Annotated in this window: 52 protein-coding genes, 1 other RNA gene and 1 riboswitch (2 of these 54 cut by a window edge); of the genes, 24 read left to right on the forward strand and 29 right to left on the reverse strand. The window is 59.0% G+C overall.

Going from position 1 to position 57,501, the window contains the following annotated elements; all coding sequences use genetic code 11:
• From rnpB to FHT84_RS05930, 5 genes are all read right to left on the reverse strand, one after another.
• An RNA gene (gene rnpB / locus FHT84_RS05910) (RNase P RNA component class A) lies at positions 1-141 on the reverse strand; it reaches 258 nt to the left of the window's first position.
• A 67-nt stretch (positions 142-208) separates the two neighbouring features.
• The gene (locus FHT84_RS05915) at positions 209-1,402 is read right to left on the reverse strand and encodes an FAD-dependent oxidoreductase (protein ID WP_113249387.1); all 1,194 of its coding nucleotides are present in this window, start codon (positions 1,400-1,402) and stop codon (positions 209-211) included.
• Positions 1,403-1,484: 82 nt separating this feature from the next.
• On the reverse strand, positions 1,485-2,042 hold the full coding sequence (locus FHT84_RS05920; protein ID WP_113249388.1) for a transglycosylase SLT domain-containing protein: 558 nt from the start codon (positions 2,040-2,042) through the stop codon (positions 1,485-1,487).
• Positions 2,043-2,307: 265 nt separating this feature from the next.
• Positions 2,308-3,069: an N-acetylmuramoyl-L-alanine amidase gene (locus FHT84_RS05925; RefSeq protein WP_113249389.1), complete on the reverse strand. Its 762-nt coding sequence runs from the start codon at positions 3,067-3,069 to the stop codon at positions 2,308-2,310.
• Positions 3,066-3,776, reverse strand: a complete 711-nt coding sequence (locus FHT84_RS05930; protein ID WP_112342561.1) for a DnaJ family molecular chaperone — start codon at positions 3,774-3,776, stop codon at positions 3,066-3,068. Before FHT84_RS05930 ends, FHT84_RS05925 begins: the two co-directional genes overlap by 4 nt.
• A gap of 273 nt (positions 3,777-4,049) precedes the next feature.
• Here FHT84_RS05930 and FHT84_RS05935 point away from each other — a divergent pair, with 273 nt between their 5' ends.
• The 3 genes from FHT84_RS05935 (at position 4,050) to FHT84_RS05945 (ending at position 7,335) form a co-directional block, all read left to right on the forward strand.
• Complete coding sequence (locus FHT84_RS05935) at positions 4,050-5,261, forward strand: pyrophosphate--fructose-6-phosphate 1-phosphotransferase (RefSeq protein WP_113249390.1); 1,212 nt, start codon at positions 4,050-4,052, stop codon at positions 5,259-5,261.
• A 141-nt stretch (positions 5,262-5,402) separates the two neighbouring features.
• On the forward strand, positions 5,403-6,038 hold the full coding sequence (locus FHT84_RS05940; RefSeq protein ID WP_112342563.1) for a LysE family translocator: 636 nt from the start codon (positions 5,403-5,405) through the stop codon (positions 6,036-6,038).
• 133 nt (positions 6,039-6,171) lie between these two features.
• Positions 6,172-7,335, forward strand: a complete 1,164-nt coding sequence (locus tag FHT84_RS05945) for a lytic transglycosylase domain-containing protein (protein WP_113249391.1) — start codon at positions 6,172-6,174, stop codon at positions 7,333-7,335.
• Positions 7,336-7,461: 126 nt separating this feature from the next.
• Here the strand turns inward: FHT84_RS05945 and FHT84_RS05950 are convergent, their stop codons facing one another.
• Positions 7,462-8,850, reverse strand: a complete 1,389-nt coding sequence (locus tag FHT84_RS05950) for a serine hydrolase (protein WP_113249392.1) — start codon at positions 8,848-8,850, stop codon at positions 7,462-7,464.
• A 191-nt stretch (positions 8,851-9,041) separates the two neighbouring features.
• Between FHT84_RS05950 and FHT84_RS05955 the strand changes: the two genes are divergently transcribed.
• From FHT84_RS05955 to FHT84_RS05975, 5 genes are all read left to right on the forward strand, one after another.
• Complete coding sequence (locus tag FHT84_RS05955) at positions 9,042-10,289, forward strand: DUF3419 family protein (protein WP_112342566.1); 1,248 nt, start codon at positions 9,042-9,044, stop codon at positions 10,287-10,289.
• A 50-nt stretch (positions 10,290-10,339) separates the two neighbouring features.
• The gene (locus FHT84_RS05960; RefSeq protein ID WP_169645098.1) at positions 10,340-10,960 is read left to right on the forward strand and encodes a class I SAM-dependent methyltransferase; all 621 of its coding nucleotides are present in this window, start codon (positions 10,340-10,342) and stop codon (positions 10,958-10,960) included.
• A 213-nt stretch (positions 10,961-11,173) separates the two neighbouring features.
• Positions 11,174-11,965, forward strand: a complete 792-nt coding sequence (locus FHT84_RS05965) for a GH25 family lysozyme (RefSeq protein WP_112342568.1) — start codon at positions 11,174-11,176, stop codon at positions 11,963-11,965.
• Between the two features lie 80 nt (positions 11,966-12,045).
• Complete coding sequence (locus FHT84_RS05970) at positions 12,046-13,290, forward strand: lytic murein transglycosylase (RefSeq protein ID WP_145644385.1); 1,245 nt, start codon at positions 12,046-12,048, stop codon at positions 13,288-13,290.
• A gap of 160 nt (positions 13,291-13,450) precedes the next feature.
• Positions 13,451-14,377 (forward strand): DMT family transporter, encoded by a 927-nt coding sequence (locus tag FHT84_RS05975; RefSeq protein ID WP_113249395.1) that lies wholly within the window; start codon positions 13,451-13,453, stop codon positions 14,375-14,377.
• Between the two features lie 409 nt (positions 14,378-14,786).
• Here FHT84_RS05975 and metF read toward each other — a convergent pair whose 3' ends face one another.
• The 4 genes from metF to FHT84_RS05995 all read right to left on the reverse strand — a co-directional run bounded on the left by metF (position 14,787) and on the right by FHT84_RS05995 (position 19,443).
• Positions 14,787-15,689, reverse strand: coding sequence for a methylenetetrahydrofolate reductase [NAD(P)H] (gene metF / locus FHT84_RS05980; protein WP_113249396.1), 903 nt, complete (start codon positions 15,687-15,689; stop codon positions 14,787-14,789).
• A 1-nt stretch (position 15,690) separates the two neighbouring features.
• Positions 15,691-16,716 carry a metalloregulator ArsR/SmtB family transcription factor gene (locus FHT84_RS05985; protein ID WP_112342572.1) on the reverse strand — a complete coding sequence of 342 codons (1,026 nt, stop codon included), beginning with the start codon at positions 16,714-16,716 and terminating at the stop codon, positions 15,691-15,693.
• A 205-nt stretch (positions 16,717-16,921) separates the two neighbouring features.
• Positions 16,922-18,571 (reverse strand): energy-dependent translational throttle protein EttA, encoded by a 1,650-nt coding sequence (ettA, locus tag FHT84_RS05990; protein WP_112342573.1) that lies wholly within the window; start codon positions 18,569-18,571, stop codon positions 16,922-16,924.
• A gap of 125 nt (positions 18,572-18,696) precedes the next feature.
• Complete coding sequence (locus tag FHT84_RS05995) at positions 18,697-19,443, reverse strand: ribonuclease (RefSeq protein ID WP_113249397.1); 747 nt, start codon at positions 19,441-19,443, stop codon at positions 18,697-18,699.
• A gap of 166 nt (positions 19,444-19,609) precedes the next feature.
• Here FHT84_RS05995 and FHT84_RS06000 point away from each other — a divergent pair, with 166 nt between their 5' ends.
• From FHT84_RS06000 to FHT84_RS06015, 4 genes are read left to right on the forward strand one after another with little or no spacing between them, the layout of a single operon-like run.
• Positions 19,610-20,542 carry an alpha/beta hydrolase gene (locus tag FHT84_RS06000; RefSeq protein WP_113249398.1) on the forward strand — a complete coding sequence of 311 codons (933 nt, stop codon included), beginning with the start codon at positions 19,610-19,612 and terminating at the stop codon, positions 20,540-20,542.
• Positions 20,543-20,561: 19 nt separating this feature from the next.
• Complete coding sequence (locus tag FHT84_RS06005) at positions 20,562-21,521, forward strand: DMT family transporter (RefSeq protein ID WP_113249399.1); 960 nt, start codon at positions 20,562-20,564, stop codon at positions 21,519-21,521.
• Between the two features lie 14 nt (positions 21,522-21,535).
• Positions 21,536-22,738: a CaiB/BaiF CoA-transferase family protein gene (locus FHT84_RS06010; protein ID WP_113249400.1), complete on the forward strand. Its 1,203-nt coding sequence runs from the start codon at positions 21,536-21,538 to the stop codon at positions 22,736-22,738.
• Positions 22,735-24,393, forward strand: a complete 1,659-nt coding sequence (locus FHT84_RS06015) for a thiamine pyrophosphate-binding protein (RefSeq protein WP_113249401.1) — start codon at positions 22,735-22,737, stop codon at positions 24,391-24,393. The genes FHT84_RS06010 and FHT84_RS06015 overlap by 4 nt, the downstream gene beginning before the upstream one ends.
• 41 nt (positions 24,394-24,434) lie before the next feature.
• Here FHT84_RS06015 and FHT84_RS06020 read toward each other — a convergent pair whose 3' ends face one another.
• The 3 genes from FHT84_RS06020 to FHT84_RS06030 all read right to left on the reverse strand — a co-directional run bounded on the left by FHT84_RS06020 (position 24,435) and on the right by FHT84_RS06030 (position 26,115).
• Positions 24,435-24,776, reverse strand: a complete 342-nt coding sequence (locus FHT84_RS06020) for a RidA family protein (RefSeq protein ID WP_015340385.1) — start codon at positions 24,774-24,776, stop codon at positions 24,435-24,437.
• A gap of 88 nt (positions 24,777-24,864) precedes the next feature.
• The gene (locus FHT84_RS06025) at positions 24,865-25,203 is read right to left on the reverse strand and encodes a TIGR01244 family sulfur transferase (RefSeq protein WP_113249402.1); all 339 of its coding nucleotides are present in this window, start codon (positions 25,201-25,203) and stop codon (positions 24,865-24,867) included.
• 72 nt (positions 25,204-25,275) lie between these two features.
• Positions 25,276-26,115: a DUF4432 family protein gene (locus FHT84_RS06030; protein ID WP_112342579.1), complete on the reverse strand. Its 840-nt coding sequence runs from the start codon at positions 26,113-26,115 to the stop codon at positions 25,276-25,278.
• 216 nt (positions 26,116-26,331) lie between these two features.
• Here FHT84_RS06030 and FHT84_RS06035 point away from each other — a divergent pair, with 216 nt between their 5' ends.
• Complete coding sequence (locus tag FHT84_RS06035) at positions 26,332-27,786, forward strand: L,D-transpeptidase (RefSeq protein WP_113249403.1); 1,455 nt, start codon at positions 26,332-26,334, stop codon at positions 27,784-27,786.
• 115 nt (positions 27,787-27,901) lie between these two features.
• On the opposite strand, the gene FHT84_RS06040 is transcribed toward FHT84_RS06035, so the two are convergent.
• The 5 genes from FHT84_RS06040 to FHT84_RS06060 form a co-directional block, all read right to left on the reverse strand.
• The gene (locus tag FHT84_RS06040) at positions 27,902-29,050 is read right to left on the reverse strand and encodes an iron-containing alcohol dehydrogenase (RefSeq protein ID WP_113249404.1); all 1,149 of its coding nucleotides are present in this window, start codon (positions 29,048-29,050) and stop codon (positions 27,902-27,904) included.
• On the reverse strand, positions 29,047-30,432 hold the full coding sequence (locus FHT84_RS06045; RefSeq protein ID WP_183761321.1) for an aldehyde dehydrogenase family protein: 1,386 nt from the start codon (positions 30,430-30,432) through the stop codon (positions 29,047-29,049). The genes FHT84_RS06040 and FHT84_RS06045 overlap by 4 nt, the downstream gene beginning before the upstream one ends.
• Positions 30,433-30,555: 123 nt before the next feature.
• Positions 30,556-31,923, reverse strand: coding sequence for a glutamine synthetase family protein (locus FHT84_RS06050; RefSeq protein ID WP_113249439.1), 1,368 nt, complete (start codon positions 31,921-31,923; stop codon positions 30,556-30,558).
• 148 nt (positions 31,924-32,071) lie between these two features.
• Positions 32,072-33,643 (reverse strand): amino acid permease, encoded by a 1,572-nt coding sequence (locus FHT84_RS06055; RefSeq protein WP_113249406.1) that lies wholly within the window; start codon positions 33,641-33,643, stop codon positions 32,072-32,074.
• A gap of 119 nt (positions 33,644-33,762) precedes the next feature.
• Positions 33,763-34,536, reverse strand: a complete 774-nt coding sequence (locus FHT84_RS06060; protein ID WP_113249407.1) for an N-formylglutamate amidohydrolase — start codon at positions 34,534-34,536, stop codon at positions 33,763-33,765.
• A 180-nt stretch (positions 34,537-34,716) separates the two neighbouring features.
• On the opposite strand from FHT84_RS06060, the gene FHT84_RS06065 reads away from it, so the two are divergent.
• From FHT84_RS06065 to FHT84_RS06095, 7 genes are all read left to right on the forward strand, one after another.
• Positions 34,717-35,589, forward strand: coding sequence for a MurR/RpiR family transcriptional regulator (locus tag FHT84_RS06065; RefSeq protein ID WP_112342586.1), 873 nt, complete (start codon positions 34,717-34,719; stop codon positions 35,587-35,589).
• Positions 35,590-35,778: 189 nt separating this feature from the next.
• Positions 35,779-36,882, forward strand: coding sequence for an ABC transporter substrate-binding protein (locus FHT84_RS06070; RefSeq protein ID WP_112342587.1), 1,104 nt, complete (start codon positions 35,779-35,781; stop codon positions 36,880-36,882).
• A 72-nt stretch (positions 36,883-36,954) separates the two neighbouring features.
• Positions 36,955-37,848: an ABC transporter permease subunit gene (locus FHT84_RS06075; RefSeq protein WP_113249408.1), complete on the forward strand. Its 894-nt coding sequence runs from the start codon at positions 36,955-36,957 to the stop codon at positions 37,846-37,848.
• On the forward strand, positions 37,845-38,633 hold the full coding sequence (locus FHT84_RS06080) for an ABC transporter permease (protein WP_113249409.1): 789 nt from the start codon (positions 37,845-37,847) through the stop codon (positions 38,631-38,633). Before FHT84_RS06075 ends, FHT84_RS06080 begins: the two co-directional genes overlap by 4 nt.
• Before the next feature lie 11 nt (positions 38,634-38,644).
• Positions 38,645-39,706, forward strand: coding sequence for an ABC transporter ATP-binding protein (locus tag FHT84_RS06085; RefSeq protein WP_112342590.1), 1,062 nt, complete (start codon positions 38,645-38,647; stop codon positions 39,704-39,706).
• Between the two features lie 105 nt (positions 39,707-39,811).
• A riboswitch (FMN riboswitch) is annotated at positions 39,812-39,958 on the forward strand.
• An 89-nt stretch (positions 39,959-40,047) separates the two neighbouring features.
• Entirely contained in the window at positions 40,048-40,524 is a 477-nt protein-coding gene (locus tag FHT84_RS06090) for a 6,7-dimethyl-8-ribityllumazine synthase (protein ID WP_092711425.1), read from the forward strand.
• A gap of 60 nt (positions 40,525-40,584) precedes the next feature.
• Entirely contained in the window at positions 40,585-40,935 is a 351-nt protein-coding gene (locus FHT84_RS06095) for a VOC family protein (RefSeq protein ID WP_113249410.1), read from the forward strand.
• A 53-nt stretch (positions 40,936-40,988) separates the two neighbouring features.
• Here the strand turns inward: FHT84_RS06095 and phnF are convergent, their stop codons facing one another.
• From phnF to FHT84_RS06115, 4 genes are all read right to left on the reverse strand, one after another.
• Complete coding sequence (phnF, locus tag FHT84_RS06100; RefSeq protein ID WP_113249411.1) at positions 40,989-41,717, reverse strand: phosphonate metabolism transcriptional regulator PhnF; 729 nt, start codon at positions 41,715-41,717, stop codon at positions 40,989-40,991.
• 1 nt (position 41,718) lies between these two features.
• A complete protein-coding gene (locus FHT84_RS06105; RefSeq protein WP_113249412.1) occupies positions 41,719-42,405 on the reverse strand; it encodes a methyltransferase domain-containing protein in 687 nt (228 codons plus the stop codon).
• A 118-nt stretch (positions 42,406-42,523) separates the two neighbouring features.
• Positions 42,524-42,919, reverse strand: a complete 396-nt coding sequence (locus tag FHT84_RS06110; RefSeq protein ID WP_113249413.1) for a VOC family protein — start codon at positions 42,917-42,919, stop codon at positions 42,524-42,526.
• Between the two features lie 98 nt (positions 42,920-43,017).
• Positions 43,018-43,443: a tautomerase family protein gene (locus FHT84_RS06115; RefSeq protein WP_113249414.1), complete on the reverse strand. Its 426-nt coding sequence runs from the start codon at positions 43,441-43,443 to the stop codon at positions 43,018-43,020.
• Between the two features lie 120 nt (positions 43,444-43,563).
• Between FHT84_RS06115 and FHT84_RS06120 the strand changes: the two genes are divergently transcribed.
• A complete protein-coding gene (locus FHT84_RS06120; RefSeq protein ID WP_113249415.1) occupies positions 43,564-44,169 on the forward strand; it encodes a TetR/AcrR family transcriptional regulator in 606 nt (201 codons plus the stop codon).
• A 69-nt stretch (positions 44,170-44,238) separates the two neighbouring features.
• On the opposite strand, the gene FHT84_RS06125 is transcribed toward FHT84_RS06120, so the two are convergent.
• The 5 genes from FHT84_RS06125 to FHT84_RS06145 all read right to left on the reverse strand — a co-directional run bounded on the left by FHT84_RS06125 (position 44,239) and on the right by FHT84_RS06145 (position 49,582).
• The gene (locus tag FHT84_RS06125) at positions 44,239-45,243 is read right to left on the reverse strand and encodes an ABC transporter ATP-binding protein (RefSeq protein ID WP_113249416.1); all 1,005 of its coding nucleotides are present in this window, start codon (positions 45,241-45,243) and stop codon (positions 44,239-44,241) included.
• 12 nt (positions 45,244-45,255) lie between these two features.
• Positions 45,256-46,320, reverse strand: a complete 1,065-nt coding sequence (locus FHT84_RS06130) for a Gfo/Idh/MocA family oxidoreductase (protein ID WP_113249417.1) — start codon at positions 46,318-46,320, stop codon at positions 45,256-45,258.
• Entirely contained in the window at positions 46,317-47,156 is an 840-nt protein-coding gene (locus tag FHT84_RS06135; RefSeq protein WP_112342599.1) for a carbohydrate ABC transporter permease, read from the reverse strand. The genes FHT84_RS06130 and FHT84_RS06135 overlap by 4 nt, the downstream gene beginning before the upstream one ends.
• 12 nt (positions 47,157-47,168) lie before the next feature.
• A complete protein-coding gene (locus FHT84_RS06140) occupies positions 47,169-48,122 on the reverse strand; it encodes a sugar ABC transporter permease (RefSeq protein ID WP_112342600.1) in 954 nt (317 codons plus the stop codon).
• 200 nt (positions 48,123-48,322) lie between these two features.
• Positions 48,323-49,582, reverse strand: a complete 1,260-nt coding sequence (locus FHT84_RS06145; protein ID WP_112342601.1) for an ABC transporter substrate-binding protein — start codon at positions 49,580-49,582, stop codon at positions 48,323-48,325.
• Between the two features lie 540 nt (positions 49,583-50,122).
• Between FHT84_RS06145 and FHT84_RS06150 the strand changes: the two genes are divergently transcribed.
• The gene (locus FHT84_RS06150; RefSeq protein WP_113249418.1) at positions 50,123-51,007 is read left to right on the forward strand and encodes a BadF/BadG/BcrA/BcrD ATPase family protein; all 885 of its coding nucleotides are present in this window, start codon (positions 50,123-50,125) and stop codon (positions 51,005-51,007) included.
• Positions 51,004-51,768 carry a GntR family transcriptional regulator gene (locus FHT84_RS06155; RefSeq protein WP_112342603.1) on the forward strand — a complete coding sequence of 255 codons (765 nt, stop codon included), beginning with the start codon at positions 51,004-51,006 and terminating at the stop codon, positions 51,766-51,768. The genes FHT84_RS06150 and FHT84_RS06155 overlap by 4 nt, the downstream gene beginning before the upstream one ends.
• A 129-nt stretch (positions 51,769-51,897) precedes the next feature.
• On the opposite strand, the gene metH is transcribed toward FHT84_RS06155, so the two are convergent.
• Positions 51,898-55,674 carry a methionine synthase gene (gene metH / locus FHT84_RS06160; protein ID WP_113249419.1) on the reverse strand — a complete coding sequence of 1,259 codons (3,777 nt, stop codon included), beginning with the start codon at positions 55,672-55,674 and terminating at the stop codon, positions 51,898-51,900.
• Positions 55,675-55,951: 277 nt separating this feature from the next.
• Here metH and FHT84_RS06165 point away from each other — a divergent pair, with 277 nt between their 5' ends.
• Entirely contained in the window at positions 55,952-57,208 is a 1,257-nt protein-coding gene (locus FHT84_RS06165) for an AGE family epimerase/isomerase (RefSeq protein WP_113249420.1), read from the forward strand.
• Positions 57,209-57,253: 45 nt separating this feature from the next.
• Here the strand turns inward: FHT84_RS06165 and FHT84_RS06170 are convergent, their stop codons facing one another.
• Positions 57,254-57,501: the 3' portion of a heme-degrading domain-containing protein gene (locus FHT84_RS06170; RefSeq protein ID WP_112342606.1), read on the reverse strand. The gene runs 241 nt beyond the window's last position; 248 of the gene's 489 nt are visible here — the last part of the coding sequence; its start codon lies beyond the right edge, outside the window; the stop codon is at positions 57,254-57,256.

Here is a 57,501-nt window from a genome sequence, read left to right on the forward strand (position 1 = left end):
CCGGGCGGTTTGCTTTCTGTGGCACTTTCCCTGAGGTTGCCCCCGCCGGACGTTATCCGGCACCGTGTTTCCGTGGAGCCCGGACTTTCCTCACCCCATCGCCTTTCAGCATTGATGAAGCGCGGCTGCCCGGCCAACTGGCACTGGCTCATTAACCGAGACCGACCGCAATTGCCATCGAAATATGCGGCCTCGTGGGCGCTGGATGTCAATTGCGGAAATGCGCTGAGAAATCCGTGCCGTAGCCTTCGTCCTTGATTCGGCCTGCGAGCAGCAGTTCCGCCCCCAGCCTACCAATTTCGTCGGAACTCTTTGCAGCCATGCCACATCCGCCAGTCAGAATCGCAACACGCGGCGAAGAGGTATAACCGATCATGGGATAGCTCGTTGGCGAATAGGAGACGGCACAGGAATTGGTGAAGGCCGGTGGCCGCCTCACGCCGGGAACGAGCCCATGGAATATCCGCACCAGATGCTCGCGTGCCTTATCGCGGCCGGCTGTACGGAACCAGGCACGCAATTCCGCCTCGGTCTCGAATTGAAGATCATCGGGATCGCCGCCGATCTTGATGTAATATTTGCCGTCCGGATAGCGGATCGGCGGCAGCATATAGATGCTCTCCACATCATCAGCTGCCTTCGATATCAGCGACGGCATGCCGGAAAAGGCTTCGGATTCCGTCTCGCTCACCTCGAAGAAAGTAACCGTGCGGCCATAAACCTTCATCTCAACGGGCCGCGGCAAGAGATTCTCCGCAATGGAGAAACCTCCGGCGGCCAGGAGGACTTTTTCCGCGCTGAAAGTCTCGCCCTCCGCTGTCGTGACGACCGCCAGACCACCCTCGTCGCGGATCGATAATGCCGTCTGCTTGATGATGCGGGCGCCGGCTTTTTCCGCCAGCAGGGACTGTGCCTTCACCAGCCGGCGCGGACTGATATGGCCTGCCCCACGCGGTTCAAAGACACCTTCGCTTCCCGATGCGAACGAGAAGAAAGGGAACTTCTTCTCGAGTTCCGCGTCGCCGAGGACTTCCGTTTGAACGCCGAGCCGCCTGGCCGCTTCTACGACATCACCGACATAAGCTATTTCACCACCCCGCTCCGGCCCTACAACAAGGCAGCCGACCGACGCATAGAACTGGATGCCGCTATCCCGTTCGATTTCCGCATAGCGGCTGATCGAACGGTTCGCCAGGCGGGCCCAATCGGCATCGGGATCGATCGTCCGGGTGATGCGGCCCTCGTCGTAATGGCTGCCGAAGACGCCCTGATGACTGGCGCGATGTTCGGGTTCATCCGGCCCGATGACGGCAATGCCGTCGGTCTGCCTGGCCAGGTGGCGGGCAGCAGCTGCCCCCATCATACCCCTGCCGACGACGATGAACCTGAAATCCGCTGCCATGCTATGATCCTCGTGAACAACAGTGGTTCGATAGCATGGAAGACGATTCCGCCCTACTCCGCAATTCCTGGCTCGGATAACGTCAGTCCAGAAGCGCCAGCACCTTGCCGCAATAACGTTTCGAGATCGGGTTCATGCGCGTGGCGCCGTGACCCGCATTGTATTTGAGGATGGTATTGCAGGTCTGACCGCCGCCGAGATCCTGCGCCATGGCCAGGTACTTCATGCCGAACTTGATGTTCGTCTCGGGATCGTAGAGCCCCTTGGTTCCTCCGGAATATCCCATCAGCCGCGCCGTTGCCGGCTTGATCTGCATCAGGCCGATCTCGCCTGCACTACCCCGGGTTTTCGGATTGAAATTGCTTTCGATCTTGATGACGGCGGTCGCCAGTTCGACTGCAACGCCGTTCTGCTTGGCATATTTGGCAATTAGGCCGGTATAACGATTTTGTCGTGCGAAGGAGGTTTCTGCATCACGCAATTCGGCGGGAACGTTTGGCATCGGAAAGCCGGTGGTGCGGCTGACGATCTTGAGTGGAAGCGTTTTCTGCCTTGCGTCACGCTGGCCCGCAAAGGCGCAATCATATCCCGCCAGCAGCACGCCCACGCATGCTGCAGCCGCAACAATCAAATTTTTCATGTAGTCTTTTGTCTCCAGGGGCGGGACCGCGGACAGCACAAGCCATCACGTCCGGCTGGAGGCAAAAAGAGCCGCCGGAATGCACAGTCCCCATTAGTCGTCTACGGCCGCGCGACACACAAACCCAGACGGCGCGACCGCCGTTCAGCGAGCGTCGTTAGACCAATGCAATGCGGAGATAATAGGGAAAAGATGTGGCGTAGCAGGGAGTTACGCATTTTCACATCAATAGCCGGCTATAAACATAGCCGGTGCCGGCAAAAGGCTACGAATAGCGAGGCAGCGCGGACAGGAGGCGATGAAGCGTATCGATCGTGGAAAAATCGGCAATGCCATCCACACGCTCCTGGCGGAAATGACGCTGAAAGGCTTCCACGTCCCCCTTCAGCTTCTCTGAGAATTCCCCTGTTATTTCAGTACTGTAGCCATAAAGTGAGAGCATGGACTGCAGCGCTTCGATCGGTTGACCGACATCGCCCTTCTGGAAGAACCTTCCGCCGGTGATCGGCGTCGGTTCCACCCAATGTCCCACCCCTGCCTTAGCCAGCTCCGCCCAAGGGAATTTCTCGCCCGGATCCACCTTTCGCACGGGTGCCACGTCGGAGTGTCCGAGCACGCGTTCCGGCGCGATTGCCCAGCGTTGGCCGCAATCGCGACACAGTTCGACGACTGCTTCGATCTGCGCGTCGGGAAAATCCGGCAGTCCGCCCGGATGGCCGGCATTCGCGATCTCGATGCCGATCGACCGCGAATTGATATCGATATCGCCATGCCAGGAGCTCTTGCCCGCATGCCAGGCGCGGCGCTCTTCCGGAACGAGCTGAACGATGCGGCCGTCCTCGAAAACGAAATAGTGGCTCGACACCTGGCTCTCCGGGCGACAGAGCCAATCGAGCGCGCCCTCGGCCGTGCCCATGCCGGTATAATGCAGAAGAATGATGTCGGGCCGCCGTCCATCCCGCCTCTCCCCATGGTTCGGCGAAGGCTGCACATGGGCGCGAGCGAAATCGGCCTTAAATGCACTCATGCGGCGCGGCGTTCTTTCTCGATCTCGGCATAAGCCGCATTCAGGGCTGCCATGCGCTCGTTGGCAATGGCATGAAACTCTTCGGGAACCCCTCGCGACACGAGGCGATCCGGATGGTTCTCATAGACGAGGCCATGGTAGCGGCGACGGATTGTCGGAAAATCGTCCTGCCGCGATACGCCGAGCACCTTATAGGGATCGCGGCCGCCAGCACTCACATGGCGGGCCATGATCTGTTCGAACCGCTGCTCGCTCATGTGGAAGATTTCGGCGACATGCTGAAGGAAGGCCATTTCCTTCTCATGGATCAAGCCGTCGGCCTTGGCGATATGGAATAGCCCGTCCAGCACGTCTTCCAGCACCGGGCAATTCTTCGTGCAGGTCTCGCAAAGCGAGGCCAGTCGCTCCGCATAGGCCTCGTAACCGGCGACGTCCTGACGCGCCAGATTATAAAGACGTGCGACATTCTTGGCCTGGTCGGGAGGAAATTCGAATATCTCGCGAAACGCATTGATTTCGTTTTCCGTCACCACGCCGTCAGCCTTCGCCATCTTGGCCGAAAGCGCGATGATGGCGACGGAAAAGGCCACTTTGCGTCGGGTTTCCGGATCGCCTTCGAACACGGTGCGAATAGCCTCGACCACCGCGGACAGGGCATTGCCGGCAGTGCTACCGATAGCATTCAGCAATTTTTCCCAAAACGACATGGTGGTTCCAACGGCCTCTAAACAGTAGAACACCTTGATCAAATTATGGTTGCCATTGCAAGCAGTCCATTCGTCGCAAGGCGGAAAACTCTTTTCACAATTTGGTAATGATTGCGGACGTCGCACCTCATCCAATTGTGCACGATCTGCCCTCCAGCGGCAAAACAAACCGCGAATTTCTTAAATTCTTTACTTTACACCCATGCCTGCCTGTCGCATCCATTCCCACCGCAACCATTGAAATGAAGCAGCTTGACTGCAAGGAGGATCTCCATGGCCAAACAGAAAGTCGCAATGCTCACCGCCGGCGGATTGGCACCCTGCCTTTCTTCCGCGGTTGGCGGGCTGATCCAGCGCTACAGCGACGTGGCACCTGATCTCGACATCATCGCCTATCGTTCCGGCTATCAGGGTGTGCTGCTCGGAGACAGCATCGAAGTGACCGCGACCATGCGCGAACAGGCCTATCTGTTGCACCGCTATGGCGGCTCGCCGATCGGCAACAGCCGCGTCAAGCTCACCAACATTGCCGATTGCGTCAAGCGCGGTCTGGTCAAGGAAGGCGAAAACCCGCTGCGCGTCGCAGCCGAGCGACTGGCTTCCGACGGCATCACCATCCTTCACACGATCGGCGGCGACGACACCAATACCACAGCGGCGGACCTTGCCGCCTATCTCGGCGCCAACGGCTATGATCTGACCGTCGTCGGCCTGCCGAAGACTGTTGATAACGATGTGGTGCCGATCCGTCAGTCTCTTGGCGCCTGGACGGCAGCCGAGGTCGGCGCGCATTTCTTCGATAACGTCAGCAACGAACAGACTGCCGCGCCGCGCACATTGGTCATTCATGAAGTGATGGGCCGCCACTGCGGCTGGCTGACGGCCGCAACGGCGCGCGCCTATATCCAGAAGAGCAGCGCCAACGAATATGTCGACGGCTTCATGATGAATGCCGAATTGAAGCGCATCGACGGCCTTTATCTGCCGGAAATGCTGTTCGACATCGAAGCGGAAGGCGAACGTCTGCGCGCCATCATGGAGAAGACCGGCCAGGTGACGCTGTTCGTATCGGAAGGCGCAGGTCTCGAAGCCATCGTCGCCGAACGCGAGGCGGCCGGAGAAACCGTCAAGCGCGATGCTTTCGGCCACGTGAAGATCGATACGATCAATGTCGGCGGCTGGTTCCAGAAGCAGTTCGCAGCGATTATCGGCGCCGAACGCTCCATGGTGCAGAAGTCGGGCTATTTCGCACGCTCCGCCCCCGCAAATGGCGAGGATCTCCGCCTGATCCAGGGCATGGTCGATCTTGCGGTGGAAAGTGCGCTCAACAAGGTATCTGGCGTCACCGGCCATGACGAAGGACAGGGCGGCAAGCTGCGTGCCATCGAATTCCCCCGCATCAAGGGCGGCAAGGCATTCGACATCACCCAGCCATGGTTCGCCGACGTGATGGACCATATCGGGCAGAAATATACACAAGCCTGATTGATCGACGATCAATCGGACTGAATTCACAATCAGGCGGCCTGATCGATGATCAAGCGGCCTGATCTGCGATCAAGCGGATTGACGGATCGCAAATCCGGTGTCTTTGCTGGCGGCGGAAGAGGAATAGAGGAGGATTCTATGTCCATCGAAACCTGGCTCGCTTTCGCCGCCGCGTCCTGCATCATGCTGGCCATCCCGGGTCCGACCATTCTCCTTGTCATATCCTATGCGCTGGGCCACGGGCGTAAGACGGCCCTGGCCACCGTGACCGGTGTCACTTTGGGCGATTTTACGGCAATGACCGCTTCCCTGGCTGGCCTCGGAGCCCTTCTCGCCACTTCGGCGGCACTGTTCACGATTCTCAAGCTGATCGGCGCCGCCTATCTCGTTTTCCTCGGAATCAAGCTGTGGAGAGCGCCGATCGTTACGGGTCCGCTGGGCGACAATGACAATCTACCCGAGGAAAAACCATTAAAAATCATGCTGCACGCATATGTTGTAACGGCACTCAACCCGAAGAGCATTGTGTTCTTCATCGCCTTCGTGCCGCAATTTCTCGACCTGTCGAAGCCATTTCTTGCGCAAACGCTTATTTTGGAGGCGACCTTCCTCACGTTGGCGGCCCTGAACTCGCTCATTTACGTGTTCGTCGCCGACATGGCGCGCGGCTTCATCCGCAAGGCAAGCGTGCAACGCGCGGTCAACAGAACGGGTGGTACCCTGTTGATTGCCGCCGGTGCCGTGACCGCCGGATACCGCCGGATGGCCGCCTGAGGCTGTGCAGGGTTGCGGGCCGATCACGGATAGGTTAATGGGGATTCATAATTTTATCGATCCTGTGACCGAATTTGGCGGTCCTGTGGCCGAATTACATCGAAATTAGGTTTGGCTTTTCGAAAGTGACAGAATGGTAGCGATCGGATTTCCCAGCCTGAAGCGCAGCGTTGCCTTTTCGGCAATGATGTACGGCGCTCTTGCCGGGTGCGCAAGCACTCAGCAGCAGACGTCTCAGGCAGAACTCCCGTCGGCACACACCAACGTGCCGCATCCGAATACGACCCTGACCGCAACCGGCGCTGCCTCGTCTACGGGCGGCCCGGCAATGGCCGCAGTAGCGCCGACATTCATCGGCCCGCGGCAGCCGCAGCAACAGGTGGCCCTGGCAAAATCCGGCCGCGTTGCCCCAGGCTCGGTCAACGCCGCCCCCGGCGCCGTGAACCAGCAGCAGATTGATGCGGCGCAAGCGCGTTTCGGTACCCCGGCGGCAAATGCGCCTAACCAGGGAACGATCGCAATTGCCGCGGCAACCGGTGCACCCGCCGCCAATACCACGACAGCCGCGGCCTATGCCGCATCCGACGTGCCGCTCGTGCCTTCCGTGGTCGCAATCCCCATGCCCAATCCGGCACGCCCCGGCGATGCCGCCCTGACGCCGGTCTCGGCCTCCGTCGCGCAAGGTGAACCGACCATTCCGATGACGTCGGATATTGCCGCCATTCAGGTTGCCGTGCCGACGCCGCGTCCGGGATCCGAAGCGCAGGCCGAAGTCGCTTTCGCGACGCCGGCACAGATCGGCCAGCCGCGCTATGTGGACAACCGCATGCATTATGACTTCAATTTCGACAGCAGCGGCCCGACCGTCGTTCCCGCAGTGGTGACGACGACGACCTCCAACTATGATTCAGATGTGCCGGCCGAGGAAAAGAGCTACGTCTCAAAGCTCATCCAGAAATATGCCAAGCTCTATGAAATCCCGGAATCGCTGATCCATCGCGTTGTTCACCGCGAGAGCCGCTATAATCCGAAGGCCTATAACCGGGCCGGATATTTCGGTCTGATGCAGATCAAGTACAATACGGCCAAGTCCATGGGTTACCAAGGCCCGGCGTCCGGCCTGCTCGATGCCGAAACCAACATCAAATACGCCGCAAAATATCTGCGCGGCGCCTGGATGACGGCAGACAGCAAGGCTGCAAACAAGGAAAGCAATGCCGTCCAGCTTTATGCACGTGGCTACTATTACGATGCCAAGCGCAAGGGCCTGACAGATGTCGCCAACGGCAATTACTGATTTCATCAAGGCATTTTGAAAGCCGGCTTGGAACGGTTCAGCGTCTCATCGAAGCGCCGAACCGTCCGATCTCTTCGTCTTTGCCCAATTCCCGGCAAAACCGCGGCCAACGCTCCTGGACCCGCCCTAGTTCGAGGCCGGCTTTATCACATCCATGATCCGTTTCAGCAGGATCTGCGGCCGGTAGTCCGCCCAGGCCGGCGTCAATCCCATCCGCACGACAACGAGATTGGCGGACGGAACGATGGCTACCGTCTGGCCGTCGTGGCCGCTCATCCAGAACGTATCTGCGGGCAGACCGTATTGCGCATTCGAGCCGCCCGGACCTGCAAGCCAGGCCTGAACCTGAGAATAGACGCCTTCCGACGCCTTTGTCGGCGTGCGCATGGCGCCGACGAAACCCTCAGGAAGCAACCGATGCCCGTTCCAGACGCCGTCCTGAAGCAGGAACTGACCGAAACGCGCCCAGTCGCGAGCATTGGCGTAAAGATAGGAACTGCCAACAAAGGTCCCGCGCTCATCGGCCTCCAAAACGGCGCTGTACATGCCGAGCGGTCCGAAAAGCGCTTCTCGCGGATAGGAGATGGCGGTACTCAGATTGGGCAACCGATTCATCCAAAGGCGCGAAAGCAGGGTTGACGTACCGCTCGAATAGCTGAAGCGCTCGCCTGGCGCTGCGACCTGACGCGCACCGGCCGCAACGCTGGTCGTATCCGGATCGAGATAGAGCATGCGTGTCACATCGGACACGCTGCCATAGGACTCGTTGAAGACAAGACCGCTTTCCATGGCAAGGAGATCGCTGAGCTTGATGTTCCTGCGCTCGTCCGCGCTCCATTGCGGCAAAAGGTTTTGATCGTCGAAAGACATACGCCCCGCCAGCATCAGGCGACCGATGATGGCGGCATTGACGGTTTTCGTCATCGACCAGCCGATGAGAGGTGTCGCCTTGCTGAAGCCGTCGCCATAGGTCTCGGCGACGATATGCCCGTCCTTGACGACCACGATCGCCCGCATGGCCGGGCCGGCGAGATCCGGATTCGTGACGATATTGGCAAGCTTCGCCCCCTGCTCGTCCTGACCGACGTTGACCACATCCCCATCCGGCCATAACGCATCACTCTTCGGAGCCTTGATCTTGTTCAGGAAGACGGCACTGCGCGCTCCCTGCAAATCGCCGTCGGGAACCGTCGTACAGCCGAGCGCACCGCGATAAAGCGCATAATTGGGCGCAAACAAACCAAGGAAACGGGCGGTCACGACACCTTCGTCGCGATCGACGGAAACGCGGATGAGTTTCAGCGCAGGATTGCCGGGGGCCTGCACGTCTTCTTCCAGCACCTTGTCCGGATCGCGTTTTGCCACGAACGTGTTCGAGCAGACCATCTTTGCGGCATAGCCATCGCCAACCTTGAGCAATTCCGGCGGATAAAGGGAAAGCCAGACGGCTCCGCCGGCGACAATGATCAGCAGCAAAACAATAAGAGCCCCGATCACTCTCGATATCAAACGCATGTCACACGCCCTCCAAAAGGTACGTGGAGACAATCAGGAAACGCAGCAATATGAAAGGCCTATGATGATTGCGGCACCTTAAATATGTGCAAGGGTGCTTTTCCGCCTGATCTGCCAACAGCCCGCGTCATCAGACTGTAGCATTGCCGGGTTACACGCCCTGAACCTCACAAATTGGTGACAAGACTCAGATGACGGAATTCGCCCCGGATGCCGGTCTCCAAAAGAACCGGAAACTCAAGGACGCTCTCCTGCAGCATAAGGCGCTGTCCAAGGCCGGCCTCTCCGAGCGCCTCTTCGGAATGCTGTTCTCGGGCCTCGTCTATCCGCAAATCTGGGAGGATCCGGATGTCGACATGGAAGCGATGGAGCTTCAGCCGCATCACCGCATCGTCACCATCGGTTCCGGCGGCTGCAACATGCTCGCCTATCTCTCGCAGAACCCTGCCTCGATCGATGTCGTTGACCTGAACCGTCATCACATCGCACTCAACAAGCTGAAGCTCGCAGCCTTCCGCTTATTACCCGGCCATGCAGACCTGGTGCGCTTCTTCGGCACCCCGGGCGTTACCGCCAACAGCCAGGCCTACGACCAGTTCATCGCATCGCGCCTCGACGCGGCGACCTCCAGCTATTGGGACGGTCGCGACCTCTATGGCCGCCGCCGGATCACAGTCTTCAATCGCAATATCTACAAGACCGGCCTTCTCGGCCGCTTCATCGGCGCGGCCCATGTGCTGGCGCGCCTGAATGGCGTTCGTCTCGACAAGATGACGCAAGCCCGCACCATGCGCGAACAGCGCCAGTTCTTCGACGAAGAAATCGCTCCGATCTTTGATAAGCGGGCCGTTCGCTGGCTGCTTGGCCGCAAAAGCTCGCTCTTCGGTCTCGGCATTCCGCCGCAGCAATATGACGAACTCGCAAGCCTTGCAGGCGACGATTCCATTTCTGCCGTGCTGAAGCACCGTCTTGAAAAGCTCGCCTGTCATTTCCCGATGCGCGACAACTATTTTGCCTGGCAGGCGTTCGCGCGTCGCTACGCCGCCCAGCATCAGGGTCCACTGCCGACCTATCTCAAGCCGGAGCACTATGCCGCAATCCGCGCCAATGCCGACCGCGTCGACGTGCATCACGCCAATTTCACCGAGCTTCTGGCCTCGAAGCCGGCCGCCTCGCGCGATCGCTATGTCCTGCTTGATGCGCAGGACTGGATGACGGACGAGCAGCTCAACAGTCTCTGGGCCGAGATTACCCGTACGGCGCGCGAAGGCGCCCGCGTCATCTTCCGCACGGCCGCCGAAAAGAGCATCATCGAGGGTCGTCTTTCTCCAGCGATCCGCGACCAATGGGTCTATTTCGAGGAGCGTTCGCAGGAGCTCAATGCACGCGATCGCTCGGCCATCTACGGCGGCTTCCACATTTATGGAAAAAAAGCGTGAGCCAGGCGGATACGGGCATAGAAACCAGCGATAACAACCATGCCAAGCTGATGGACGGCATGTACCGCTATCAGCGCCACATCTATGACCTGACCCGCAAATACTACCTGTTCGGGCGTGACCGCACGATCGAGCACCTGAATGTGCCTGCCGGCGGCTCCTTCCTAGAAGTGGGCTGCGGCACCGGCCGCAACATGTTGCTCGCCTATCGCCGCTTCCCCTCCGCTCGCTTCTATGGCCTCGACATCTCCCAGGAAATGCTGATTTCGGCGCGAAATAATTTCCGTGGTCTGCAGCAGATGCCGGATTTCCGCGTTGCCGACGCGACTGCCTTTTCGCCCGCCGATTTCGGCGTGGGCGGGTTCGACCGCGTGATGATTTCCTACGCGCTGTCGATGATCCCGGACTGGAAAAGCGCAATCGATGCTTCGCTCGATGCCGTTGCTCCGGGCGGCGAACTGCATATCGTCGATTTCGGCCAGCAGGAAGGCCTGCCGCGCTGGTTCAGGGCACTTCTGAAGGGTTGGTTGAAGAGGTTCCACGTCGATCCGCGCGCCGACCTTCTGACCGTGCTTCAAGACAAGGCCCAGGTACGCGGCATGTCCGTGAAGACCGAAAGGATCGGTCGCGGCTATGCCTGGCGCGCTGTTGCTAGCAGGCCCGGCATCTGAGCGGTGGCGGATTCCAGCGCAAAATCCGTCAAAGAATACGCCAAGCATAAGAATTTGCTTGAAGATAACGCATTTTTTACGTTGATATGGTGAATAAAGTGGCAAGACCAGCCGGCAACGGCATGGTCTGCCGCTCTTTCGGATTCTCGGGGACCATATTACGGAAGCCAAGCCTTGGGGCAGCAAGATCACTCGCGCCATAACGGGTTACGCATGCGCCGGCTTCTGGCATGTCTACTGCCGCTCGCCCTCTTCTTGAATGGCTGCACGACGGGCTATGACGCCCTTTCGACGGCTGCCCTTCCCAAGACCAGGTTCAGCGATACGAAACCGCAGGATTTCGGCCGCGACCATCCGCAGCGTCATCCCATCCACGGCATCGACGTTTCCAAATGGCAGGGCGATATCGATTGGAAGGCGGTGAAGGGGTCGGGGGTCGCCTTCGTCTTCATCAAGGCGACGGAGGGTAAGGACCGGATCGATCCGCGCTTTACGGAATATTGGCAGGAAGCCAACGCTGCCGGACTTCTGCATGCGCCCTATCATTTCTTCTATTTCTGCTCCACCGCCGACGAACAGGCCGATTGGTTCATCCGCAACGTGCCGAAGGATACAATGGCGCTTCCACCCGTCGTCGACGTTGAATGGAACCCGGGCTCCCCGACCTGCAAGACTAGGCCGGCTCCTGAAACGGTACGCAGCGAGATCAAGCGCTTTATGGATCGCCTGCAGGCCTATTACGGCAAGCGCCCGATCATCTATACATCAGTGGATTTCCATCGCGAAAATCTCGTCGGTTACTTCAAGGACTATCACTTCTGGGTCCGTTCGGTCGCCAAGCACCCGAAAGAGACCTACGCGGATCGCAGCTGGGCCTTCTGGCAATATACCTCGACAGGCGTCATACCCGGCATCAAAGGTCCGACGGATATCAATGTTTTCGGCGGCTCAGAGCAAAACTGGCAAAACTGGGTGGCGGCAGTAGAGAAGCAGGGAAATTCTTAAGACTGAGCCCATTTCACTCTTGCTTATGTCACAATCTTCTGTGAAAGCGACCCTATTCTATCACCTGGGAAGGATCGCTCATGGATCGTCACACCATTCGACGCAGCGCTCTTGCGTTGCTCTTCGCTTCAGCCATGACCGGTACGGCGATGGCTCAAAGTGCGGCTCCAGCAGCCGTGCCGCCCGCTAGCAGCGACGCCACTCCAAAAGTAGCCTGTGGTGGCGATCTCACCGCATTCCTGGCCGGGGTGAAGGCGGAGGCGATCGCTGACGGCGCGGATGCAGCCGCCGCAGACAAGACGCTCGCTGGCGCGCAGATCGACCAGAAGGTTCTCGCCATGGACCGCAGCCAGGGCGTCTTCCGCCAGACCTTCCTCGAGTTTTCCCAGCGCACCGTCAGCCAGGGCCGCCTCGACATCGGCCGCCAGAAGATGAAGCAGTATGCCGATGTCTTCGCCAAGGCCGAAAAGGACTATGGCGTTCCTCCCGGCGTCATCACCGCCTTCTGGGCCATGGAAACGGACTTCGGCGCCGTTCAGGGCAATTTCAACACACGCAACGCGCTGGTCACCCTTTCGCACGACTGCCGCCGGCCGGACTTCTTCCGTCCGCGCCTGATTGCGCTGATCGAGCTGGTGCAGCGTGGCGATGTTGATCCGGAAACGACCACGGGTGCATGGGCCGGTGAAATCGGCCAGACGCAGATGCTGCCCCCCGATATCATCGCTTATGGCACGGATGGCGATGGCGATGGCCATGTCAACCTCAAGACCAGCGCACCTGACGTCATTCTGACGACAGCACGATTCCTCCAGCATCTCGGCTTCCAGCGCGGTCAGCCCTGGCTGCAGGAAGTAACAGTCCCGGACAATCTCCCCTGGGAAAAATCCGGCATCGGCGGCACGCTGACGGCTGGCGATTGGTTCAAGCTCGGCGTCACCCCGCGCGACGGCAACACGAGCTTCGGCTCCCTTCCCGCTGCTCTCATCCTGCCGCAGGGTCGCAAAGGGCCTGCCTTCCTGACCTATCCGAACTACAATACTTATCTCGGCTGGAACCAGTCGTTCATCTACACGACCTCGGCCGCCTACTTCGCCACCCGCTTTGCCGGTGCCCCGCCCTATAGCAAAGGCACGCCTGAGGCAGGCCTGAACGATGTCGACATGAAGGCGCTTCAGACCAAGCTCGTGGCCCGCGGCTACGATGTCGGCAAGATCGACGGCATTCTCGGCTCCGGTACGCGCGTCGCCATCCAGAAGGAACAATTCCGTCTCGGCATGCCGGCGGATGGCTGGGCAACCACGGCGCTGCTCAACGCGCTTTGACCTCTTTTGCATCCCTATCGAAAAGGCGGCTCCGAGCCGCCTTTTTGCTATGCGGAATTCCGCCAGCTCCTCGAAAGCCGACTACCGCGGATTCGAGCAGAAAACGGGTGGAACCCCAGCCCTCTCCCGGGTTACATGGGCTGAAACGGGGGAGACGACAATGAGTAACGAAAACCGGATGAGCGCCTTGACCTGGGGGCTGCTGCTGTTGCTCGGGCTGATCTGGGGCGGCTCGTTTTTCTTTGCCCGTATTGCGGTCCATCATGTTCCGCCCTTTACGCTCGTTCTTCTGCGCCTGTCTCTGGCGGCGCTGGCGCTGCATCTCTACCTTGCCGGCCGCTTTGGCATCTACCAGGTATTACGGACCCAGTGGCTGCAATTCCTCCTGCTGGGGCTCATCAACAATGCCGTGCCGCATACCCTGATCTTCTTCGGTCAAACGCAGATGGGCGCCGGTCTTGCCTCCATCCTCAACGCAACCACACCAATCTGGACCGTCCTGATCGGCAACCAGCTGACCACCGACGAACGCCTCACGTCAGCGAAGCTCATCGGCTGTTTCACCGGACTGATCGGGACGGCAGTGCTGCTCGGACCAAGCGTCACCACCGGCGGCTCGGTTCCCTTCTGGGCATTGTCCCTGCCAATCCTCGCGGCGATTTCCTATGGCTTTGCCGCCATCTACGCCAAACGCTTCAAGGGCATCGCCCCACCCGTCGTTGCGGCCGGTCAATTGACCGCTTCCTCGCTGATCATGCTGCCGGTCGCCGTGACCGTTGACCAACCCTGGTCTCTTGCGGCACCGCCGGCGACGGCGATCGCGGCTATTCTAGGCTTGGCACTGCTGTCGACGGCTTTCGCCTATATTCTCTACTTTCGCATCATGGCGCTTGCCGGCGCCACGAATGCTTCACTGGTGACACTGCTGGTGCCGCCAAGCGCACTTCTGCTTGGCTTCCTGTTCCTGGATGAGCGGCTTGGCTTCGCCGAGATCGCCGGCATGGTGCTGATCGGCGCGGGTCTGCTCGTCCTCGACGGCCGGCTCTATGCATGGATGAAACACGGCACACGAACGCGCACAACATGATTGGCCGCTCCATCGAGTGGTCTTCGGTCACAGCATGTTAATACTTATTCACAACCCGTCACTTAGCAGGCGGCTGGAATTTTCATAGTAAAATCAAAATACTGTCGCGATTATCTGAATCGAAGCACCAACCTCATGCCGCGTCGCAGCATCGAATTTGCTTTCCAAACGACATATTTTCGACATAAAATTTAACGGCTGACTGAGGAGGAAGACATGGGATTGACGCGATCCATCAACGTCCTAGTGGTCGGTGCGGCCTTCGCTTTTGTCGTAACGATGCTTTTCATCTGACGGCTTTGACGAAATTCGCAGACGATCAAACTCCGAAAAGCTAACAAAACCCCTGCCTTATTAGAAAAGCGCATGCCCGGGCCGGACATGCGCTTTTTCATACCGGGCGAAATGCTCAGGCGGCGGCGCCGGCGCGCGCATCCACCTTGCGCTGAAGCCCCAGCCGCTCAAGGACGGCTGAGACGAGCGCCGAGCGGTTCATCGTGTAAAGATGAAACTCATGAATGCCGCGGCGTATGAGATCCTGGATCTGCTCGGCCGCAACATCCGCAGCAACCTTGGCGCGTTCCTCGACATTCTCATCCAAACCATCGAAACGATCGTCAAGCCAGGACGGGATACTGGCGCCGCACGCACCGGCAAAGCGCTTGAGCTGCGTGAGGTTCTGGATCGGCATGATGCCGGGCACAACGGGGATCCGGATGCCGGCCGCACGAACGCGATCATGATAGCGCTCGAATGCGTCATTATCGAAGAAGAACTGCGTCAGCGCCCGGTCGGCGCCGTTCTCGGCCTTGCGCTTCAGCATGTCGATATCTGCAGCCGTATCGCGGCTTTCTGGATGCTTTTCCGGATAGGCGGATACGGAGATATCGAAATCGCCGCGCTCCCGCAACGCGCCCACCAATTCGGCAGCATTGGCATAACCGCCCGGATGCGGCTGGTAGGCCGAGCCGACACCGCCGGGCGGATCGCCGCGCAACGCGACGAAACGGCGAACGCCGGCAGCCAGGAACTCATCGATCACCCGATGCGTATCTTCGCGTGTTGCGCCGACACAGGTGAGATGCGATGCCGTCGTGAACGGTGTTTCATGGATCATCTTGCGCACGGCGGAAAGCGTCGGCGCCTTGGTCGAGCCACCTGCCCCGTAGGTCACCGAAACGAACTCCGGCTCCCAATCGCTAAGATCTGCCACGGTGGCCCACAGCTGTTGCTCCGCTTCCTCCGACTTCGGCGGAAAGAACTCGAAGGAGATGCGGATACCGTCACTAAGACTTTCGGATCTCGAGGACATGTCAAACTCTCCCGGCAAGAATGGGGGACGACTGGTGGCCTTGGTCGGTTGCCATGAGCAGCCGCGGATCGCGCGCCAGCCAGATGCTGACTGTCAGCGCCGGGCCGCCTTCCCTCTCCGAATGGAGGTGCTGCACGCGCTCGACATCGAGCCCCGCCAGCTTCAGCCAATCCGATATTGTCTGGTCCGAGAAGCCGAGACGCAAATGCGCATGCTCGTCGCGCAGATATTCAAGCGCGTGCGGCGCAAGATCGATGATGACGAGCCGGCCGCCGGGCCGCAACATTCGCGCCGCCTCGGCAACGGCAATCTCCGGCTGATCGAGGAAATGCAGCACCTGATGGATGGTGATCAGATCGAAATCCTGCTGCTCGAGCGGCAGGTTGAAAATATCGCCATGGCGCACCGACGCAGCGGTGATGTTGGCACGATCGAGATTGGCACGGGCGACCGCGAGCATGTCACGGCTGGCATCGATGCCGACGGCGCGACGATAGTGGCCAGCCAGGAGCTGCAGCATCCGGCCCGTACCCGTCCCGAGATCGAGGAAGGAATCGATCGGCTGCGGGCCGATCAGCTCGATCAGCGCCTTGTCGACATCCTCGTCGGCGACATGCAGGCGACGCAGTTCGTCCCACTCGGCGGCATTGCGACTGAAATAGGCCTGCGCCCGTTCGGCACGGATGCGCTTGACCGAAGCAAGGCGCTCGCCGTCACGCAGAAGAACGGTGTCCTTCTCGGCGGTGTGGCGCAGAAGCGTACGCGCCAAGGTCACCGCCTTGCCCTCCTGCTTCAAGCGGAAATAAGCCCAAGCGCCTTCCTGATAGCGGTCGATCAGGCCGGCTTCGCCAAGCAGCTTCAGATGCCGCGAGATGCGGGGCTGCGACTGGCCGAGAATTTCGGTAAGATCGGTGACGGTCAGATCGCTTGCTGCGAGTAATGCCATGAGGCGTAGCCGCGTCGGTTCGCCGACCGCCTTCAGCACGTCCACAACTTCATCCAAGCCGAGCTTCACCACATCCGTCATTCGACACCCAATCAAGATATAAAGATATCTTTATGTGATTTGAATGAACTCCGCAAGCACTAATCGCCATAGAGACCGGTGGGGCGTCGGAAATCTGTTATTTTTTGTCGGCTGGGGAATGTATGCTTCCTGCACTACCGCAAAGAAAAACCCCGGCCTGTGAACTGCCGGGGTTCTCCTTCTCCATAACGGAAAGACAGCAAACTTATCGTGTCAGTCGCTTATGCGCCTGGCTGCCCGGATTGAGAGCATCGGGGCCGAGGCGGCGGACCTTGTCCTGCTCGTAATCTTCGAAATTGCCTTCGAACCATTCGACATGGCCTTCGCCCTCAAAGGCCAGGATATGCGTGGCCAGGCGGTCGAGGAACATGCGATCGTGGCTGATGATGATGGCGCAGCCCGCGAAGTTTTCGAGCGCGCTTTCCAGCGCTCCCAGCGTTTCCGTATCGAGGTCGTTGGTCGGTTCGTCGAGCAGAAGCACGTTGCCGCCGGACTTCAGCATCTTGGCCAGGTGCACGCGGTTGCGCTGACCGCCGGAGAGATTGCCGACCTTCTGCTGCTGGTCGCCGCCCTTGAAGTTAAAGGCGCCGCAATAGGCGCGCGAGTTCATATCGAACTTGCCGAGCTTGATGACTTCAGCGCCGCCGGAGATTTCCTCCCATACCGTCTTGTTACCATCAAGCGCGTCGCGGCTCTGGTCGACATAGCTGAGATGCACCGTCTCGCCGATGCGGATCGAGCCGGAATCCGGCTTTTCCTGCCCGGTGATCATCTTGAACAGGGTCGTCTTGCCGGCGCCATTCGGGCCGATGATGCCGACGATACCGCCGGGCGGCAGCTTGATCGACAGATCCTTGATCAGCGTGCGGCCTTCGAAACCCTTGGTGATACCCTCCATCTCGATCACCACCTGACCGAGACGCTCGCTGACCGGAATGATGATCTGCGCATCGCCAGGACGCTGATTTTCGGCAGCATCGACCAGCTGCTCGTAAGCGTTGATACGCGCCTTGGACTTGGCCTGACGGGCTTTGGGGCTGGAGGCGATCCATTCCTGTTCGCGGCTGATCGCCTTCTGGCGGCCAGCTTCTTCACGGGCTTCCTGTAGCATGCGCTTGGCCTTGGCCTGCAGATAGGCGGAGTAGTTGCCTTCGTAGGGAATGCCGCGGCCGCGGTCGAGTTCGAGAATCCAGCCAGTAACATTGTCGAGGAAGTAGCGGTCGTGGGTGATCATCATCACGGCACCCGGATAGTCGCGCAGGTGCTTTTCCAGCCAGGCAATGGTCTCGGCATCGAGATGGTTGGTCGGTTCGTCGAGCAGCAGCAGATCTGGCTGCGACAGAAGCAGGCGGCAAAGCGCGATACGGCGGCGCTCACCGCCGGAAAGGCTGGTGACTTCGGCATCGCGCGGCGGGCAGCGCAATGCATCCATCGCCATTTCCACCTGGCTTTCCAGATCCCAGAGGTTCTGGCTGTCGATGATATCCTGAAGCTTGGCCCCCTCTTCCGCAGTCTCGTCGGAATAGTTCATCATCAATTCGTTGTAGCGATTGAGGATTTCGGTTTTTTTGGCAACGCCTTCCATGACGTTTTCGAAAACCGTCTTGTTGGGATCGAGCTGCGGCTCCTGTGGCAGATAGCCGATGGTCGCGCCTTCGGCCAGCCAGGCTTCACCGGTATATTCCTTGTCGAGGCCAGCCATGATGCGCAGCACCGTCGACTTACCTGCGCCGTTCGGACCGAGAATACCGATTTTGGCATCGGGATAGAACGAGAGATGGATATTCTCGAGGATCTTCTTGGCGCCATAGGACTTATTCAGACCGGCCATATGATAAATGAACTGACGTGCCATAGCTTGGGTTACTCCACAGGCGGATAACATTGCGAATTGTGCCGCTATGTAGGCGAAACCCCGCCCTCGGGCAACGGCGAAACCTCGTCCGAGGGCATTATCCGCGTCAGAAAAGCCGTATTTTCTCAGAAGCCGGCTGCATCCACCACACCGCGATCGCAGCCGAAGGCGGTGCTGCCGGCGCTTTGGATCAGTTTGGCGAGCCGCGGCTCGTTGCCCTCTTGAGGTTCGATCGCATCTTCCGAGAGGCCGATGGTCAGCTCCGAAATCATCCTGACATCGCCGACACGGCGGCAACTCATCTTGATGCGCGCGTTGGCACCCTCACCGAAACTCTGGTCGAAGGCGGCCTTGATGCTTTCGGCATCGAGCTCCTTGCCGATATTCTCCGCAAACAGATCGCGCACGGACGACGCATTGAGCTCCGCGATCAGACCGGTAGCGATGGAAAAATATTTGTCGGCGCTGAGCTTCGTGCAGGTACCATGCTTGATCCATTCATGCCGCTCGAGCCCGGATTGCGTGCCCGGCATCACCTTGTCCAGCTTCGCCTTGACCTCCTGCGACAGCTCCACCGCCGGCAGATCCTTCCAGTCGCGGCCGCGATCCGCCTGCTTCAAATCCTCCGAAACATCGCAATATTCCTGCCTCATCGGCCAGAGGCCATGCAGGGAGAAATTCTTGGCGTCGTAATTGCTCGACGATTGGTTTCGGCATTCGGCCTTCTTCTGGTTCGTCGCGCAAAACGCCGGCTCCCAGCTTGCCGCCAGGATAAAACGCGTCCGTCCGCGGCTATGCTCCTGCGCCATGGCGCTGGCGGCCGTTCCGACTGAAAGAAATACAACTGCAAATACCCGAAGCAACTGCCTCATTCCCGGTCTCCAATTAGAACATTATAGGAACAAATAAGCAGTTTGATCGCGCGGGCGCAATCCTGAATCGTAGTGCTCGGAAAGATTTATTTCTGTGTGCTTCGACACCTATCCATTGCAATCCGTCGGATGATAACCTTTCGTCCCAATAGGGAGGACCGAATGCATGTTCGCGGATACGCAGCGCCTGAATAGCCCGACGGGCGCGAGGATCGCCTATCATCATGTGCCAGCGGCGGCAGAAGCACGCGGCATCCTGCTGATATCACATGGTCTTGCCGAACACTCCCGCCGCTACGAGACCTTTGCCGAGGCGATGGCCAGTCAAGGCTTCCATGTCTACGCCCACGATCATCGCGGCCACGGCGAGACCGTTGCCCATGAAGCGCCCATCGGCCGCTTCGCGCGAAGAGGTGGAGCGGAGCATGTCATCGCCGATGTGCTCGCCATGCGCGAGCTTGCCGCAGGCGTTCATCCCGGACTGCCGATCATCCTGTTCGGCCACTCCATGGGTGGATTGATCAGCCTCAACACCGTCGTCACGCATCCGGACAAGTTCGATGCCGTCGCGGTGTGGAATTCCAACTTCAATGCGGGCCTTGCGGGCCGCGCCGCCCAGCTCATTCTCAAGACGGAGCGCATGTTCAAGGGATCGGACGTTCCAAGCGGCCCCTTGCCGAAGCTGACCTTCGGCACCTGGGGCCGGTCGATCGCAAATCGCCGCACCGACTTCGACTGGCTTTCGCGCATCCCCGAGCAGGTGGACAAATACATCGCCGATCCGCTTTGCGGCTTCGATGCTTCCGTCTCGCTCTGGCTCGACATATTCGAGCTTACCTTCCGGGCACCCCAAAAGATCTATCTCGACCGGCTTCGACGCGATATGCCCATTCATCTCGTCGGCGGCGGCGAGGATCCGGCCACCGATAATGCGAAAGCGATCTCCTGGCTGGCAAGCCATTTGAAAAGCGCCGGCTTCTCTCATATTACAACAGAGATCTACCCCGACATGCGGCACGAGACGCTCAACGAAATCGGTGCCGATGAAGCCATTTCCCGCTTTGCAGATTGGTGCAAAGAGGTGGCGGCAAGCACCTGATTCTCATAGGAATTCTGCAATGAACACCTCCAGCGGCTCCTCGAGCCGATTGCTGCAATCGGAGCTGACCTTCGGCTTGGTGATGATGTTTCTCTCCGTCGTCCTCTCGCCGATCATCGACATCTTCTCCAAGCTCGCCGCATCCACGATCCCACCGGCGGAAGTCACCGCCGCCCGCTTCATCCTTCAGTCGCTCTTTGCACTGCCGATGATGGCGATGCGCGGGCAATGGGGCGCGTGGACATGGCGGCGCAGCGGCGTCCACGCCATTCGTGCCGCGGTGCTGACGCTGTCCATGGTGTCCTTCGTCACTACGCTGCAGGTGATGGAGGTGGCCGATGCCATTGCCATCTTCTTCGTCGAGCCGATGATGCTGACCATTTTGAGCAGCATCTTCCTCAAGGAAACCATCGGCTGGCGGCGCTACACCGCCTGTGCCGTCGGCTTTTTCGGCGCGATGCTGATCATCCAGCCGAGCTTTCAGGAAGTCGGCTTCATCGCTCTGCTGCCCGTCGTCACCGCGCTCTGTATCGCAGTCTATGTCATGATCACGCGTGTCGTGTCCCATAGCGAGGATGCCTGGTCGATGCAGTTCCAGACCGGCCTGTGGGGCACCGGCTTCAGCCTGGTCCTGCTTGTCATCGGCAAGGTGACGGGATCCGCAATCCTCGATCCGGTCATGCCGGATCTCGCTGCCATGCTCTACCTGCTCGGGGTCGGGGCCACCGCGGCGGCTTCCGGCATCTTGACGGTGCATGCCTATCGCGCCGTGCCGGCCTCGACGCTCGCGCCGCTGCAATATTTCGAGATCGTCTCCGCCACGATCTTCGGCTGGCTCGTCTTCGACAATTTCCCGGATGCGATCAAATGGCTCGGCATCCTCATCATCATCGGCTCGGGGCTCTACATTCTCTGGCGCGAGCGGCGCTTTGCTTCCAAGCCGGTATCCGATACATCTGAAACTGCATTCACGCCGTAAGCGAGTGGATCGACATGACAGAACACAAGACCAAGAAACCTCCGCTGTCCGGTATTCGTGTCATAGAGCTTGCCCGCGTTCTCGCCGGTCCCTGGGCCGGACAGATGCTGGCCGATCTCGGCGCCGATGTCATCAAGGTGGAAAATCCCGACGGCGGCGACGACACCCGCCAATGGGGGCCACCCTTCGTCCAGGGCAAGGACGGCGAAAATCTCTCGGCCGCCTATTACCATTCCACCAATCGTGGCAAGCGCTCGGTAATCGCCGATCTCAAGACCGAGGAAGGTCAAGAACTGGTGCGCCGCCTGGTGAAGACGGCCGATGTAGTGATCGAGAATTTCAAGCTCGGCGGCCTGGTAAAGTACGGGCTGGACTATGAAAGCCTGAAGAAGATCAATCCCCGCATCGTCTATTGCTCGATTACCGGCTTCGGCCAGGCCGGCCCTTATGCCAGTCTCGCCGGCTATGATTATATCGTTCAGGGCATGTCCGGCTTCATGTCGATCACAGGCGAACCGGACGGACAGCCGATGAAGGCCGGTGTTGCGATCGCCGACATCTTCACCGGCATCTATGCCGTTTCCGCAATCGAGGCCGCCCTGATCCATGCTCTGAAGACCGGAGCAGGACAGCTGATCGACATGGCGCTGCTCGATGTACAATCGGCCGTGCTTGCCAACCAGAACATGAACTATCTGATCTCCGGCAAACCGCCGGTGCGGCTCGGCAACGCCCATCCGAATATCTCGCCCTATGAAGTCGTGCCCACCGCCGACGGCTATCTCATCCTTGCCGTCGGCAATGATGGGCAGTTCCGGCGCCTCTGCACCATTCTCGGGGTGGAAACCAATGCCGACGACGAGCGCTATGCGACCAACAAGGCCCGCGTCGCCAACCGCAACGAGGTGCGCGCCTTCGTCTCAGCCGAGACGTTGAAGTGGAACAAGGCGGATCTGCTGAGGGCCTGCGAGACCAATGCCGTTCCGGCCGGCGCCATCAACACGATCGAGGATATGTTCGCCGATCCGCAGATTGTGGCACGCGGCCTGAGAATCGATCTCGAAGATAGTGCCGGCACCGTCATTCCGAGCGTGCGCACGCCGATCGTGCTGTCGGAAACCCCACTGACCTATACGCGACCAAGCCCGCGGCTTGGCGAACATCAGGAGGAAGTTCTGGCCGAATTGGCCGAACTGGAGGGGAAGGCGGGGACATGAAGCGAACGGGCGGGCAACTCATCGTCGAGGCTTTGAAGGCCAATGGTGTGCAGCGCATTTCCTGCGTACCGGGCGAGAGCTTTCTCGCCGTGCTCGATGCCCTGCATGACAGCGATATCAACGTGCTCGTTTGCCGCCAGGAAGGCGGGGCGGCAATGATGGCGGATGCCTGGGGTCGATTGACCGGCGAACCGGGCATCTGCATGGTCACCCGCGGCCCCGGCGCCACAAACGCCTCCGCCGGCCTTCACATAGCCCGGCAGGATTCGATCCCGATGATCCTGTTCATCGGTCAGGTCCAGCGCGATGCCCGCGAGCGCGAAGCCTTTCAGGAAGTGGAATTCCGGCGCGCCTTTACCGAATTTGCCAAATGGGTCGGCGAGATCGACGCCGCCGCCCGCATTCCGGAATTCGTCACCCGCGCCTTTGCTGTGGCAACGTCGGGTCGCCCCGGTCCCGTGGTGCTGACCCTGCCCGAAGACATGCTGCGCGATGAGGTCGAGGCGCTGCAAGCGCTGCCCTATGTCCCAGTCGCCGCTCATCCGGGCCGCGGCCAGCTTGCCGATCTCCGCCAGCGCCTTGCGGCTGCACAGCGGCCGATGGTCATCCTCGGCGGCACGCGCTGGAACGAGGGGGCGGTTGTCGGCATCCGGCAATTCGCGGAGCGTTTCAAACTGCCGGTCGGCTGCTCCTTCCGGCGGCAGATGCTGTTCGACCATCTGCATCCAAGCTACGCCGGCGATGTCGGCATCGGCATCAACCCGGCGCTGGCAAAGGAAATCAAGGAAGCGGATCTGCTGATCCTGCTCGGCGGACGTCTCTCCGAGATGCCGTCCTCCGGCTACACGCTTGTCGATATCCCCTACCCGCGCCAGCAGTTCGTCCACGTCCATCCCGATCCCTCGGAACTCGGCCGCATCTATCGCCCGGACCTGGCGATCTGTGCCAGCCCGGCGGATTTCGTTGCGGCTCTCGTGGATTTGGACCCACCGCACGAAACGCCTTGGGCAGATCGCACCGAACGCATGCACGCGGCCTATCTCAGCTGGTCGAAGACACCGGAAAAGAGCCCCGGTGCCGTGCATATGGGCCGCATCATGGATTGGATCGAAGCCAATACGGCCGACGATGCGATCTTCACCAACGGCGCCGGCAATTATGCCACCTGGCTGCACCGCTTTCACCGCTTCCGCCGTTTCAACACGCAGGCGGCGCCGACATCAGGCTCGATGGGTTACGGTCTGCCGGCGGCGGTTGCGGCGAAACAGCTCTTTCCCGAGCGCGAAGTCATCTGCTTTGCCGGTGACGGCTGTTTCATGATGCATGGGCAGGAGTTCGCGACCGCCGTTCAATATGGCCTGCCGCTGATCGCTTTGGTCATCAACAATGGTATGTACGGCACCATCCGCATGCATCAGGAACGGGAATATCCCGGCCGTGTCAGCGCCACGGCGCTCGACAATCCGGATTTTGCGGCCCTTGCCCGCGCCTATGGCGGCCACGGCGAAACGGTGAAGGCGACGGCAGAATTCGGCCCGGCATTCGAGCGGGCGCGCGCGAGCGGCAAGCCGGCCATCATCGAGATAGCGCTCGACCCGGAAGCGATCACGCCTTCCCGCACCCTGACGGAAATCGCGCAAACAAAAGGCCGATGAGCGCGAGCCCACCGGCCTAAAAAAATTACTGATGGCGCGCCTTAGAGTGCTGCCGTCACGATGAATTCGACCTTGTACTTCGGCGCGGCGAGCTTGGCTTCGCTGGTGGCACGGGCCGGCGTGTTGGCCGGATCGACCCAGGCTTCCCAGGCAGCGTTCATTTCAGCGAAGTAGGAAATGTCGGAGAGGTAGATGAGCGTCTGCAGGATCTTGGACTTGTTGCTGCCGGCCGCAGCAAGCAGGCGATCGACTTCAGCCAGCGCTGACTTGCACTGATCGGTGACGCTTTCGCCCTCGCCAACCTGACCGGCGAGATAGACAGTGTTGCCGTGGATGACAGCGCCGCTCATGCGGGCGCCAACGTCGATACGCTTGATGCTCATGGTGTTCTCCTGATGTTGTTCTTCGACAGGGTAAACAGGGCATGGCCTACGGCCTGCCCTGCGATCAAAAGGTTAGGTAAATATCCGTTCAGCCGCGGATGTGATGCGTCTTCTGATAGATCGCAGTCGAACGTGCGCCGGAGCGGCAATAGCCGAGCATCGGCCGCGCAAACTCATCGAGCGCATCGACCATGCCCTGCACGGCTTCCTCGGTAACGCCCATGGGGCCGACAGGCACCTGGGTAATCTCCAGGCCGAGTTCCTTGGCGCGGGCTTCGATGACGCCAAACGGTGTCTGATCCGGGCTCTCACCATCGGGGCGATGGCAGACGATGGATTTGAACCCCAGAGCCTTGATCTGGTCGAGATCCTCTACGGTGATCTGGCCGGACACCGAGTATTCATCGTCGATCGGGCGGATATCCATGGTTCATGTCCTCTCTAAAACCGTGGCCTTGATCTACGCCGCGATACGGCGAGCGTCAACCGCGGCGCACTCTCAAACAAAGGCAAAGTTGAGCATGAAATTCCGGGCTTCGCCGGGCTGGAGAATATTGAATTCGCCTGCCTCCTCAAGCTCCGCACGCGAGACCCACCGATGCGAAACCGGCTCGATGCCAAGCACATGCGCAGGCGCGCGCTGATTGCGCCAGACCTGCAGGAACGGCAGCGTGTCGGTACCGAAGCGCACCCTCAGCGACTTGCCGCCGATGGCCTCGATCGGGCCGAGAGTGATTTCCGCCCAATCCTCGCCCTTGTCCTCAGCCGGCACGCAGAAGATATCGCCGCCCTCCTGGCCGAAGGTCCATGGAAAACCGCCATTGTCAAGCATCTGTCCGGTGAGGCGCGTGCCGCCGTCGAACCATTTGCCGCCAATGTTCATGTGGTACATCAAAAAGACCGGCATCGCCTCTGTGCTCGTATTGACGATACGGTCTGCTAGCGAGACCTCGCCCGTGGCGCCATCGATCTGCCAAAGTCGTTCAAGCCTTGCCGTTCGCCTCTCGGCGGTGGCAACATCGATATCGGCACGGCATTCCGCATTGCCGTTCTCGAATTTGGTCCAGAGAATTTTGGCCGGATGGGACGAGAAGGAACCGTGAAGCGGATAGTGCTTGCCCTCATCCGCGCCGGACATCGGCTCGGGGTGGCGGATATGATCCGGCCCGCAAGTGAAGAGGAAGCCTTCGACCGAATGACTGATACGCGGATCGCCATCGTCGGGAACGGCGCTTCCGGGCGCAAGATTGTTGCCATCGACGATGCAGGCGCCGATATCCAGGACGGAGCCCTCATCCAGCGTCAATTTCGGCCCTTTCGCCGCAGAAAAATCCATCATCCCTCAAGTCCTCCTTGATCGGTTTCGCGCACAGGCGTTGTCCCAAGGTAACGCGCGGCTGAAATAAACGGTGATTTGGCTTACCGAATATTAACTTGAAGCCTTGATCACGGAATTTTTTATATTTTATTCAGCATGATAATCTAAATTTCCATACTGGCGTCAAAATTGCCATGTGTGTGTCAGCCGAACGACTACCCCGAGGATTCGACAGACGTGAACCGGTTTGTAAAATTGAGTTTTGCCCTGGCAATGACTGCCACTGTGTCCATGCTTGCGCTCACCGATGCGCAGGCACAATATTATCGCAGCGGAAACGGCAACACGGTTCTCGTCACTCCCGACGGCCGGATTCTCGATCAATATCCCTACGGCGGCGGATATGCCATGGCGCGCGACGGGCGCGGCCGACGGGTTCTGATCGATGCCTATGGCAATGTCGTCGCCACCGAGATGAAGGCAAGTACCTATTATCCTCGCGCACCTGCTCGCCAGACTTATAATGACGATGGGTACGACAATGGCGGCCGCTATGGCGATACCCAGCTCTCCCGCAACGGCGGCTACCAGGATTATCGCCAGTATCGCACCGACGGCTATGGCAATTACGATGGCGGCGATCAACAGGATCGCGGCGTAGTGACCGGCGGAATTCCGCGCGATGGCGATATTCAGCGTCAGCCGCTCGACGATCAGCCCCTGCCGGGCGGAAATCAGGGCCGGACGAACCCAAGCGGTAGCGATTATGCATCGATAGACCCGCAACAGGGCGCCCCGGATATCATCAATAAGCCGCCGGCCGAGCCCGTGATCACGCTCAACGGCAAGTCGAGGATGGAAATTACCGCGCTCGAGGTCTTCCTCGCGCGGCAAGGCATTTCGCCAGGCGCCATCGATGGCCGCATGGGCGCTAACGTCACCAAGGCGATCTATGCCTATCAGCAGATGACCGGCCAGACGCTCGATCCGAACAACACCGATTCGATTCTCGAGCAGCTGCGCATGTCCGGCGGGATGCCGATCGTCAACTACACGATTACGGCCGCCGACGCGGCCGGCCCTTATGTCGCGTCAATCCCTGAAGATTATGCCGCGAAATCCCAGATGCCTTCCCTTGGCTACACGTCGACGACGGAAATGCTGGCGGAGCGCTTCCATATGGATGAAGGCTACCTGAAGGCGCTCAATCCCGGTGTCGATTTCACCGTGCCGGGCAGCACCATCAAGGTCGTCAATACGGGTCCCAGCAAGACGGGAACGGTCGCCAAGATCCTGGCGGACAAAGGCCGCAAGCAGGTTTTCGCCTATGACGCCAACGGCACCTTGATCGCGGCCTATCCGGCCAGCATCGGTTCCGCCGACACGCCCTCACCGTCAGGCACGGTCACGGTCGAACGTGTCGCCTTCAATCCGGGCTATACTTACAATCCGAAGATCAACTTCCAGCAGGGCGGCAACGACAAGATCCTGAACATTCCCCCTGGTCCGAACGGCCCGGTCGGTACGGTCTGGATGGCCCTGTCGAAGCCGACCTACGGCATCCACGGCACACCGGATCCCTCGCGGATCGGCAAGTCGCAAAGCCATGGCTGCGTACGTCTTACCAATTGGGATGCGACTGAGCTCGCCAAAATGGTCAAGCCCGGCGTCGTCGTCGAATTCGTGGATTGATAGCCGGATATGCCCAAACAAAAAGCCGCCGAGTTTCCCCGGCGGCTTTTTCTTTGACTTGAAATATCGACGCACCGCTATTTTCATCCGGCGCGTCAGGTAGTTCGGCGGCGCATCAGAAGCAATCGCGGAACAACACCTTGGTGTTTTCGAGCGTCATCGGCACCGGATTGCCGCCGGCACTCGGATCTTCGATTGCCATGGCGGAGAGCTCGTCGATCCGGTCGGGCGCGATACCCATGGCAGACAGGTTTTCCGGCACGCCGAGTTCCGAGCGCAGCTGCAGCACATAATCATAGAAGCCGTCGAAACCACCCGAAATGCCGAGATAGGCTGCGGCACGCGCAATCTTGTCCTCGATGGCCTTGCGATTGAAGCGCAGAACGGCTGGCATGACAACGGCATTAGTCATGCCGTGATGGGTGTTGTAGACGGCGCCGATCGGATGCGACAGCGCGTGGATGGCGCCGAGTCCCTTCTGGAAGGCGACGGCGCCCATGGCGGCAGCACTCATCATGTTGGCGCGGGCTTCGAGATCCGTTCCCTCACGATAGGCGCGCGGCAGGAATTCCTTGACGAGACGCATGCCTTCCAGCGCGATGCCGGCCGACATCGGGTGGTAGAACGGCGAGGAATAGGCTTCCAGGCAGTGAGCGAACGCGTCCATGCCGGTGCCGGCGGTGATGATCTTCGGCATGCCGACGGTCAGCTCCGGATCGGCAATGACGACGCCCGGGAGGAACTTGGGATGGAAGATGATCTTCTTCACATGCGTTGCGGAGTTGGTGATGACGCTGGCACGGCCGACTTCCGAGCCTGTGCCGGCCGTCGTCGGCACCGCAACGATCGGCGCAATGCCTTCGACGCTGGCGCGGGTCCACCAGTCGCCGATATCTTCGAAATCCCAGACAGGACGCGTCTGGCCAACCATGAAGGCGACGCACTTGCCGAGATCGAGGCCGGAACCGCCGCCGAAGGCGACGACACCATCATGGCCGCCATCCTTGAATGCCTTCACGCCGGCTTCGAGGTTCTTCTCGTTCGGATTCGGATCGACGTCAGCGAAGATGGCGCGGCCGAGACCCGCATCTTCCAGAATATCCAATGCTGTCGCCGTGATCGCCATCGAGGCAAGTCCCCGGTCGGTGATCAGCAGCGGCTTCTTCATGCCCAGGCTCTTGCAGGCGTCCTCGAGCTCCTTGATGCGGCCGCGGCCGAGCTTGAAGGCGTTCGGATAGCTCCAATTGGCTGAGATAGTGCTCATGCTGTTACTTTCTTCAGATGATAGGATTTCGGGCGCGCCAGATTGTGGAAGCCGATGATCGACAGCGAGCCGCCACGGCCGGTTTCCTTGACGCCGGTCCAACACAGAGCCGGATCGAGATAATCGGCGCGGTTCATGAAGACAGTGCCGGTTTCGATTTCGCGGCCGATGCGCGAGGCACGCTCGACATCCTTGGTCCAGAGCGAAGCCGTCAGACCGTAGGGGCTGTCGTTCATCAGCTCCAGCGCTTCCGCATCGCTCTTCACCTTCATGATGCCGACGGCGGGACCGAAGGTTTCCTCGCGCATGAAGGCCATGGAATGATCGACGTTGACGAGGATCTGCGGCGCAAGATAGGCGCCCCCATCATCGGCCGGAAACAGCTTAGGATCGACCAGCGCCTTTGCGCCCTTGGCAACCGCATCGGCGATCTGCTCACGCACGACCTTGGCGAAGCGCTTGTTGGCCATCGGCCCGAGCGACGTCTCCGGATCAAGGGGATTGCCGAGCTTGTAGTTCGAGACCCAGGCCACCGACTTCTCGACAAAACTGTCGTAGAGCGATTCATGCACGTAGATGCGCTCGATACCACAGCAGCACTGGCCGGAATTATAGGTTGCTCCATCCATCAGCGTATCAACGGCGGCATCGAGATCGGCATCCTCCATGACATAGCCCGGATCCTTGCCGCCAAGCTCGAGGCCAAGGCTGGTGAAAGTGCCGGCAGCCGCACGCTCGATCGACCGGCCGCCTTCGACGGAGCCGGTGAAATTGACGAAGTTGAAACTGCTGGCCGCAATCAGCGCCGAGGTGGTTTCATGATCCAGGAAGACATTCTGGAAGACATCGGCGGGAACTCCGGCCTCGACGAAAGCCTGCACCAGCCGCTCGCCAACGAGCAGCGTCTGGCTTGCGTGCTTGAGAATAACAGTATTGCCGGCCATCAGCGCCGGGGCAACCGTATTGATGGCCGTCATGTAGGGATAATTCCAGGGCGCGATGACGAAGACCACGCCATGCGGTTCGCGCTCGATGCGGCGGGCGAAATTGGCACTATCCTCGACGACCAAGGGTGCCAGTGCGTCGGCCGCGATCGAGGCCACATAATTCGAGCGCTCGTTGAAGCCGCGATATTCGCCGCCGTACTTGATCGGGCGACCCATCTGCCAGGCAAGCTCCGGCACGACAACATCGGCCATCTCATTGAGCCGCGCGACACCCTTCAGCACGAGCTGGACACGATCTTCCAGCGGGCGGCGCGCCCAATCCTTCTGCGCTTTGCGGGCGCGTGCCACGACGTCCTTGGCAGCATCCAGCGACAGCGCCGGACGCTCGGCATAAACCTCTCCGTTCACGGGGGAGACGCATGTGATCATGGTCATGATCGAATTCCTGTTTTCTTCATCATCAATTGATTGCCGAATCTTCCACCGCTGGGCAAAAACATCTCGGCGCCCCGCCCGATCATAAAATGGAAATCGGGGACGGGGCAGATCGCAAAAGCCTTACGCTCTTTCGAATCCGCGCGCCACTTCCCAATCGGTGACACGACGATCGTATTCCTCCTGCTCCCATTCGGCGGCACGGGTATAGTGATCAACCACATCGTCGCCGAAGGCGGCACGCAGCATCTTCGAATTGGTGAGGGCTGTGGCGGCATCGCGTAAAGTGCGCGGTATTTCGCGGACTTCGCGCGCGCCATAAGCATCGCCGACGAAGGGTGCTTCAAGCTCGAGCTTGTTTTCGATCCCGTCGATTCCGGCGGCAATCAGGGCCGCGAAAGCCAGATAGGGATTGAGGTCCGAGCCGCCGACGCGGCACTCGATGCGGATCGACTTGGTATCTTCTCCGCAGAGGCGGTAACCGGCCGTGCGATTATCCTTGCTCCAGATGGCCTTGGTCGGCGCGAAGGTGCCGGCCATGAAGCGCTTGTAGGAATTGATATAGGGCGCCAGGAAATAGGTGATCTCGCTGGCATGCGTCAGAAGGCCGGCGACATAGTGTTTCATCATCGGCGACATGCCGTATTTGCCGCCCTCCTCGAAGAACAGCGGGGTCTTGCCGTCGGCGCTCCACAGCGATTGATGAATATGCGACGAGCTGCCGGCCGCGCTGTAGTTCCATTTCGCCAGGAAGGTAATGGCCTTGCCCTTCGACCAAGCGATTTCCTTGCAGCCGTTCTTGATAATGGCATGGCGGTCGGCCATGGTCAGCGCGTCGGCGTAGCGGACGTTGATTTCCTCCTGGCCGGCGGATGCCTCGCCCTTGGAGTTTTCGACGGGAATCTCCGCACCCTGCAATCCCTTGCGGATCGCCCGCATCACATCCTCTTCCTTCGTAGTCTGGAAGATGTGGTAATCCTCGTTGTAGCCACTGACGAGATTGAGGTTGCGATAGCCGGATTCACGGGCGCTGTCGTAGCTCTGATCGAACAGGAAGAATTCAAGCTCCGAAGCCATGTAGGCCTTCATGCCCATCGCCTCGAGGCGCTTGATCTGCTTCTTAAGGATCGCACGCGGCGAATGGGCGACTTCCTCGTGGGTATGATGGTCGAGCACGTCACAAAGGACGAGCGCCGTGCCCTCCAGCCAGGGTATGCGGCGCAACGTGGCAAGATCCGGCTTCATCGTATAGTCGCCGTAGCCCTTCTCCCAGCTCGTCGACTTGTAGCCGGAGACGGTCTCCATCTCGATATCGGTCGCCTGCAGATAATTGCAGCTATGCGTTTCCTTCCAGGCACTTTCGATGAAGAATTCCGCCTGGAAGCGTTTGCCCATCAACCGGCCCTGCATGTCGACCTGGCATGCCAGAACCGTATCGATGCGCCCTTCGGCCACATCTCGCTTGAGGTCGTCGAACGTATAGCTGCTCATGATTTGGTCCGCCTGAACAATGAATTGAAACACCGGTCTGTCGAACAATGCCGCCGCTCGGAGGATGATCCGCGCTCCGCAGCCCTGTCGCTACCGTGAAAGGGGCCGCAGGTCTGCGACCCCAGTGGTTGGAGAGATGTGCCCGCGCTCAGTTTTCGCCGACGGCGGCTTCCGCTGCCGCGATCTCGGCCTTGCGCTTGGCAATCGCATCGCCGATCGGCGGGCCTTTGAAGCGACGGCGCTCGAAGCCGAACCAGACGATGGCCGTCAGAACCAGGAAGCCGACGGTGATGATGCCGGCCCAGTCGTTCGGCGGCTGAATGCCGAGAATGAAGATGATGATCATCGCGATGATCGTCAGCACGGCAAACAGCTTGAACAGCCCTTCCCCGAGGTTCCAAGGGCCCATCTTGTCCCACTTCGCCGTACCCCATGCGAAAAGACCGAGTGTGATCGGGATCGCGAAGGAGAAGAACAGGAAGATGACGGTGCACGAGACGACGATGGTGTAAACCGGCGTATCGCCGATCGATACCAGCGACGAACCCCAGACGAAGAGGACGGAAAGGATCGAGCCGGTCCAGATCGCCGAAACCGGCGTGCGGTATCTCGGGCTGACGCGAGACAGGGCCTTGGATCCCGGCAGACCGCCGTCACGCGAGAAGGCGAAGATCATGCGCGAAACCGAGGTGACCGTCGCAAGACCACATAGCCACTGGCTGATGAAGATCAGCAGATAGAGAATGTCCTTCACAATGGGATTGACCTGTGCGTCCATTGCCCAGAAGAATACATTCCAGCCCTGCTTGGCGGCATCGTCCATATTCGGCAGCATCAGCACGAATGAGCACAGCATGATGTAGCCGAAAAGCGCCGACCAGAGAACCGAAGACACCATACCCCGCGGAACGGAATGGGCGGCTTTCACCGTTTCTTCCGAGGTATGAGCCGAGGCGTCATAACCGGTGATCGTGTAGATTGGCAGCAGAAGGCCGAGCGCGAAAACCCAGAAGGTCGAAACCTGCGGCCAGACCGGCGCGCCGGTTGCCGAACCGTCGGCAGCAATCGTCGCCAGACCGGAATAGTTGGTGAAGGTGAAAAGCCGCGCAAGATCATAGGACGGCGCCGCGATCAGGCAAACGGCCGCCAGAAGGATCGAGGTTGCGAAGATCAGATAGCCGGAAAAGTCCGTGAGCTTCGCGGTCAGACCGATACCCATATGGTTGACGAGCGCCTGCAGGCCGGTGATGACCACCAGGAACAGGATGCGCACCAACGTGGTGTCGGTCATGCCGAAATAGCCGCCGAAAGCCCCCACGAAGAAATAATAGGTACCGACATTGATGGCGCCGAGCACGGTGACGAGGCCGAGCAGGTTAAACCAGGCGGTCAACCAACCGGTGAAGCGGTTGCCGAGGATCGAACCCCAGTGATAAAGGCCGCCCGCCGTCGGATATGCCGAGCTGATCTGCGCCATCGCCACGGCAAAAACCAGCGATATGAAGCAGCCGACTGGCCAGCCGATGCCGATAGCGGCACCGCCGGCACCCGATGTCGCCTGGGCGAGCGAATTGATGCCGCCCGAAAGAATGCAAATGATCGAGAAGGACACGGCGAAATTCGAGAATGAACTCATGCGCCGTTCCAGCTCCTGGGCGTAGCCCATGGAGTGCAGGATCTGGACATCCTGCTTCTTGTCTAACTCTGAATAATCAGACATGCCATTCCCCCTAAAGCCCGGTCGTCCGCGGGATTGCGGAAAACCATATGTCACATGAGCCGCTGGCTCTTGCCATGCGGCCCGATCGCAGTTGAACTGCTCCCCGGGGTCTTTTTCTTTTATGCTTGGGCTTCCAGACTGCTCTGGATAAGCCCTGTCAGATAATCGGCCACGACCCCTTGGCCGACGTCATCTTGAATGAGGTCGTTGCGGACCTCGATCATTACATTATGCAGGCTATTGGCGATCCCATGCAGCTTCAGCGTATGGGTAACGCCGTCCTCAGGACCGTAAGGCTGGTTGCGCTCGGTCCGATAGAGCGGCGCTTCAGCCGCTGCCTCCAGCATGCGATCGGCCAGCCAACGGTCCTCGTCATGCAGAATGCCGAGCTCCACCGCCCGAGGCTTGCCATTATAGACCGGCGTGAAGCTGTGGATTGTCACGATCACGGTTTTTTGTCCGCGCGCGGCCCTTTCTTTCAACAGGGTTCTGATCCTGTCATGAAACGGTATGTAGAGGCCTTGCGTGCGCGCCTGCCTGTCTGCCTCGGCCAAATGCTGATTGCCGGGAATCGTGTAGATTTCACTCGTTTCCGGCATGGCGCCGGCACTTTCCGGCGGCCGATTGCAGTCGTAGATCAGGCGGGAGAAACGCTGAAAAACCAGCGTCGCATTCAAGCTGGCGGACATTTTTCTTGCAACCGCCAGTGCGCCCGGATCCCAGGCAATATGACTGGAAAGCGCCTCGGCGGAAAGCCCGAGATCTCCGAACTGTTCCGGCAAGGCGCGGGAAGCGTGCTCGCAGACGAGCAGAACCGCGCTACTCCCATCCGGCCTCTCGACCGCGACGCAATCGCCATCCGCCTTCGTCAGAATGCCTTGCTGCGCAAGCATCGGAGACGCCCCATTACCGATTAATGAAATCTTTATAAGAAAAGAATTCTTCAGGTTTTCGCCGCTGTCAATCGAAAACTGAAATTATTTCTTCATTTGTGACATTGACTCGAAATATGACAGCGTTGTTATATCCTTGCAGGAAAGCGGCATAAGACCGTTCCGGGGAGCAAAAATCGAGTGAACACTGCGTCGAAGACAGTTTCTGACGTGATCAACGCGCGCTTCGAGACGCTGACGCGCGCCGAAAAGCAGCTCGCCAAGAGCCTGCTCGACAACTATCCCGTTTCGGGGCTTGGCAGCATTACGACGGTTGCCGAAAATGCGCGCGTTTCGACGCCAACGGTCGCGCGCATGGTGCAGAAACTCGGCTACAAGGGCTACCCGGACTTCCAGGCCCATCTTCATCAAGAGGTGGAAGCGACCATCTCCAACCCATTGACGAAGCATGATCGCTGGGCATCGAATGCGCCGGGCACGCATATCCTCAATCGCTTTGCTGATGCCATCATGAGCAATCTTCGCCAGACGCTTTCGGATATCGATGCAGCGACATTCGACGGCGTCGCCACCCTGCTGTCCGAAAGAAAGCGTGGGCTCTATTTCGTTGGCGGGCGCATCACGGGTGCGCTTGCCGAATATTTCTTCACTCACATGCAGGTCATTCGCCCCAATACCACGCTGCTCTCCTCCAATTCCAGCACCTGGCCGCAATATGTCCTGAATATGAATCCGGGCGACTTGCTCGTGATCTTCGATATCAGGCGCTATGAGCAGGAAATGGTCAATCTGGCCGCGGCCGCCCGCCGGCGCGGCGCCGAAATCATTGTCTTCACCGACCAATGGGCAACACCTGCCGCCAAACATGCACGACACACGTTTCGCGTGCAGATCGAGGCCCCTTCCGCCTGGGATTCATCGGTCGTTACTCTCTTCATCGTTGAGGCCCTGATCGAGGCTGTTCAAAGCTCGACATGGGACGAGACGAGCGAGCGCATGAAAACGCTCGAAGGCCTTTTTGAACAAACAAAGTTGTTTCGCAAGCTGAGTTGAGAGGGAAACGAAAGCATAAAATAATATCTCGCGAAACGATGTGAAATGCAGCGACTGTCATACTTGTTGATTAGAAGCAAAAATGTCTTCGTTATTAGCAAACGCAACGCTTTGAAACCGTCACACAACCTTCATGTTACGTCATTAACAGCAACGCCAGACACTGAAAACCCAGAAGGAGGAAATGCAGTGACCTCGAAAATTCATCGTCTTCTGACCATCTCTACCGCAATGCTCGTCGCTTCGACGGCTATCGCGGCCGCGGAGCCGAGCGCCGATCTCATCGCCGCTGCCAAGAAGGAAGGCACGCTGACCACGATCGCCCTACCCCACAACTGGTGCGGTTATGGCGATCTCATTGCTGCGTTCAAGGCAAAGTACGGCATTGAAGTCAACGAACTGAATCCGGATGCCGGTTCGGGCGATGAAGTCGAAGCAATCCGCGCCAACAAGGGCAACACCGGCCCGCAGGCTCCGGACGTGATCGACGTCGGTCTCTCCTTCGGCCCGACTGCCAAGAAGGAAGGCCTGCTGCAGCCTTACAAGGTCTCCACCTGGGATTCCATTCCGGACAGCGCCAAGGATTCCGAAGGCTATTGGTACGGCGACTATTACGGCGTTCTCTCCTTTGTCACCAACAAGGACGTTGTAAAGAACCCGCCGAAAGACTGGGCCGACCTGCAGAAGTCGGAATACGCAAACACCGTTTCGCTCGCCGGCGACCCGCGCACTTCGAACCAGGCCGTCCAGGCCGTCTACGCCGCCGGCCTGGCTGCCGGTGAAAAGGATGCCACCAAGATCGGCGCTGCCGGTCTCGACTACTTCGCGAAGCTCAACAAGGCCGGCAACTTCGTTCCGGTCATCGGCAAGTCCGCTTCGCTCGCACAGGGCGCAACCCCGATCGTCATCGCATGGGACTACAATGGTCTCTCCTGGCGCGACAGCCTGAACGGCAACCCGCCGGTTGACGTCACCGTTCCGGCTTCGGGCGTGATCGCCGGCGTCTACGTCCAGGCGATCTCGGCTTTCGCTCCGCATCCGAATGCTGCCAAGCTCTGGATGGAGTTCCTCTATTCCGACGAAGGCCAGATCGGCTGGCTGAAGGGCTATTGCCACCCGATCCGCTTCAACGACCTGGCGAAGAACAAGAAGGTCCCGCAGGAACTTCTCGACAAGCTGCCGCCGGCTGCCGCTTACGAAAAGGCCGTCTTCCCGACACTCGACGAACAGGCTGCCGGCAAGACCGCCATCACCACGAAGTGGGACTCTGTCGTCGGTTCGAACGTGCAGTAATTTGATCTGACATGACCTCCCCGCTTCGGCGGGGAGGTTTTCCGTTTTTTGACGCCGCGGATTGGGCCAATCATGAGCACCGTGACAACATCAACGATGAGCACCACTCCCTTGATCAACAAACGCTTGGTCGTTGACTGGCTGGGCATCGCGCCCTTCCTGATCTTCGCGCTGCTGTTTCTGATTTTGCCGACGATCTACCTGATTGCCGGCGCGTTTCTGACGCCTGACGGCAGTCTGACACTGAAGAACATCGGTGATCTGTTCACAAAGTCCATCATGGACTCCTATTGGATCAGCATCAAAGTGTCGGTCACTTCGGCGCTCGGCGGCGCGCTGATCGGCTTTTATCTAGCTTGGGCCTTGGTCATGGGCGGGCTTCCGGCCTGGGTGCGCAATGTCTTCCTTACATTCTCCGGCGTCGCTTCCAATTTCGCCGGCGTGCCGCTGGCGTTCGCCTTCATCGCCACGATCGGCCGCCTGGGCCTTGTCACCGTGTTGATGAGAGACTGGCTTGGCTTCAATCTCTACGCCACCGGCTTCAATCTCTACAGCTTCATCGGCTTGACCGTCACCTACATGTATTTCCAGATTCCGCTGATGGTGCTGATTATTACGCCCGCACTCGATGGCATGAAGAAGGAATGGCGTGAGGCCGCGTCAATTCTCGGGGCGACAAACAGACAATATTGGCTGATGGTGGCGCTGCCCATCCTCTGGCCGAGCCTGCTCGGCACGACGCTGCTGCTGTTCGCCAATGCCTTCGGCGCCATCGCAACGGCCATTGCGCTGACGGGCAGCTCGCTCAACATCATCCCGATCCAGCTCTATGCCCAGATCCGCGGCGATGTGCTGCACAACGCCAATCTCGGCTATGCCATGGCCCTCGGCATGATCGTCATAACAGGCATTTCCAACGTCATCTACATCATCATGCGTATACGCGCGGAACGGTGGCAGAAATGAAACTGCAGAAATTCTTCGCCTGGATCGCGGTCGTCATCGGCGCCATCTATTTCATCGTTCCGCTGATCGGCACGCTGGAATTCTCGCTGCGCATGCGCCGCAATGCCTATAGTTTCGACGCCTACGCATCGGTTTTTTCCGACGCAAACTTCCTCTATGCGTTCGGCTATTCCATGCTCATGGCGCTGCTGACCATCATCGTCGGCATGCTGCTCGTCGTCCCGACTGCCTACTGGGTCCGGCTTCGCTTGCCGCAACTGCGCCCGGTCGTCGAATTCATCACGCTGATGCCGCTGGTCATTCCCGCAATCGTCATCGTTTTCGGCTATCTGCGCCTTTATAATTCGTCGTCGATCCTGCCTTTGACAGGCTTCGAGCAGACGACAAACTTCCTTCTGGTCTGCTCCTATATTGTCTTGGCGCTCCCTTATATGTATCGTTCGGTCGATACGGCGATGCGCACGATCGATGTCGGCACCCTGACGGAAGCGGCGGAAAGCCTCGGCGCGAAGTGGACGACCATCATGTTCCGCTGCATTTTTCCCAATGTCATGAGCGGCGTTCTATCCGGTGCCTTCATCACGCTGGCGATCGTGATGGGCGAATTCACGATGGCATCATTGCTCAACAGGCCGGCTTTCGGCCCTTACATGCAGCTCGTCGGAGCCAATCAGGCTTATCAGTCCTCGGCGCTCGCCATCATCGCACTTGCCGTCACCTGGCTCAGCATGGGCCTGCTGCAGCTCGTATCCCGCTTCTCAAAACTGGCTCCGGTTAAGGCGTAAGGCTTCTCACCATGGCTTTTCTCGAACTCACCCACATCAAGAAATCATTCGGCGACGTGCACGTCGTCCACGATTTCAATATGCAAATCGAGAAGGGAGAATTCATCTCCTTCCTTGGACCGTCAGGCTGCGGCAAGACGACCGTGCTGCGCATGATCGCTGGCTTCGAAACCCCGACCGCTGGCACCTTGACGATCAACGGCAAGGACCAGCGCCCGCTGAAGCCGAACCAACGCAACATCGGCATGGTCTTCCAGGCCTACGCGCTGTTCCCGAACATGACGGTGCACGACAACGTCGCCTTCGGCCTCAAGGTGGCCGGCATGTCGAAGCCTGACATCGACAAGCGCGTCAAGGAGATGCTTGCTCTCATCAAGCTCGACCATCTCGCCAGCCGCTATCCCTATCAGATGTCCGGCGGCCAGCAGCAACGCGTGGCGCTTGCTCGCGCCATCGCCGTCAAGCCTCAAGTGCTTTTGCTTGACGAGCCGCTTTCGGCGCTCGACGCCAAGATCCGCATCTCGCTGCGTGAGGAAATCCGCGCGATCCAACAGCAGCTCGGCATTACCACCGTTTTCGTGACCCACGACCAGGAAGAAGCCCTGTCGATCTCCGATCGCATCGTCGTGATGAATGCCGGTCGCGCCGACCAGATCGGCACGCCTTTCGAGATCTACAACACGCCGGCAACCCGCTTCGTCGCCTCCTTCGTCGGTACGCTGAACCTGATCGAAGGCAAGGTCGTCGATCCCGACAGCAACCGCATCATGATCGGCGATCAGGGCGTGACCCTGAAGCAGTCGGTGACGGCCTACAAGCCGGGCGATACCGTATCGCTCGCCCTGCGTCCCGAAGCCGGTTCGCTGGCCGAGTCGGCAAAGGGCGATACCGCGCTGACGGGCGAGGTTTCCTCCGCACACTTCCTGGGTTCGGTTATCCGCACCCGCATGAATGTCGCCGGTAACACGATTTCCTTCGATATGTTCAATAGTCCGGGCATGATGCCTCCGAGCGTTGGCGAGAAGGTGACGCTGCGCTTCGCCTCTTCCGATCTGCTCGTCATTCAGGATTGAGCACGCATCCGCGCTGCATGGAAACTTTGAAAAATTATTCGCAGACGCCGGGTCAAAAGCCCGGCGTTTTTCTTTGATTTTCATGAGGCAAAGCATCTATAGTCCGTGCGTTCTCAGGGCGGGGTGCAATTCCCCACCGGCGGTATGGGGAGTTTCCTCGAGCCCGCGAGCGCCTTCCGAGCTTTCGGAAGGGTCAGCAGATCCGGTGAGATGCCGGAGCCGACGGTATAGTCCGGATGGAAGAGAGCAAGCAGGATCGCACCTCCTCTGCGCGAGAGGTGCCGCGATGTTGCGTGTTCGCCCAAGGGATATTTGACAACAACCCTTGAAAGGCAAAATTCATGACCATTTCGATTTCTACCCAGCCGAGCCGCATTGCGATCATTCGGGCCCGCTGGCATGCCGATATCGTCGATCGCTCGGTCGACTCCTTCGTTGCCGAATGGCAGACGGTGGAAGGCGCATCTCCGATCGATATCTTCGACGTGCCCGGCGCGCTTGAAATTCCGCTGCACGCACAGACGCTTGCCCGCAACGGCCGTTATTCCGCGATCGTCGCCACCGCTTTCGTTGTCGACGGTGGCATCTATCGCCATGAGTTCGTCGCCAATACGGTTCTTGATGCCATGATGCGCGTCCAGCTCGACACCGGCGTGCCTATCCTCTCGGCAGTGTTGACGCCGCATCACTTCCAGGAATCGGAAGCGCATATCCAGTTCTTCAAGGAACATTTCATCATCAAGGGCCGCGAAGTGGCCAGCGCCTGCCGCCATATTCTCGCGGAACGCGCCAAGCTGCTTCCCGCGGTCACGGTCTGAGCCGGCATGGTGGAGGCGCGGTGAAGACCCGCCTCCATGTCCACAAGGGAGAAACGTCAGTTGACCGTCCTACGCATCATCCCCAACCTGCCCGCCGCCGACCCGGATACGGCACGCCTTTTCTATCATGACCTGCTCGGCCTCGACATCGTCATGGACCATGGCTGGATCCTTACGTTTGCCTCCGAAGCTGCAACGGTGCCGCAGATCAGCGTCGCCAGCGAAGGCGGCTCGGGAACGATCGTCCCCGATCTCTCGATCGAAGTCGACGATGTCGATGCGCTTTATCAGCGCGCCACCTCCATGGGCTTCGGCATATTGTATGACCTGACGGACGAGCCTTGGGGTGTCCGCCGCTTCTACGTCCGCGACCCCTTCGGCAAGGTGGTCAATATACTTTCACATCGCTAAGGCGGAAATGGCCGAGCCGCTTTGGCCCAAATGCGCTGGGCCTGCTCGAACCGTTACCGCAGATCCACGCTGAAGGTGATCCGCTCGGCTGACCACATCGACTCCGCATAGGTAATCGGCACGCCCTTCGCGTCCACGTCTAACTTCCGTGTGATAAGCAGCGGCACGGATTTCGGCTGCCGCAGGAGCCGCGCCTCTTCCGCCGTCGGCATCCGCGCCTCGATTTCCGTCGATAGCCGCTCGTAGTCGGTGACACCGTAGCTGGCGAGCGCTGCCGAGATCGTCGGGTGCTGCAACCGGGCCTTATCGAAATCGGGAAAACGTTCGGCCGGATAATAGGAATCGCCCAGTTCGACCGGAATGCCATCGGCCGTCATGATGCCGCGACGATGGATGACCGACGTATTCACCGCCAGTTTCAAATAGGCAGCGACGCGTTCTGCTGCCGGCACGATCTCATGAACGAGCAATTCTCCACCCGGCTCGAAACCTTGTTCGATCAGGTTCCTGGAAAACCGCGTTCGCTTGGACAGGGAATAATCGAGCACCCCCTTATGAACGAATGTCCCCCGCCCCTGCTCGGCGCGCACCAACCCACGCTGTTCCAGATGCCCTAGCGCCTGGCGCACGGTAAAGCGGCTGACGCCGAAACGCTGCATCAGCTCCGGCTCGGTCGGCAATTTCTCTCCAGGAGCGAAAGTCCCGGCGGCGATATCGGCCGCCAGGATCTCGCCGATCTGATGCCAGAGCGCGCTGCCGCCCTTCCGATCGATCGTCTCCATGTCAGACGCGCTTCTCGAGCCGGAATAAAAGCTTGTATTCGGCCGGATAGCTCAACGCGTCGAGAATGCTCGGATAATATTTCCGGTCTTTCGATGCATGCACGAAGCCGTCATAACCGAAACGCTTGACGGATACGTCGAAGCCAGCTGCAACGAAGGTATCGATATAGTCCTGCGGGGACCGATCCTGCATCGGCGCATTGCTGTTGTTGCCGATCAGTTCGAGCCATTTCGGCCAGAGCGGCATTTCATTGTGGCAGCCGGTCACAGCGTAGTAGATGCCGCCATTCCGCATGACCTGGAACATCTGTTCGGCATGCTGTCTCAGCTCCGGCAGCAGATAGATCACCTCATAGCTGAAAGCGATATCGAAGCTATCGACAAAGGGCGACAGGTCGGTCGTCACATGAAACTGCAGCGGCATATTGCCGACAGCGGCAACGGCCGCAGCCACCGACTCCGAAGCGATATCGATGCCGACACCGCGCCGGAACGGCCGCAAGCCATAGAGCAAACGCAGGAAGCCGCCGCGGTTGCAGCCAAAATCCAGGACGGTCTTCGAGGAGAAATCCCGCTCCGGCACGGTCTCGATGAAATGCCGCCAATAGGGACTATGGGATTCCGCCATTTTCATATCGCCCTGCGGATCCTTGTGCCAGGTGGCGTAAGTCGTTGCTGCGTTTGCCATGATGTGCTCGCTGTTGGAGTGGACTGAGCTTGAGATAGCGCAGCTTCATGACAGCCACATGAATTCGTCCGGACGACTGGAAGTATTTATTCAGCGCTTCATGCCAATCGATATCCTCCTAATGCGAGCAATCCACCATCCATTGCACGCCGAACCGATCCGTCAGCTTGCCGTAATAGCTGCCCCATGGCTGAACAGCGAGCGGTGTCGTCACGTTGCCGCCTTCAGCCAATCGGGCAAAAATCCTGTCGGTGCTGCCGCGATCATCCATGAGGAGGATATGGGCAGACCCGCGCATCGGCTCGGCGTCGTGATTGTCGGAGGCGAAGAACAGCAGGCCCAGTCCCTCGAACCTCGCATGCATCACCCTGCCCCGCATTGCATCATCAGCAAGCGGAACTCCATTCGCACCGTGCCGCACCAGCAGCGTGACTTGGCCAAGTCCGCAGGCAGAGTAGAAGGCAAGCGCTTCCTCGCAATGCGTCGTGAAAAACAGATAATTGGCGAGTTGCATGTCTTGCCTTCCTTTGGTTCAGATCAAAGACGGTTCGCGTGTCGGTCCATCATCGATGTAAAGCTGCCGTAGAAGACGGCGGTAAACATCCGGATCGCTTAGGCGACTGCAGCACCTTGAATAGCGCCGACCAGTTCCGCATTGCTATAGCTCTGCCCGGCAATGCCCCAGCCTCCCTCCGGCGCATAAACTATATTCGACCAGATGTGTTCACGCTTGATCCGCCCTTCGGCTGCTTGTTCGACGACATCGGTAGCCTTTTCGATGAAAGCGCGCTTGGCTTCAGCCGTCGCGAGAGCGATCTCGGGTAGTTTGAGCTCAATGAAGGCAGCAGGAACCGGCCTTCCTGCTGCCAGTACGCGTTCGACGGGAAGCACATTGATCGTGCCGATGACATTTGCCGTCATGAACGCATTCCCGGTCAAGCCGGCAACATCGAGGACTGCATCCGTCAATCCGGCAAAAGCTTGCGCCTGCGCCTCAGACGAAAGCAGCCCTTCGGGGACGGTGAGCGTAATGGGCATGAAACATCTCCTTGTTGGACCTGTGGCGGCAATTGATATATACCGATCACTCTTTAATGATACATATCGATCACTCTCTATGCGAGCAATAAAGAGAGATCTCTCTTAATGGAGGCCGCAATGCGCTATAGCGCCGAACATAAACAGGAAACCCGGACACGAGTCGTCACTGCTGCGGGACAGGTGTTTCGAAGGGAAGGTTACGGCGGCGCGGGCATCGATGCTCTGACCAAGGCGGCCGGCGTTACCAACGGCGCCTTCTACGGACACTTCAAGTCCAAGACCGAAGCGTTTCGCACAGCCGTCGTCGAGGGCTTGGAAGAATTGCGCCAGGGAATCCTGACGCTCAGGGAAAGCCAGCCGAAAGACTGGCTCAAGGCGCTTGCCAGCTTCTACCTCGGCTACAAGCGGACCTGCGATCTCGGTGACAGTTGCACGTTGCCAAGCCTTTCGCCCGACGTCATGCGCGCCGACGAGGAAACGCGCGACGCCTATACGGCGGAATTGAGAAAACTGATCGCGGATGTCGCCGCCGGTTTGCCGGAAAGCACGAGCTCTGCCGAATTAACGACGGAGGATCGTGCGATCCTTCTCCTCGCAACGCTCAGCGGCGGCGTCACCATTGCCCGCGCAGTCTCCGATCCCGCCCTTTCCAGCCATATTGGCCAAGTCATAGAACGGGCTGCATTGGTAATAGGCAATCCCTCAAAGCCGCACGACGGATAACCGATCGCAACATGCATGCGGCAGGAGGCAACTGAGACAAAGCTTGCCGCCTCGCCTCGGCGGGACCGTTTACGCCCGGATCGCCTTGTCATTCGCATCGAAGCGATGCATCTGGTTCGCATCCGGGGTGGCATAAACCATCTCGTCCGGCTCGTATTTGTGTTCACCGAAGAGACGCGCGGTCAGAAGACCGGTGGTCTCCGATTCGAGATAGATGATCGTGTCGGCACCGAGATGCTCGACGTGGATCACTTTGGCGGCCCATGTACCTTGATCGCGTGATAGCGTGATATGCTCCGGGCGGATGCCGACGGTCTTGGCGCCGCTTTCGCCGAGACGCTCAGCTGCGATGAAATTCATCTGCGGCGAGCCGATGAAGCCGGCCACAAAGGTATTGGCCGGGCGGTTATAGAGCTCCATCGGCGAGCCGATCTGCTCGATAGCACCGGCATTGAGCACGACGATCTTGTCGGCAAGTGTCATTGCCTCGACCTGATCGTGGGTAACGTAGATCATGGTTGCCTTCAGGCTGCGATGCAGCCGGGCAATTTCCAGACGCGTCTGGACGCGCAGCGCCGCATCGAGGTTCGACAGCGGCTCGTCAAACAGGAAGAGTTCCGGCTCGCGCACGATCGCGCGGCCGATGGCCACGCGCTGGCGCTGGCCACCGGAAAGCTCGGCCGGCCGGCGGGCGAGATAAGGCGCGAGCGACAGCATGCTGGACGCCTTCTCGACACGGCTGTCGATTTCCGCCTTCGCAGTGCCGGCCTGCTTGAGACCCAAGCCCATATTGTCCTTGACGGTCAGATGCGGATAGAGCGCATAGGACTGGAAGACCATCGAGATGCCACGCTTGGCAGGCGGCGTTACGGTCACATCCTGGCCGTTGATCAGCACGGCACCGGAGGTCACGTCTTCGAGACCTGCGATGCTGCGCAGCAGGGTCGACTTGCCGCAGCCGGAGGGACCGACGAAGATGACGAACTCACCGTCCTTTACCTCGAGGTCGATGCCCTTCAGCACGTCATGCGTACCATAGGCCTTGCGGATGGATTTCAGTTGAAGCGATCCCACAGTCTTTTGTCCTTATAGATAAACGGGCTTGCCGGTGCGTACGCTCTCATCGGCGGCGAGGCATATGCGCAGCGATTGAACGGCATCGGCCATATGGCGATTGAGGTCGAGATCCTCGCGGATGGCCTTCAGCATGAAGGCCTGCTCGAAGTCGCAAAGCTCCTGATGGCCCGGCTCGCCATCCATGTGCAGATCCTGATCCGGCCGGATGAACTGGCCGTTCGGGCCTGTGTCGGCGCTATGCAGCCGGATGACGGATGTCTTCGTATGCATGTCGATATCATCGGACTTGGCATTCTGATCCATGACGATCGAGACCGAGCCGTTCGGCGACATCACGTCCTTTACGAAGAAAGCCGTCTCCGAAATCATCGGCCCCCAGGCAGCCTCGTACCAGCCGACGGAACCGTCTTCGAAGATCACCTGCAGATGGCCGTAATTATACATGTCCGGCTTGATCTCCTGCGTCAGCCGCAGGCCCATGCCTCTTACCTCGACGGGCTTGGCATCGGTGATCTGGCACATGACGTCAACATAATGCACGCCGCAATCAACGATCGGTGAGGTCGTGCGCATCAGCGCCTTATGCGTCTCCCAGGTCGGGCCGCTCGATTGCTGATTAAGGTTCATGCGGAAGACATAGGGACCGCCGAGCTTGCGCGCTTCGGCGATCAGCCGCATCCACGAGGGATGGTGACGCAGGATATAGCCGATCGCCAGCTTCTTCCCGGCCTTCTTCGCAGCCGCAACGACGCGCTCGGCATCTTCGACTGTCGTTGCCAACGGTTTCTCGACGAAGACATGGCAGCCCGCTTCGAAGGCCATGACGGCAAAATGGGCGTGACTGTCGGAATAGGTATTGATGGAGCAAAGATCCGGCTTCAACTCCTTCAATGCCGCCTCGAAATCCGGATGGATCGTATATCCCCGCAACGCCTCGGGCAGTTCCGGCTTTGAGCGGTTGACGAGACCGACAATCTCGAAGCCGGGATTATTATGATAGGCCAGCGCATGGCTGCGACCCATATTGCCAAGGCCGGCAACGAGAACGCGGATCGGCTTTTCGGATAGGCTCACTTGACTGCTCCGGAGGTAATGCCGCGAATGAGTTGACGCGAAAAGATGACGTAGAGGATGAGGATTGGCAGGATGGCGAGCGTCAGCGCTGCCAGCACCGCATTCCAGTTGGTCACGAACTGGCCGATGAATATCTGCGATCCGAGCGTCACCGTCTTGGTCGCTTCGCTCGGCGCCAAGATCAGCGGGAACCACAGATCGTTCCAGATCGGGATCATGGTGAAGACGGCAACTGTCGCCATGGCCGGACGCACCAACGGCAGAACGAGACGGAAGAAGATCGCATATTCGCTAAGGCCATCGATACGGCCGGCATTCTTCAGGTCGTCGGAAACCGTCCGCATGAACTCGGACAAAATGAAGATCGCGAGCGGCAGACCCTGCGCCGTATAGACGAGGATGAGTGCCGTCAGCGTGTTGACGAGACCGGCGGCGACCATGCCCTGCAGGATTGCGACTGTTCCCAGCCGGATCGGGATCATGATGCCGATCGCCATATAAAGACCCATGACCGTATTGCCGCGGAAACGATATTCCGACAGCGCAAAGGCGGCCATTGCCCCAAAGAGCAATGTCAGGATGATCGAGACGATCGTCACGATGAAACTGTTCTGGAAGTAGGTGAAAAAGTCCCCCTGCTTCAGGACGGTGTCATACCCGATCATGCTGAAGGAGGACGGCGTCGGGATGCTCAAGGGGGCACGGAAGATCGACGCGCGATCCTTGAAGGAGTTGATGACGGTCAGGAACACCGGAAAGATGGCGACCAGCGTATAGGCGATAAGCGCCAGATGGACGAAGCCGGCGCGGACAAGCGAAGTGCGTGCCTTGGACATGGAGCGCGCTCCTCAGAACTGGTAGCGGCGGATGCGCCGCTGGACGATGAAAAGATAGAAGGACACACCCGCCAGGATGATGAGGAACATCACCGTCGCAATTGTCGCCCCCATCGAGCGGTCACCCAGCTGCAGCTGAAAGCCGAAGAAGACGCGGTAAAGCAGCGTGCCAAGAATATCCGTCGAGCCATCCGGCCCCGCCAAAGCGCCCTGCACGGTATAAACAAGGTCGAACGCATTGAAATTGCCGACGAAGGTCAGGATCGAGATGATGCCGATTGCCGGCAGAACCAGCGGCAGCTTGATCTTCCAGAACTGGCTCCAGCCGGTAATGCCGTCGCATTCCGCAGCTTCGATCACCTCTTCCGGAATGTTGAGCAGGGCAGCATAGATCAGCATCATCGGGATGCCGACATACTGCCAGACCGAGATCAGCGCGACAGCGATCAGTGCCGTACTTGGCTTACCGAGCCATGGAGCAAAGAATGATTTGAGCCCGATCACGCTCAGCAGTTCGGGCGCGACACCCCAAAGCGGCGAGAGGATCAGCTTCCAGATGAAGCCGACAACAACGAAGGAGAGCAGGGTCGGCAGGAAGATGGCCGTGCGGTAGAAGGCGACGAAGCGCAGCTTCGGCAGGGACAGGAGTGCAGCCAGCGCGACACCGATCGGATTCTGCACGCACATATGGATGGCGAAGAAGATCAGGTTGTTGCGCAACGCGTTCCAGAAGTCATGCGCCCAGCGTTCGTCGCCAAACAGGACCTTGAAATTGTTCAAACCGACGAAGACGGACTGATTGTCGACGACATTGTAAAGCGACAGCCGCAAGGTCTCGATCAGCGGCAGGATCATGACCGCCGTATAGACGACAAAGGCCGGGAAAAGGAAAACGAGGATGTGCCAGCGCTTGGAGCGCCTGATCGGCGTGACCTCAAGGGCATCTGATGTCGCAGCGTCGCTCATGGCTTTCTGCCTGTTTTTCTTGGCTGCTTGGTGAGGCGGCAGCTCAATGGTTCAAATCCGCCCGCTGCCCCGGCCCTGCAACCGAATGGAAACAACATCAGGCGTGTCGAATGCAAGGGCGAACGATCGCCAATCCAATTTATGTAAATAATGAAAAGGGCGAGGAGCCTGAAAGACCCCTCGCCCGTAGAACTCGGCCGTTACTTACCGGGCTTGTACCAGCTGTCGAGGCCCTTCTGGAGCTTCTTGGCAGCATCGTCCGGCGTATCCGTGCCGTTGATCACGTTTGCGGATTCAGTCCAGGTTTCATTTTCCAGATTCGGCGTACCGCGCGACAGGATCTGATAGGTCGAGCGAACGGTCGACTTGTGATTATCACGCCAGGAGACGAATTCCTGCGCAAGCGCATCGCTCATCTTTACCGGGTGCGAGTTCAGGCTGAAGAAGCCCGGCAGCGAGTTGGCATAGATGTTGGCGAACTCGTCGGAAGCGACCCAGCTCAGGAACTTCTTGGCTTCTTCCTGATGCTTGCTCTTAGCGTTCAGGCCGACGCCGATATCCGGATGATCGGAGATGTAGGCAGTGTCACCGGCCTTGGCGACCGGCGGCGGGAATGCACCCATCTTGAACTGAGCCTGGGTGTTGAAGAGAGCAATTTCCCAGGAACCAGCCGGATAGATCGCGGCCTTGCCAAGTGTGAAGAGGTTCTGGCTATCGGAATAGCTTTGTGCTTCGAAGCCGTCGCCGAGATAGGGCTTCCACTTGGCCAGCTCCTTGTAAGGGTCGACCCACGGAGCGTCCGTCAGCTTTTCCTTGCCAGCGATGAGAGCCTTGCGGCCTTCCTCACCCTTCCAGTAGTTCGGGCCGATATTCTGGTAGCCCATGGTTGCGGCTTCCCAGAGATCCTTCGTGCCCATGGCCATCGGAATGTAGGTGCCATCGGCCTTGATCTTATCGAGAGCAGCAAAAAACTCATCGCGTGTCGCCGGGACCTTCAGGCCGAGCTTGTCGAACGCATCCTTGTTGTAGATGAAGCCGTGAATAACGGACGCCATCGGCACGCAGAAGGTCGACTTGCCATCATCGGTCGACCATGCGGCCTTGGCGACAGCCGAGAAGTTTTCCAAGCCCTTCAGCTTGGTCAGATCAACAAGGTGCTTCTTGTTGAAAAGGTCGAGCGAGGCATCGAACGGACGGCAGGTGATGATGTCGCCTGCGGAGCCGGCGTCGAGCTTGGCGTTCAGCGATGCATTGTATTCGGTCGGAGCCGTCGGCGAGAAGACGATCTTGATACCCGGATTCTTCGCTTCGAAAGCCGGGATGATCTTTTCCTGCCAGATCTGCAGGTCGTCGTTACGCCAGCTTTCAACCGTCAGCGTTACATCGGCCGCATGCGCCAGACTGACCGAGGTCAGCAGACTGGATGCAAGAAGCAAGCCTTTCAGAACATTGGTTTTCATTTCCCTCTCCTGTTTTCCGCGCCATGGCAAGGCGCTGTTTTCGATCTGAAATCCGCTGGCCTGTCCGAGGAAACGGTCAGCGCTCCGCAGGGACCGCCAATATTGCCGACCCCCCATGCAAAAGGCTTCAGAGGCACTCTGCCCGATCAGCCGGATCAATTGCCGCCTGCCGCAACCTGGATGGAGGCGCTGCAAGAACCATGCGGGAATTCACGACCAATGCCGAAGCGAGATCCTCCTGATCCGAACGGTGGGACAACGACGAGATGCGCGTCTTTGACACTCACCTACCGGCTGTTGTTTTTTGCCGGCTGTATCGATGTCCATTCGTATTGTTCCCTTGTGGCGAATTAAGGCCAAAAAAATACCAATTGTCCAGCCGATTTTAACTTTCAGATATAAAAATATCGGAGAAAATAAATTTCCATATGTATTTCAAATGGATGTCAGCAAACAAAAATGAGCGCGCCGCCTATTGGTAAATGGTATTTTTTTGGTATTGTATTGAAAAGCGGGGAACATGCGGCATCCGGAGGCATGATGGGGCAGTTTGCAATTGGTATTGACGGTGGCGGAACAAGTTGCCGGGCGGCGGTCATAAACGGCACCGGGCAAGTGCTCGGCACCGGTAAGGCCGGTGCCGCCAATATCCTCTCCGACCTGGAAAACTCGTTGATCCATATCGTCGCCTCGGCAAAACAGGCGCTGATCGATGCAAAGCTGGACCCGGAACTGCTACGGAAACTACCTGCGGTCATCGGAACCGCCGGAGCCAATGTCGGAAATTATGGCAAACGGGTCGAAGGTGCCCTGCCCTTTGCAAGCACACGCGTGGTCACCGATGCGACAATTGCGCTCCAAGGTGCGCTCGGCGACGCCGACGGGATTATCGGCGCCTTCGGCACCGGCTCCGTCTACAATGCCCGCCGTGATGGCAAGAGTTGGGGCATCGGCGGCTGGGGCTTTGTCGTCGGCGATCAGGCCAGCGGCGCGCGCCTTGGCCGCGACCTGCTCGAACGAGTTCTTCTCGCGCATGATGGAGTATTGAAGGGCTCGGCGCTGACGGCTTCGATCATGGCCGAATATGGCAACGACCCGGAACGGGTCGTCGAATTTGCCCACGTATCGAAGCCCAAGGATTTCGCCCGCTACGCTCCGATCGTGTTCGAATATGTCGGCCTGGAGGATGTCGTTGCCGTCGACATCGTTAGAACGGCGGCGAGATCCATAACCGAGAGCCTTGATGCATTGCTTTGGCCGGGATGCCCTTCGATCTGCCTTCTCGGCGGCCTTGCCCAAGCCTATCGTCCCTGGCTTGATGAACGGCACAAGGCGATTCTCGCCGAACCCAAGGGAGATGTCTTGCGCGGCGCCGTGGAACTGGCAGCAAAATTGCTGCAGGGTGGAGAGGGAACCAGGGCATGACCGAGGATTTGAGCGCGATCTTCTCGCCGGAGCGCCTTTCGGGAGGCGGCACGGGTCCGCTGTATGTCAAGCTGCGGCGCACGCTTGAAGAAGCCGTGAAGATCGGAAGACTGAAACATGGCGACGCGCTTCCACCGGAACGTGATATCGCCGAATTCGCCGCGGTCAGCCGCGTCACCGTACGCAAGGCAATCGACGATCTCGTCGCCGAAGGCATCCTTGTTCGCCGCCATGGTTCCGGCACCTTCGTCGCTAAACCCGTTTCCAAGGTGGAGCAACGGCTATCCCAGTTGACGTCTTTCACGGAGGACATGGCCCGACGGGGGATGACCGCTCGTTCCGAATGGCTGCACAAGGGCGTGCATACGCCCTCCCCGGACGAAATGATGATCCTCGGCCTTGCGGCCGACACCAAGGTATCGCGGTTGAGCCGCCTGCGCATTGCCGACGATCAGCCGCTCGCGATCGAGCACGCCAGCGTCTCCGGTGAGTTCCTGCCGGATCCGTCTGTCGTGACGACATCGCTCTATGCAGAACTGGAAAAGCGGCAGGTGCGCCCGGTTCGCGCCGTTCAGCGCATATCCGCAACCAACATGAAAGAGGCCGATGCCGGGCTGCTCGGCGTCCCCGTGGGAGCCGCAGGCCTCTCGATCGAGCGTATCTCCTATCTGGGTTCCGGCCGAGCTGTGGAGTTCACGCGATCACTCTATCGCGGTGATGCCTATGATTTCGTTGCTGAGTTGACGATAGGCGCGAGCTAGCGAAAAACTGCGAGCAGAAAAACGTTTGGAATCAAAAAAACGCCGCCCCGGCTTGAGTAGCCGGGGCGGCGTTTTCATGCAGAATCAAATTCCAAGCAAAACAGTTCAAGCTATTGAAATGACCAAAATTCAGGCTGCGTCGTCCACGGCCGCGTCACGCTTTTCAGGCACATAGTTGAGAACCGGGCCTAGCCAGCGTTCAACCTCGGCGACAGGCATGCCCTTGCGGGCGGCATAATCTTCCACCTGATCGCGTTCGACCTTGGCCACACCGAAATAATAGGATGACGGATGACCAATGTAGATACCAGAGACGGATGAGCCCGGCCACATTGCATAGCTTTCCGTAAGGGTCACGCCCGTTGCCGCTTCGGCATCGAGCAAGCGGAAAAGCGTATCCTTCTCGGTATGATCAGGCTGCGCCGGATAGCCAGGCGCCGGGCGAATGCCGGCATAGGCTTCAAGAATGAGTTCCTCGCTCGATAAGTTTTCGTCAGCAGCATAACCCCAGAACTCCCGCCGCACGCGCTCGTGCATCCGCTCAGCGAAGGCCTCGGCAAAGCGGTCGGCTAGTGCCTTGACGAGGATCGACGAATAATCGTCATTCGCCCGTTCGAAACGCTCGGCGATGGCCACTTCCTCGATGCCGGCAGTGACGACGAAGCCGCCGACATAATCGCTCACACCGGTTGAAACCGGTGCCACGAAATCCGATAGAGCCACATTCGGCCGACCGTCCCGCTTCGACAGTTGCTGACGCAGCGTGTAGAAAGTCGCAAGTTCCTCGCTGCGGCTTTCATCCGTAAACAGCCTGATATCGTCACCGACCGCACCCGCCGGCCAGAAGCCGATGACCGCGCGCGGACGGAACCAGTTCTCCGCGATGATCTTCTCCAGCATCGCCTGTGCGTCGCCATAGAGCTGCCGTGCCGCCTCTCCCTGCTTCTCATCCTCGAGAATGGCTGGGAAACGCCCCTTGAGTTCCCAGGTCTGGAAAAACGGCGTCCAGTCGATATATTTCGCCAGCTCGGCAAGATCGTAGCTGTCGAATACTTTGGTTCCGAAGAACTGCGGCTTGACCGGCTTGTAGCTCGACCAATCCACTTTCTCGGCATTCTCGCGCGCCCTTGCGATCGGCAGGCGCACCTTCTCCGCCTCGCTGCGCGCATGGGCAGCCGCGACCTTGGAATATTCAGCCCGAACGGTATCGATATAGCCCTGCCGCGCATCCGGCGATAGCAGCGCGGATACGACGCCAACGGCGCGGCTCGCATCCGTAACGTAGACAGTTTGCCCCCGGTGATAGCCGGGATGGATCTTCACCGCGGTATGGACGCGGCTCGTAGTGGCGCCACCGATCAGCAATGGTATATCGAAGCCCTGCCGCTCCATCTCGGAAGCGACATGCACCATTTCGTCCAGAGACGGCGTGATCAGCCCCGACAGACCGACAATATCGACCTTCTCGGCGATCGCCGTCTCAAGGATCCTCGTCGCCGGCACCATGACGCCGAGATCGATGATTTCGTAATTGTTGCAAGCAAGAACGACGCCAACGATATTCTTGCCGATGTCGTGCACATCGCCCTTGACGGTCGCCATCAGCACCTTGCCGGCCGACTGCCGTTCACCGCCGCCGCCATTGGCGAGCTTTTCGGCCTCCATATAAGGCAGCAGCACGGCAACGGCCTGCTTCATGACGCGGGCGGATTTCACCACCTGCGGCAGGAACATCTTGCCCGAACCGAAAAGGTCGCCAACGACATTCATGCCCGCCATCAAGGGACCTTCGATGACATGCAGCGGCCGCTCTGCGGCCTGACGCGCTTCCTCGGTATCGGCCTCGATATAGTCGGTAATGCCATTGACCAGCGCATGCTCGAGCCGCTTCTCGACCGGCCATTCTCGCCAGGAAAGATCCTGCGCCTTGGCCTCCTTGCCGCCAGCTCCGCGGAAACGCTCGGCAATTTCAAGCAGGCGCTCAGTGCTGTCAGGCCGGCGGTTGAGCACGACGTCTTCGCAGGCTTCCCGCAGTTCAGGGTCGATATTATCGTAAACCGCAAGCTGACCGGCATTGACGATGCCCATGTCCATACCCGCCTGAATGGCGTGGTAGAGGAACACGGCATGCATGGCCTCGCGGACAGGTTCATTGCCGCGAAACGAGAACGACAGGTTCGACACGCCGCCGGAAATATGAACCAGCGGCATGGTCTTCCGGATCGTCCTCGTCGCTTCGATGAAGTCGACGCCGTAATTATTGTGTTCTTCGATACCGGTCGCCACGGCGAAGATGTTCGGATCGAAGATGATATCTTCTGGCGGCAGGCCCGCCACTTCCGTCAGCAGTTTGTAGGCACGCGAGCAGATCTCGACCTTGCGCTCATAGCTGTCTGCCTGCCCCTGTTCGTCAAACGCCATGACGACGACGGCCGCACCGTACATCCGCATCAAACGAGCCTGCTTGAGGAAGTTCTCCTCGCCTTCCTTCAGGGAGATGGAATTGACGATCGGTTTGCCTTGAACGCATTTCAGGCCGGCCTCGATGATCGAGAACTTCGAACTGTCGATCATAACAGGAACACGAGCAATATCCGGTTCAGCGGCGATGAGGTTGAGAAACTCTACCATCGCCTTTTCGGAATCGATCAGGCCCTCATCCATATTGATGTCGATCACCTGCGCACCGTTCTCGACTTGATCGCGCGCGACGGCAAGCGCAGCCGTGTAATCGGCATTGGTGATGAGCTTGCGGAATTTCGCCGAGCCGGTGACGTTCGTGCGCTCGCCGACATTGACGAACGGGATGTCTTTGGTGAGCTCGAACGGTTCCAATCCTGAGAGCGACATGAAGGGACGATGCTCGGCAGGCTGCCTTGGCGGATATTTCGAAACCGCCTGAGCGATCGCAGCAATATGCTCCGGGGTCGATCCGCAGCAGCCGCCAACGATATTGACGAGTCCTTCGCGCGCAAACTCCTCGACCTGAGCCGCCATCATCTCGGGCGTTTCATCATACTGACCGAATTCATTCGGCAAACCGGCATTCGGATAGGCGCAGATGAAGGTATCCGCAGCGGCCGAAAGCTCCTGCAGATGCGGCCGCATGGCATTGGCGCCGAGCGCACAATTGAGGCCGATAGTAAAGGGACTGGCGTGGCGCACGGAATTCCAGAACGCCGAAGGCGTCTGACCTGACAGCGTGCGGCCGGAAAGATCGGTAATCGTGCCCGATATCATGATGGGCAGACGAACGCCCTTGGCTTCGAAGCGCTCCTCGCAAGCAAAGATCGCGGCCTTGGCGTTCAGCGTATCGAAAATCGTCTCGATCAGAATGATATCGGCGCCGCCGTCGATCAAACCGTCGATCTGCTCGCCGTAGGCTAGGCGCAGATCATCGAAGCTGACGGCACGATAGCCGGGATTGTTGACGTCGGGCGAGATCGAAGCCGTACGATTCGTCGGACCGATGGCACCGGCAACGAAACGGCGCTTGCCATCCTCGCGCTCGGCGCGGATCGCCGCGCGGCGGACGATCTCGGCGCCCTCCTTGTTGAGATCGTAGACCGCACCTTCCATCTGGTAGTCCGCCTGCGCAATGCGGGTGGAAGAGAAGGTGTTGGTCTCGAGGATATCCGCACCCGCCTTGGCATAGCGATAATGAATCTCTTCAATCGCATCGGGCTGAGTCAGAATGAGGAGGTCATTATTGCCCTTCTGGTGGCACGCGCAGCCGATGAATCGATGGCCGCGAAACTGATCCTCGTCGAACCCGAGCCCCTGGATCTGCGTGCCCATGGCGCCGTCAAGCACAAGGATTCGCTCGCTTGTAGCCTTTCTCAAGGCCTCGAACACTTCGCTGCCGTCGCGCTTCGCCGTTTCCGAACCAAAAAGAGTGTCAAACATAAGCGAATTCCTCTGGCCTAATTGCGACTTCGCAACCAGATCACATAAAGATATCTTTATGTCAACATATCTACGCTCATGTTCGGTGGAGCGCAAGCACGCCTCTTCTATAGTTGTGTTCTTTCAAGAAAAGACAGACTAGGCGAATTGCTGCCCGACCATTGCTACCCGACCATGGACAACGCGGATGTAGCGACACAGTTTCATCCCATAACGCCATGACAGCGCTTTCGAGCGGCGCTATACGGCTTCTGGAAGAGAATCCAAGGAGGACGGCATGAACATACAGGTTGAACCCGCAGCGCTCGGAAACTGGAGCACCCGCACCTACCACAGGCGCTGGTTGCTCGATCAGGCCGATGCGCTTTTCAATTTCTTCCAGTATCGCGCCGTCAATCCCAAGGGCGGTTTCTATGACATGGACGATTACGGCAAACCGCTGGATAAGACCAATCCCGTGCGGGGCATCCACTTGACGGCGCGCATGGTGCATTGCTTCTCGATCGGATCGCTGCTGGGTCGTCCCGGCGCGAACGAGATTGTCGACCATGGAATGAATTATCTATGGAACCATCATCGTGACACGAAGCATGGCGGCTATGTCTGGTCGCTAAACAATGATGGCCCGGTCGATTCCAGCAAGCAGGGATATGGTCACGCTTTCGTACTGCTTGCGGCTTCCTCCGCCAAGACGATCGGACACCCGCTGGCCGACGGCATGCTCGCGGATGTCACGGAAATTCTGGATACGAAGTTCTGGGAAGCAAAGCACGGCGCGATTGCCGAGGAATTCGCCCAGGATTGGTCGCTGATCGACGGCGGCAGCTATCGTGGCCAGAATTCCAACATGCATTTGACGGAAGCGCTGATGGCCGCCTTCGAGGTTACAGGCGAAAGAGCATATCTGGACAAGGCCGAAAGTATCGCGGATCTCGTTATCCGGCGTTCGGCCGGATCTGTTGGTTGGCGAGTTGCCGAGCACTTCAACGCGGATTGGGTGCTCGACAAGAATTATCGCGGCAATGAGATGTTTCGTCCGTCGGGTACGACGCCGGGGCATTGGCTGGAATGGGCGCGCCTCCTCCTGCAGCTTTGGTCACTGGGAAAAAGGCGTCACGACTGGATGCCGGACGCGGCCAAAGGCCTCTTCTCGCAATCCATGTCTCTGGGTTGGGACAATGATAAAGGCGGCTTTTTCTATACGCTTGATTGGGAAGATATACCGGCCAAACGCAACAAGCTCTGGTGGCCTGCCTGCGAGGGCGCAGGCGCTGCACACTACCTGAATGAACACGCTCCGAGCGATTTCCATGAAGAAAGCTATCGCAAGATTTGGAGCGTGATCGGCCGGGCATTCATAGATCACGCCAATGGCGGCTGGCATGAAGAGCTGACAGACAGTCTGGTTCCGGCCCATACGCTGTTTCCAGGCAAGGGTGATATCTACCATGCCTTGCAGGCCTGCTTGATCCCTCTCTTCCCGGCAACAGGTAGCCTCACCAAGGTCATCGCCGAGGCTGGCGGCAAAATCTAAGGTTGGCGGCGGCGCATGGTCCAGGTCCGGTGCCGCCTTCGCCTTCTATGCGAGATTGAGATTGTGAAGCTCGTGACCAAGCGTCAGAGCCAACGCCTCGACGACGAGATTATGATCTTCACGCTGCGGCAGGCCAGAAACGGTAACTGCGCCGATACAGCCGGTGCCATTGACGAAAATGGGGAAGCTGCCGCCGGATGCGGCATATTCAGCGCTCGAAAGGCCATTGTCCTCGATCGTTTTCCCCTGCCGCTGCAGTCGCAAGGTGCTGGCGTAGCTGCTGCGAAAATACC

Source organism: Rhizobium sp. BK289 (assembly GCF_014193575.1).
In the GTDB taxonomy this organism is placed as follows: domain Bacteria; phylum Pseudomonadota; class Alphaproteobacteria; order Rhizobiales; family Rhizobiaceae; genus Rhizobium; species Rhizobium tropici_C.

What these genes read in the sequence shown, in the direction of transcription:
- FHT84_RS05915 (WP_113249387.1), bottom strand. Translation starts at nt 1,402, where the DNA reads ATGGCAGCGGATTTCAGGTTCATCGTCGTCGGCAGGGGTATGATGGGG.
- FHT84_RS05920 (WP_113249388.1), bottom strand. Translation starts at nt 2,042, where the DNA reads ATGAAAAATTTGATTGTTGCGGCTGCAGCATGCGTGGGCGTGCTGCTG.
- FHT84_RS05925 (WP_113249389.1), bottom strand. Translation starts at nt 3,069, where the DNA reads ATGAGTGCATTTAAGGCCGATTTCGCTCGCGCCCATGTGCAGCCTTCG.
- FHT84_RS05930 (WP_112342561.1), bottom strand. Translation starts at nt 3,776, where the DNA reads ATGTCGTTTTGGGAAAAATTGCTGAATGCTATCGGTAGCACTGCCGGC.
- FHT84_RS05935 (WP_113249390.1), top strand. Translation starts at nt 4,050, where the DNA reads ATGGCCAAACAGAAAGTCGCAATGCTCACCGCCGGCGGATTGGCACCC.
- FHT84_RS05940 (WP_112342563.1), top strand. Translation starts at nt 5,403, where the DNA reads ATGTCCATCGAAACCTGGCTCGCTTTCGCCGCCGCGTCCTGCATCATG.
- FHT84_RS05945 (WP_113249391.1), top strand. Translation starts at nt 6,172, where the DNA reads ATGGTAGCGATCGGATTTCCCAGCCTGAAGCGCAGCGTTGCCTTTTCG.
- FHT84_RS05950 (WP_113249392.1), bottom strand. Translation starts at nt 8,850, where the DNA reads ATGCGTTTGATATCGAGAGTGATCGGGGCTCTTATTGTTTTGCTGCTG.
- FHT84_RS05955 (WP_112342566.1), top strand. Translation starts at nt 9,042, where the DNA reads ATGACGGAATTCGCCCCGGATGCCGGTCTCCAAAAGAACCGGAAACTC.
- FHT84_RS05960 (WP_169645098.1), top strand. Translation starts at nt 10,340, where the DNA reads ATGGACGGCATGTACCGCTATCAGCGCCACATCTATGACCTGACCCGC.
- FHT84_RS05965 (WP_112342568.1), top strand. Translation starts at nt 11,174, where the DNA reads ATGCGCCGGCTTCTGGCATGTCTACTGCCGCTCGCCCTCTTCTTGAAT.
- FHT84_RS05970 (WP_145644385.1), top strand. Translation starts at nt 12,046, where the DNA reads ATGGATCGTCACACCATTCGACGCAGCGCTCTTGCGTTGCTCTTCGCT.
- FHT84_RS05975 (WP_113249395.1), top strand. Translation starts at nt 13,451, where the DNA reads ATGAGTAACGAAAACCGGATGAGCGCCTTGACCTGGGGGCTGCTGCTG.
- metF (WP_113249396.1), bottom strand. Translation starts at nt 15,689, where the DNA reads ATGTCCTCGAGATCCGAAAGTCTTAGTGACGGTATCCGCATCTCCTTC.
- FHT84_RS05985 (WP_112342572.1), bottom strand. Translation starts at nt 16,716, where the DNA reads ATGACGGATGTGGTGAAGCTCGGCTTGGATGAAGTTGTGGACGTGCTG.
- ettA (WP_112342573.1), bottom strand. Translation starts at nt 18,571, where the DNA reads ATGGCACGTCAGTTCATTTATCATATGGCCGGTCTGAATAAGTCCTAT.
- FHT84_RS05995 (WP_113249397.1), bottom strand. Translation starts at nt 19,443, where the DNA reads ATGAGGCAGTTGCTTCGGGTATTTGCAGTTGTATTTCTTTCAGTCGGA.
- FHT84_RS06000 (WP_113249398.1), top strand. Translation starts at nt 19,610, where the DNA reads ATGTTCGCGGATACGCAGCGCCTGAATAGCCCGACGGGCGCGAGGATC.
- FHT84_RS06005 (WP_113249399.1), top strand. Translation starts at nt 20,562, where the DNA reads ATGAACACCTCCAGCGGCTCCTCGAGCCGATTGCTGCAATCGGAGCTG.
- FHT84_RS06010 (WP_113249400.1), top strand. Translation starts at nt 21,536, where the DNA reads ATGACAGAACACAAGACCAAGAAACCTCCGCTGTCCGGTATTCGTGTC.
- FHT84_RS06015 (WP_113249401.1), top strand. Translation starts at nt 22,735, where the DNA reads ATGAAGCGAACGGGCGGGCAACTCATCGTCGAGGCTTTGAAGGCCAAT.
- FHT84_RS06020 (WP_015340385.1), bottom strand. Translation starts at nt 24,776, where the DNA reads ATGAGCATCAAGCGTATCGACGTTGGCGCCCGCATGAGCGGCGCTGTC.
- FHT84_RS06025 (WP_113249402.1), bottom strand. Translation starts at nt 25,203, where the DNA reads ATGGATATCCGCCCGATCGACGATGAATACTCGGTGTCCGGCCAGATC.
- FHT84_RS06030 (WP_112342579.1), bottom strand. Translation starts at nt 26,115, where the DNA reads ATGATGGATTTTTCTGCGGCGAAAGGGCCGAAATTGACGCTGGATGAG.
- FHT84_RS06040 (WP_113249404.1), bottom strand. Translation starts at nt 29,050, where the DNA reads ATGAGCACTATCTCAGCCAATTGGAGCTATCCGAACGCCTTCAAGCTC.
- FHT84_RS06045 (WP_183761321.1), bottom strand. Translation starts at nt 30,432, where the DNA reads ATGACCATGATCACATGCGTCTCCCCCGTGAACGGAGAGGTTTATGCC.
- FHT84_RS06050 (WP_113249439.1), bottom strand. Translation starts at nt 31,923, where the DNA reads ATGAGCAGCTATACGTTCGACGACCTCAAGCGAGATGTGGCCGAAGGG.
- FHT84_RS06055 (WP_113249406.1), bottom strand. Translation starts at nt 33,643, where the DNA reads ATGTCTGATTATTCAGAGTTAGACAAGAAGCAGGATGTCCAGATCCTG.
- FHT84_RS06060 (WP_113249407.1), bottom strand. Translation starts at nt 34,536, where the DNA reads ATGCTTGCGCAGCAAGGCATTCTGACGAAGGCGGATGGCGATTGCGTC.
- FHT84_RS06075 (WP_113249408.1), top strand. Translation starts at nt 36,955, where the DNA reads ATGAGCACCGTGACAACATCAACGATGAGCACCACTCCCTTGATCAAC.
- FHT84_RS06080 (WP_113249409.1), top strand. Translation starts at nt 37,845, where the DNA reads ATGAAACTGCAGAAATTCTTCGCCTGGATCGCGGTCGTCATCGGCGCC.
- FHT84_RS06085 (WP_112342590.1), top strand. Translation starts at nt 38,645, where the DNA reads ATGGCTTTTCTCGAACTCACCCACATCAAGAAATCATTCGGCGACGTG.
- FHT84_RS06090 (WP_092711425.1), top strand. Translation starts at nt 40,048, where the DNA reads ATGACCATTTCGATTTCTACCCAGCCGAGCCGCATTGCGATCATTCGG.
- phnF (WP_113249411.1), bottom strand. Translation starts at nt 41,717, where the DNA reads ATGGAGACGATCGATCGGAAGGGCGGCAGCGCGCTCTGGCATCAGATC.
- FHT84_RS06105 (WP_113249412.1), bottom strand. Translation starts at nt 42,405, where the DNA reads ATGGCAAACGCAGCAACGACTTACGCCACCTGGCACAAGGATCCGCAG.
- FHT84_RS06110 (WP_113249413.1), bottom strand. Translation starts at nt 42,919, where the DNA reads ATGCAACTCGCCAATTATCTGTTTTTCACGACGCATTGCGAGGAAGCG.
- FHT84_RS06115 (WP_113249414.1), bottom strand. Translation starts at nt 43,443, where the DNA reads ATGCCCATTACGCTCACCGTCCCCGAAGGGCTGCTTTCGTCTGAGGCG.
- FHT84_RS06120 (WP_113249415.1), top strand. Translation starts at nt 43,564, where the DNA reads ATGCGCTATAGCGCCGAACATAAACAGGAAACCCGGACACGAGTCGTC.
- FHT84_RS06135 (WP_112342599.1), bottom strand. Translation starts at nt 47,156, where the DNA reads ATGTCCAAGGCACGCACTTCGCTTGTCCGCGCCGGCTTCGTCCATCTG.
- FHT84_RS06140 (WP_112342600.1), bottom strand. Translation starts at nt 48,122, where the DNA reads ATGAGCGACGCTGCGACATCAGATGCCCTTGAGGTCACGCCGATCAGG.
- FHT84_RS06145 (WP_112342601.1), bottom strand. Translation starts at nt 49,582, where the DNA reads ATGAAAACCAATGTTCTGAAAGGCTTGCTTCTTGCATCCAGTCTGCTG.
- FHT84_RS06150 (WP_113249418.1), top strand. Translation starts at nt 50,123, where the DNA reads ATGGGGCAGTTTGCAATTGGTATTGACGGTGGCGGAACAAGTTGCCGG.
- FHT84_RS06155 (WP_112342603.1), top strand. Translation starts at nt 51,004, where the DNA reads ATGACCGAGGATTTGAGCGCGATCTTCTCGCCGGAGCGCCTTTCGGGA.
- metH (WP_113249419.1), bottom strand. Translation starts at nt 55,674, where the DNA reads ATGTTTGACACTCTTTTTGGTTCGGAAACGGCGAAGCGCGACGGCAGC.
- FHT84_RS06165 (WP_113249420.1), top strand. Translation starts at nt 55,952, where the DNA reads ATGAACATACAGGTTGAACCCGCAGCGCTCGGAAACTGGAGCACCCGC.